The 42,205-nt window shown below is 46.1% G+C and carries 40 protein-coding genes and 1 tRNA gene; 25 read left to right on the top strand and 16 right to left on the bottom strand.

Going from position 1 to position 42,205, the window contains the following annotated elements; all coding sequences use genetic code 11:
• Positions 1 to 9: 9 nt before the first annotated feature.
• Together VJL_RS22240 and orn are read right to left on the bottom strand one after the other, a co-directional pair.
• Positions 10 to 85 (bottom strand) — tRNA-Gly (locus tag VJL_RS22240).
• 156 nt (positions 86 to 241) lie between these two features.
• Positions 242 to 787 (bottom strand): oligoribonuclease, encoded by a 546-nt coding sequence (gene orn / locus VJL_RS22235; RefSeq protein WP_038874099.1) that lies wholly within the window; start codon positions 785 to 787, stop codon positions 242 to 244.
• Between the two features lie 129 nt (positions 788 to 916).
• On the opposite strand from orn, the gene rsgA reads away from it, so the two are divergent.
• The 5 genes from rsgA (at position 917) to VJL_RS22210 (ending at position 7,715) form a co-directional block, all read left to right on the top strand.
• Positions 917 to 1,981, top strand: a complete 1,065-nt coding sequence (gene rsgA, locus VJL_RS22230; protein WP_038881497.1) for a small ribosomal subunit biogenesis GTPase RsgA — start codon at positions 917 to 919, stop codon at positions 1,979 to 1,981.
• A gap of 116 nt (positions 1,982 to 2,097) precedes the next feature.
• Positions 2,098 to 2,955 carry an archaetidylserine decarboxylase gene (asd, locus tag VJL_RS22225; protein WP_038881495.1) on the top strand — a complete coding sequence of 286 codons (858 nt, stop codon included), beginning with the start codon at positions 2,098 to 2,100 and terminating at the stop codon, positions 2,953 to 2,955.
• A 176-nt stretch (positions 2,956 to 3,131) separates the two neighbouring features.
• Positions 3,132 to 4,547 carry an SLC13 family permease gene (locus VJL_RS22220; RefSeq protein WP_038871033.1) on the top strand — a complete coding sequence of 472 codons (1,416 nt, stop codon included), beginning with the start codon at positions 3,132 to 3,134 and terminating at the stop codon, positions 4,545 to 4,547.
• A 279-nt stretch (positions 4,548 to 4,826) separates the two neighbouring features.
• The gene (locus VJL_RS22215) at positions 4,827 to 6,707 is read left to right on the top strand and encodes a methyl-accepting chemotaxis protein (RefSeq protein ID WP_038881494.1); all 1,881 of its coding nucleotides are present in this window, start codon (positions 4,827 to 4,829) and stop codon (positions 6,705 to 6,707) included.
• 120 nt (positions 6,708 to 6,827) lie between these two features.
• Positions 6,828 to 7,715, top strand: a complete 888-nt coding sequence (locus VJL_RS22210) for a DMT family transporter (RefSeq protein WP_038871028.1) — start codon at positions 6,828 to 6,830, stop codon at positions 7,713 to 7,715.
• A gap of 118 nt (positions 7,716 to 7,833) precedes the next feature.
• On the opposite strand, the gene gpmM is transcribed toward VJL_RS22210, so the two are convergent.
• Positions 7,834 to 9,366 carry a 2,3-bisphosphoglycerate-independent phosphoglycerate mutase gene (gpmM, locus tag VJL_RS22205; RefSeq protein ID WP_038871026.1) on the bottom strand — a complete coding sequence of 511 codons (1,533 nt, stop codon included), beginning with the start codon at positions 9,364 to 9,366 and terminating at the stop codon, positions 7,834 to 7,836.
• A gap of 486 nt (positions 9,367 to 9,852) precedes the next feature.
• Here gpmM and VJL_RS22200 point away from each other — a divergent pair, with 486 nt between their 5' ends.
• From VJL_RS22200 to VJL_RS22180, 5 genes are all read left to right on the top strand, one after another.
• Positions 9,853 to 10,287 carry a rhodanese-like domain-containing protein gene (locus tag VJL_RS22200; RefSeq protein WP_038871024.1) on the top strand — a complete coding sequence of 145 codons (435 nt, stop codon included), beginning with the start codon at positions 9,853 to 9,855 and terminating at the stop codon, positions 10,285 to 10,287.
• A gap of 206 nt (positions 10,288 to 10,493) precedes the next feature.
• Positions 10,494 to 10,958: a protein-export chaperone SecB gene (secB, locus tag VJL_RS22195; RefSeq protein WP_005530940.1), complete on the top strand. Its 465-nt coding sequence runs from the start codon at positions 10,494 to 10,496 to the stop codon at positions 10,956 to 10,958.
• A 200-nt stretch (positions 10,959 to 11,158) separates the two neighbouring features.
• Positions 11,159 to 12,196, top strand: coding sequence for an NAD(P)H-dependent glycerol-3-phosphate dehydrogenase (gene gpsA / locus VJL_RS22190; RefSeq protein ID WP_038881493.1), 1,038 nt, complete (start codon positions 11,159 to 11,161; stop codon positions 12,194 to 12,196).
• A gap of 78 nt (positions 12,197 to 12,274) precedes the next feature.
• Positions 12,275 to 13,096, top strand: a complete 822-nt coding sequence (gene cysE, locus VJL_RS22185; protein WP_038881492.1) for a serine O-acetyltransferase — start codon at positions 12,275 to 12,277, stop codon at positions 13,094 to 13,096.
• Positions 13,097 to 13,122: 26 nt separating this feature from the next.
• Entirely contained in the window at positions 13,123 to 14,268 is a 1,146-nt protein-coding gene (locus VJL_RS22180) for a murein hydrolase activator EnvC family protein (RefSeq protein ID WP_038881490.1), read from the top strand.
• Between the two features lie 73 nt (positions 14,269 to 14,341).
• On the opposite strand, the gene VJL_RS22175 is transcribed toward VJL_RS22180, so the two are convergent.
• The 4 genes from VJL_RS22175 to epmA form a co-directional block, all read right to left on the bottom strand.
• Positions 14,342 to 15,298, bottom strand: a complete 957-nt coding sequence (locus tag VJL_RS22175; protein ID WP_038881489.1) for an acetyltransferase — start codon at positions 15,296 to 15,298, stop codon at positions 14,342 to 14,344.
• Positions 15,299 to 15,483: 185 nt separating this feature from the next.
• The gene (locus tag VJL_RS22170; protein WP_038871017.1) at positions 15,484 to 16,119 is read right to left on the bottom strand and encodes a TetR/AcrR family transcriptional regulator; all 636 of its coding nucleotides are present in this window, start codon (positions 16,117 to 16,119) and stop codon (positions 15,484 to 15,486) included.
• 21 nt (positions 16,120 to 16,140) lie between these two features.
• Positions 16,141 to 16,515 (bottom strand): VanZ family protein, encoded by a 375-nt coding sequence (locus tag VJL_RS22165; RefSeq protein WP_038881488.1) that lies wholly within the window; start codon positions 16,513 to 16,515, stop codon positions 16,141 to 16,143.
• A gap of 9 nt (positions 16,516 to 16,524) precedes the next feature.
• Entirely contained in the window at positions 16,525 to 17,496 is a 972-nt protein-coding gene (gene epmA, locus VJL_RS22160) for an elongation factor P--(R)-beta-lysine ligase (RefSeq protein WP_038881487.1), read from the bottom strand.
• Positions 17,497 to 17,946: 450 nt separating this feature from the next.
• Here epmA and frdA point away from each other — a divergent pair, with 450 nt between their 5' ends.
• Genes frdA through frdD form a run of 4 tightly spaced genes read left to right on the top strand, consistent with a single transcriptional unit; the run spans position 17,947 to position 21,301 of the window.
• A complete protein-coding gene (gene frdA / locus VJL_RS22155) occupies positions 17,947 to 19,767 on the top strand; it encodes a fumarate reductase (quinol) flavoprotein subunit (RefSeq protein WP_038871011.1) in 1,821 nt (606 codons plus the stop codon).
• Positions 19,767 to 20,525 carry a succinate dehydrogenase/fumarate reductase iron-sulfur subunit gene (locus tag VJL_RS22150; RefSeq protein WP_038871009.1) on the top strand — a complete coding sequence of 253 codons (759 nt, stop codon included), beginning with the start codon at positions 19,767 to 19,769 and terminating at the stop codon, positions 20,523 to 20,525. The genes frdA and VJL_RS22150 overlap by 1 nt, the downstream gene beginning before the upstream one ends.
• Before the next feature lie 2 nt (positions 20,526 to 20,527).
• The gene (frdC, locus tag VJL_RS22145; RefSeq protein ID WP_038871007.1) at positions 20,528 to 20,911 is read left to right on the top strand and encodes a fumarate reductase subunit FrdC; all 384 of its coding nucleotides are present in this window, start codon (positions 20,528 to 20,530) and stop codon (positions 20,909 to 20,911) included.
• Positions 20,912 to 20,923: 12 nt separating this feature from the next.
• Positions 20,924 to 21,301 carry a fumarate reductase subunit FrdD gene (frdD, locus tag VJL_RS22140; RefSeq protein ID WP_038871005.1) on the top strand — a complete coding sequence of 126 codons (378 nt, stop codon included), beginning with the start codon at positions 20,924 to 20,926 and terminating at the stop codon, positions 21,299 to 21,301.
• Positions 21,302 to 21,393: 92 nt separating this feature from the next.
• Here frdD and VJL_RS22135 read toward each other — a convergent pair whose 3' ends face one another.
• Both VJL_RS22135 and efp read right to left on the bottom strand, forming a co-directional pair.
• Entirely contained in the window at positions 21,394 to 22,077 is a 684-nt protein-coding gene (locus VJL_RS22135; RefSeq protein ID WP_038881486.1) for a nitroreductase family protein, read from the bottom strand.
• A gap of 438 nt (positions 22,078 to 22,515) precedes the next feature.
• Positions 22,516 to 23,082 (bottom strand): elongation factor P, encoded by a 567-nt coding sequence (efp, locus tag VJL_RS22130; protein ID WP_005425036.1) that lies wholly within the window; start codon positions 23,080 to 23,082, stop codon positions 22,516 to 22,518.
• 32 nt (positions 23,083 to 23,114) lie between these two features.
• Between efp and epmB the strand changes: the two genes are divergently transcribed.
• Both epmB and VJL_RS22120 read left to right on the top strand, forming a co-directional pair.
• Positions 23,115 to 24,137 (top strand): EF-P beta-lysylation protein EpmB, encoded by a 1,023-nt coding sequence (gene epmB / locus VJL_RS22125; protein ID WP_038881485.1) that lies wholly within the window; start codon positions 23,115 to 23,117, stop codon positions 24,135 to 24,137.
• Positions 24,138 to 24,231: 94 nt separating this feature from the next.
• Positions 24,232 to 24,729 carry an MgtC/SapB family protein gene (locus tag VJL_RS22120; protein ID WP_038870997.1) on the top strand — a complete coding sequence of 166 codons (498 nt, stop codon included), beginning with the start codon at positions 24,232 to 24,234 and terminating at the stop codon, positions 24,727 to 24,729.
• Between the two features lie 113 nt (positions 24,730 to 24,842).
• Here VJL_RS22120 and VJL_RS22115 read toward each other — a convergent pair whose 3' ends face one another.
• The 3 genes from VJL_RS22115 to VJL_RS22105 all read right to left on the bottom strand — a co-directional run bounded on the left by VJL_RS22115 (position 24,843) and on the right by VJL_RS22105 (position 27,865).
• The gene (locus tag VJL_RS22115; RefSeq protein WP_038870994.1) at positions 24,843 to 25,406 is read right to left on the bottom strand and encodes a VC2662 family protein; all 564 of its coding nucleotides are present in this window, start codon (positions 25,404 to 25,406) and stop codon (positions 24,843 to 24,845) included.
• Positions 25,407 to 25,853: 447 nt separating this feature from the next.
• Entirely contained in the window at positions 25,854 to 27,500 is a 1,647-nt protein-coding gene (gene groL, locus VJL_RS22110; protein WP_038870992.1) for a chaperonin GroEL, read from the bottom strand.
• A 74-nt stretch (positions 27,501 to 27,574) separates the two neighbouring features.
• Positions 27,575 to 27,865 carry a co-chaperone GroES gene (locus VJL_RS22105; protein WP_005381516.1) on the bottom strand — a complete coding sequence of 97 codons (291 nt, stop codon included), beginning with the start codon at positions 27,863 to 27,865 and terminating at the stop codon, positions 27,575 to 27,577.
• 228 nt (positions 27,866 to 28,093) lie between these two features.
• Here VJL_RS22105 and VJL_RS22100 point away from each other — a divergent pair, with 228 nt between their 5' ends.
• Entirely contained in the window at positions 28,094 to 29,464 is a 1,371-nt protein-coding gene (locus VJL_RS22100) for an MATE family efflux transporter (RefSeq protein WP_038881484.1), read from the top strand.
• Positions 29,465 to 29,539: 75 nt separating this feature from the next.
• Here VJL_RS22100 and pfkA read toward each other — a convergent pair whose 3' ends face one another.
• From pfkA to VJL_RS22085, 3 genes are all read right to left on the bottom strand, one after another.
• A complete protein-coding gene (pfkA, locus tag VJL_RS22095) occupies positions 29,540 to 30,502 on the bottom strand; it encodes a 6-phosphofructokinase (protein ID WP_038870987.1) in 963 nt (320 codons plus the stop codon).
• A 285-nt stretch (positions 30,503 to 30,787) separates the two neighbouring features.
• A complete protein-coding gene (fieF, locus tag VJL_RS22090) occupies positions 30,788 to 31,696 on the bottom strand; it encodes a CDF family cation-efflux transporter FieF (RefSeq protein ID WP_038881483.1) in 909 nt (302 codons plus the stop codon).
• A gap of 123 nt (positions 31,697 to 31,819) precedes the next feature.
• Positions 31,820 to 32,329 carry a CpxP family protein gene (locus VJL_RS22085; RefSeq protein WP_038870983.1) on the bottom strand — a complete coding sequence of 170 codons (510 nt, stop codon included), beginning with the start codon at positions 32,327 to 32,329 and terminating at the stop codon, positions 31,820 to 31,822.
• A gap of 191 nt (positions 32,330 to 32,520) precedes the next feature.
• Between VJL_RS22085 and VJL_RS22080 the strand changes: the two genes are divergently transcribed.
• From VJL_RS22080 to trmL, 4 genes are all read left to right on the top strand, one after another.
• Positions 32,521 to 33,210, top strand: a complete 690-nt coding sequence (locus VJL_RS22080; RefSeq protein WP_038870981.1) for a response regulator — start codon at positions 32,521 to 32,523, stop codon at positions 33,208 to 33,210.
• Positions 33,210 to 34,616: an envelope stress sensor histidine kinase CpxA gene (gene cpxA / locus VJL_RS22075; protein WP_038881482.1), complete on the top strand. Its 1,407-nt coding sequence runs from the start codon at positions 33,210 to 33,212 to the stop codon at positions 34,614 to 34,616. Before VJL_RS22080 ends, cpxA begins: the two co-directional genes overlap by 1 nt.
• Before the next feature lie 72 nt (positions 34,617 to 34,688).
• Positions 34,689 to 35,297, top strand: coding sequence for a superoxide dismutase (locus VJL_RS22070; protein ID WP_038881481.1), 609 nt, complete (start codon positions 34,689 to 34,691; stop codon positions 35,295 to 35,297).
• A 132-nt stretch (positions 35,298 to 35,429) separates the two neighbouring features.
• Positions 35,430 to 35,909, top strand: a complete 480-nt coding sequence (gene trmL / locus VJL_RS22065) for a tRNA (uridine(34)/cytosine(34)/5-carboxymethylaminomethyluridine(34)-2'-O)-methyltransferase TrmL (RefSeq protein WP_012126507.1) — start codon at positions 35,430 to 35,432, stop codon at positions 35,907 to 35,909.
• A 70-nt stretch (positions 35,910 to 35,979) separates the two neighbouring features.
• On the opposite strand, the gene VJL_RS22060 is transcribed toward trmL, so the two are convergent.
• Positions 35,980 to 36,498 (bottom strand): FxsA family protein, encoded by a 519-nt coding sequence (locus VJL_RS22060; RefSeq protein ID WP_038870971.1) that lies wholly within the window; start codon positions 36,496 to 36,498, stop codon positions 35,980 to 35,982.
• A 424-nt stretch (positions 36,499 to 36,922) separates the two neighbouring features.
• On the opposite strand from VJL_RS22060, the gene aspA reads away from it, so the two are divergent.
• The 4 genes from aspA to VJL_RS22040 all read left to right on the top strand — a co-directional run.
• Positions 36,923 to 38,374, top strand: coding sequence for an aspartate ammonia-lyase (gene aspA, locus VJL_RS22055; RefSeq protein ID WP_038870968.1), 1,452 nt, complete (start codon positions 36,923 to 36,925; stop codon positions 38,372 to 38,374).
• Between the two features lie 176 nt (positions 38,375 to 38,550).
• A complete protein-coding gene (locus VJL_RS22050; RefSeq protein WP_038870965.1) occupies positions 38,551 to 39,858 on the top strand; it encodes an anaerobic C4-dicarboxylate transporter in 1,308 nt (435 codons plus the stop codon).
• Between the two features lie 162 nt (positions 39,859 to 40,020).
• The gene (locus VJL_RS22045; RefSeq protein ID WP_038881479.1) at positions 40,021 to 41,844 is read left to right on the top strand and encodes a protein-disulfide reductase DsbD; all 1,824 of its coding nucleotides are present in this window, start codon (positions 40,021 to 40,023) and stop codon (positions 41,842 to 41,844) included.
• Between the two features lie 195 nt (positions 41,845 to 42,039).
• The coding region (locus tag VJL_RS22040; protein WP_038881478.1) for a hypothetical protein at positions 42,040 to 42,205 on the top strand (166 nt) is incomplete at its 3' end.

Raw genomic sequence — 42,205 nt, 5'->3', positions numbered from 1 at the left:
CCTTCAAACTGGAGCGACACACGAGGTTCGAACTCGTGACCTCAACCTTGGCAAGGTTGCGCTCTACCAACTGAGCTAGTGTCGCATCAACAACGTTTCCGTCGTTCAGGGCTGCGAATTATAAGAGCATTTTTTTGTGATGCAAGTCCTTCGTTCAAAAAAACTTTATTTTTTTACTGACCGACGAAAAAGCAAGCAAAACGTTCACGAAATACAACAATTTGGATCGCAGCCTTAACAGTTAGATCTTAAAGATCGTTTCGCGGTAGTACTTTAGCTCAGCAATCGACTCACGGATGTCGTCTAACGCTAAGTGTGTACCTTGCTTAGAGAAGCCATTTAACACTTCAGGTTGCCAGCGACGAGTTAACTCTTTAAGCGTACTCACGTCTAGGTAACGATAATGGAAATATTCTTCGAGCTCTGGCATGTGTTTGTACAAGAAACGGCGATCTTGACCAATACTGTTACCACAAATTGGTGAGACACCCTTTGGAACCCATTTTTCTAGGAATTCGATGGTTTGTACAACAGCATCTTGCTCTGAAATATCACTATTACGGACGCGCTCAACCAAGCCGCTTGATGTGTGCGTATTGGTACACCAGTCATCCATCTTAGCCAGCTCTTCTTCTGGTTGATGAACAGCGAGTACCGGCCCTTCAGCCAAAATGTTCAGCTCGCTATCGGTAACGATAGAAGCAATTTCAATGATTTTATGCGTTTCAGGATCAAGGCCCGTCATCTCTAAATCAACCCAAATTAGGTTTTGATCGCTAAAGGACATGGTTACGCCGCCTATTTGTTTATCGATAAAAGAGGTACTATACCTGAAAATACTTGAAACACGATACTCACTCGCTTGAACCCTTTGTTGGTTCAATCACTTGAGCGAACTCACACTAAGTACAGAATTGTGGCAAAAAAGAAAAAGTTAACCAAAGGTCAGGTGCGACGCGTACGCAGCAACCAACAAAAGCGCCTAAAAAAGCAAGAAGACTCAATCCAATGGGATGAGCACATGCTTGGCGCAAGTAAGCAAGGCTTGGTCATTACTCGCTTCGGCCAACATGCTGACATCGAAGATCTTGAGACGGGTGAAGTTCAACGTTGCAACCTTCGTCGCGGCATTGAATCCCTAGTGTCGGGTGACCGCGTGTTGTGGCGTGAAGGTTTAGAATCCATGGCTGGTATCTCAGGTGTTGTAGAAGCAGTAGAACCTCGTACATCGGTACTTACTCGTCCAGATTACTACGATGGCTTAAAACCTGTGGCCGCAAATATTGATCAAATGATCATTGTGTCTTCGGTTCTACCGGAACTGTCATTGAACATTATTGACCGCTACTTGGTTGCTTCAGAGACACTTAACATTGCGCCATTGCTGGTTCTGAACAAAATCGATCTGTTGTCAGACGAAGAGCGTGCAACTTATGAAAGTTGGTTGGAAGAATACCAACGCATTGGTTACAAAGTTCTACTTGTGAGCAAGAAATCGGGCGAAGGCATTAATGAACTTGAAGCCTTGCTAGGCGACCGAATCAATATCTTCGTTGGCCAATCAGGTGTTGGTAAATCCAGCCTTGTGAATGCTCTAATGCCAGAGCTTGAGCAAGAAGTGGAAGAAGGCGAAGTCTCTGAGAACTCTGGGCTCGGTCAACATACAACGACCGCGGCACGTCTATACCATATTCCCACGGGCGGTGAACTCATTGACTCTCCTGGGGTTCGTGAATTTGGCCTTTGGCACTTAGAAGCGGAAGAGGTCACCAAAGCATTTGTTGAATTCCGCCCTTATCTTGGTGGCTGTAAGTTCCGTGACTGTAAGCACAACGACGATCCAGGCTGCATACTGCGTGAAGCTGTAGAGAAAGGTGATGTGAGCAAAGTTCGCTTTGAAAACTACCATCGCATCCTAGAAAGCATGGGCGAAAACAAAGCCAACCGTCAGTACTCACGCAGCAAGAAAGCGGATCTGTAACTGAGTTAGGACTGCAACTGTGTAAGAAAACATCACCTAATACTGACAAGCAGATGAAATTTCAGTAACATCACGCGCCCTAAAGCGAGAATCTAACAGAAGTATCGGAATTAAAGATGGACAAGATTAAAGTTGGACTGCAGTACTGGATCCCGCAACACGGCCTAACGCGTCTAGTGGGTAAACTGGCTTCAGCTAAAGCTGGCGGTCTAACAACAACAATCATTCGTTGGTTTATCAAACAATACAATGTGAACATGGATGAGGCGAAACACTCCGATCCAAAACACTTCAAAACGTTCAACGAGTTCTTTGTACGTGAGCTAAAAGAAGGCGCACGTCCAATCGCAGAAGGTGAAGCGGTGATCACTCACCCAGCGGATGCTTGTGTTAGCCAGTTTGGCCCAATTGAAGACGGCCAACTGATTCAAGCAAAAGGTCATAACTTCTCAGCTCAAGAACTGCTTGGCGGTGATGAGACACTAGCGGAAGAGTTCCAAGATGGTACTTTTGCAACGCTATACCTCTCACCTCGTGATTACCACCGTGTACACATGCCATGTGACGGCACGCTGCGTCAGATGATTTATGTACCTGGCGACCTGTTCTCGGTAAACCCACTAACGGCAGAAAACGTACCAAACCTATTCGCACGTAACGAGCGCGTAGTGTGTATCTTCGATACTACGTTTGGTCCAATGGCACAAGTACTGGTTGGTGCAACCATCGTAGGCAGCATTGAGCAAGTATGGGCTGGCACTGTTACGCCACCACGCGGTAATACTGTTTACAAATGGGATTACCCTGCAGAAGGTAACAAAGCCGTTATCTTGAAAAAAGGTGAAGAAATGGGCCGCTTCAAGCTTGGCTCAACGGTTATCAACCTATTCGCTAAAGATGCCATCACATTCGATGAGAGCATGGAAAACGGTAAACCAACAGTAATGGGTACACCTTACGCGCACCAGCAGTAAGGCTTCCGTACAAAATGATTTTAAAGGCCTCCGCTCGCGGGGGCTTTTTTATTGACGAAAAGCAAAACTCTGTTCGAAATTTAGTCTCACTTTTTCAAACTCATACTTGCCTCTAAGACCCTAAAAGCACAATCAATTATTCTGTGGTTAGGGATGATTATTTGAAGGGGCAACCAATGCCAAAGATGAGTGCGAATACACTGGTCAAGTTACTGGTGTGTTTTTTGATTCCGCTCGGTGTTTTAATGATGCCGATTGATGCTATACCAATAGACGACCTCACGTTAATTCAGCACCGTCTACTGGCGATTTTCCTTCTCGCTGCGCTGCTATGGGTTTTAGAGCCTGTCCCCGTTTTTGCCACTTCAATTCTTATCATCGCACTGGAATTGATCATGATATCAGATAAAGGCTTACACTTATTTCGTAACCCACCAGCGGGGCATGATTTGGGGGACTTGATCGCTTACACGGACATCTTCTCCGCTTTCTCTTCTCCTATCATCATCCTTTTCATGGGGGGCTTCGCACTCGCTATTGCTGCCTCTAAATACGAGCTTGATAACAACCTTGCTCGTGTACTGCTAAAGCCGTTTGGCACTCAGCCTAAGTTCATCATGTTGGGCTTAATGCTGATTACCGCCGTGTTCTCGATGTTCATGTCTAATACGGCGACCACTGTCATGATGCTCGCATTATTAGGCCCAATTGTAGCATCGGCACCGAAAGGCGATTTAGGCATTAAAGCCCTCGTATTGTGCATTCCAATTGCCGCGAATACTGGTGGTATTGCAACGCCAATCGGTACACCGCCCAACGCGATTGCCTTGCAATACTTAACCGGAGAAAACAGCATCGACTTCCTATCTTGGATGATGATGGGATTACCTTTCGTCTTGGTGCAACTAACGCTGGCCTGGTTCTTATTACAAAAGCTCTTCCCTTCTAGTGAACCAGAGATGAAGCTGCGTCTGGATGGCAAGTTCAAGAAGAGTTGGCGTGCAATCGTGGTTTACGTCACCTTCGCCATGACTATCCTGCTGTGGATGACGACTAAAGTGCATGGCATGAATACTTATGTGGTCGCCATTATTCCACTCGCGGTATTCACTTTAACGGGCATCATGGGCAAAGAAGAACTTAAGCTAATAAACTGGGATGTGCTGTGGTTGGTTGCCGGTGGTATCGCCATTGGTATTGCCCTAGACAAAACTGGCTTGGCAGAAGCGCTAGCTCACGCCATTGACTATGAGTCCCTTTCTCCATTCTCTGTCGTCATCGCACTATCGATTGTGTGTTGGTTAATGGCGAACTTTATGTCCAATACCGCGACAGCGAACTTACTGATGCCAATCGCAGCCGCCATTGGCGCCTCCATGCCAAGTCTTGTTGCTATCGGTGGTTTGCAAGGGCTATTAGTTGTGGTCGCGTTCTCTGCTTCACTCGGTATGATTTTGCCCGTCTCTACACCACCAAACTCTCTCGCCTACTCTACTGGTTTAATTGAGAGTAAAGACATGGCGAAAGTCGGTTTAATCATCGGGGTGATTGGGCTCTTTATCGTTTATGGTGCGGTACTTATTATCTTTTGATCATCACACTCTGCGGTAGTGCAATCTGCCGCAGAGTCCCCTGCTCTTTCCCCACAGGCCCAACAGCATTCAAGTTAACTCTTATTTCACCACAATAAATTCATACCTATAAACAATATGTTGAATAAAAATCACACTGTTTAGCTTAAGTTTATCGGCTATATGTCGATAAATTATCTGCAGCCTTTCATGTAACTTTCCGTGCTTGAATCGTCTCATACCCATTGGTGTCACCACTTGTGACGTTGATCTTTTTGTCTGTTTTATGAAGGTAAGGCAATGAGAAATACAATTAAGTTAAAAATCCAGATTGCGATTGCAGTCATTATCGCCATTGTTAGTGGCGTTCAAGCTTGGGTTTCCGTCAATCAATTGCGCGAAGAAACCACGTCTACTCTTAACCGAGAAATTCAAAATATTTCTCAATCAACCAACAGTTACATTAGTGACTGGCTCTCGATTCGTAGCGATATGATGCTGGCGAACGAAGCTATTATTGCAAGCTCTGACGATGCAGACCGAGAGATGCTACTTACCAAGCGTGCCGGTAAGTTCTTGTCGGTTTATGCTGGATTTTCTGATGGTTCTATCGCGTATGGCGATAAAAGTGAATCATGGCCAGCCGATTACGACCCTCGAACTCGCCCTTGGTATCAAGATGCGATGAGTAAGTCAGGCCTAATTATTACAGAGCCATACCAAGACTTTGATGGCAGCATTGTTGTCAGCTTCGCTAAAGCATTCAACCAAAGCAATCGTGGTGTTCTTGCCGCAGACTTAGCAGTAACCGATATCATCAAAGAAGTACTGAATATCCAATTGGATAATGATGGCTTTGCATTTTTGGTGGATGGCAATAACAACTTAGTGGCTTACAAAGATGAGAAATTAAGTCAAAAACCACTGACTGAACTTAACCCTACATTAACGCACAGCGTGATGATGAATCTCGCAGGCGATGCAAAGTTAGATACCATTCAATGGCCAAATCAGGGTGATAAGCTAATTTACGTAGCCAACGTACCCAATACCGACTGGTCTTTAGGAATCGTGCAAGACAAGCAAATGGCGTTTGCTTCTGTCTCTGAGCAGGTAACATTCACCGCGATTGCCTCTATCGTGTTGTACTTGATTATTGCAGCGATCAGCACTTACATCATCACGCGCTTACTCCAACCACTTCAAACGCTCTCAGATGCGCTTTCTGAGCTATCGCAAGGAGAGGGAGACTTAACCCAACGCATCAAGATTGAACGCATGGATGAGATTGGCGAACTTGCAACGCATGTAAACCAATTCCTCGCACAAATGCAAACTATGCTAAAAGGCATCGTTGAAAACAGTGAGCAACTATCGGCGCAAGCGAATCAAGCAAATGAACTGTCAGCAATGGCGGCAGGTCGCGTTGAGCATCAGCAGAACGATGTTAACCAAATTGCCACAGCGATTCATGAGATGTCAGCAACCGCAGCAGAAGTCGCAAGCCATGCAGAATTGACTGCCAGCGCTTCACAAAACTCTGCATCCGCTTGTATGGATGGACAAAATGTTATCCAGAAGAACCGTGAAGCGATTGTCGAGTTAGCAGAACAAGTCAGTGATGCCGCCAACGTGATTTCTGAGTTGGAAGCGAATACGCAAAGCATCAACCAAATCCTATCGACCATCCAAGGAATTGCAGAGCAAACCAACTTGTTGGCACTCAATGCCGCAATTGAAGCCGCGCGTGCTGGTGAACAAGGTCGTGGCTTTGCCGTGGTTGCTGATGAAGTACGCGTATTGAGCCAACGCACTCATGGGTCAACGGAAGAAATCCGTACCATGATCGAAACACTGCAAAACAACACCAAACTGGCAGTCAATAGCATGCAAACCAGCACCAGTTTGGCGGATACCAGCGTGGATTATGCTCAGCAGGCGCACGATAGCCTAACCAGCATCACCAACTCCATCACTGAGATCAACGACATGGCAATGCAAATCGCAAGCGCAGCAGAAGAGCAACGTGCGGTGAGCGAAGACATCAGTCGCAACACGCAAGGCATCAAAGACGATGCGGACATGATTGCCGAACAATCACTTAAGAGCAGTGACGGCGCACGTCAGATGTACGATACCGCCAATACAATGCGTGAGAACATCAGTCGCTTTAAAGTGTAACGCGCCCTCAAAAGCAGCTCAACGAGCTGCTTTTTTATTAGCGATAAGATGCTCTTTTACATATCTATAAATTGATGCATATTAGAGCCTTACCCTGCTCTACAAGGATGTCTCGCAATCATGGGTTATGAATGGCTGGCGCTATGCGCTGCTTTCCTATGGGCTGTTTCTAGCTTAATTTCTGTTGTTCCCGCTCAGCATCTTGGTGCGTTTGCCTATAGCCGATGGCGTATGGGCTGTACAGCCGTCATCCTATCCAGTATGGCTTGGTTCACCGGAGGTTGGTTAAGTGTGACCACAGAACACATTACGCCAATGATGGCATCCGGTTTGATTGGTATTTTTATTGGTGATACGGCGTTATTCGCTTGCTTGAACCGCATGGGACCACGCCAAGCAGGCTTGCTGTTTTCTTGTCATGCCGTCTTCTCTGCCATTTTAGGTTACTTCCTATTTAGCGAAAGCATGACTGGAATGGAGCTGATTGGTGCAGCCTTAGTTTTTAGCGGTGTCGTGATGGCGATTTTCTACGGCCGACGCGGGCAAGCTAGTAATACGCTAGAAGAAATCAAAGGTAATGTTTGGATAGGTGTCGGACTAGGTTTAACTGCCGCTATGTGTCAGGCGCTTGGTGGTATCATTGCTAAACCAGTCATGCAAACGAGTGTCGATCCAGTCGCCGCTTCTGCGATTCGTATGATCAGTGCCTTCGTCGCGCATTGCGCGCTTTGGTTGATTGGCGCGAAGGTAGCCCGTGCGACTCAAACTATCACCTGGAAAGTTTTTGGTATCACTGCATTAAACGGTTTCTTGGCCATGGCAGTAGGTATGACGTTGATTCTCTATGCCCTACGTGAGGGAAATGTCGGGATGGTGGCTCTGCTTTCTTCAACAACACCAATCATGTTGCTGCCGCTGTTGTGGGTTTACACCAAGAAACGTCCAAATCGCTTTGCCTGGTTTGGCGCGGCCTTAGCCGTGATTGGTACTGGTATCTTAGTACAATAGAGCAGGTTCAATTAGGGCCTGTTGAGCTTAGTAACTCACCGCCTTACCAAACACAGAATCGCAGACACAAAAAAGCCCGAGTCGAACTCGGGCTTTTATCATTCTGAATCTTAGTTAATTACTTAACTAGGATTTGACCAGACATTTCTGCAGGAATTTCTAGACCCGCTAGAGAAAGCATGGTTGGTGCAAGGTCAGACAGTTTACCGCCTTCTTTGAACTCAACCGCTTTGTCACCTACGTAGATTAGAGGTACAGGTAGGTTAGTGTGTGCAGTGTGAATTCCGCCCGTTGTTGGGTCAATCATCATTTCCGCGTTACCGTGGTCCGCAGTGATCAGTAGCTGACCGCCAACTTCTTTGATTGCTTCAACCACTTTACCTACGCTTTCATCTAGTGCTTCGATAGCTTGCTCAGCCGCTTCGTAAACGCCAGTATGACCAACCATATCTGCGTTCGGGTAGTTACAAATGATAGTGTCGAATTTGCCAGATTTGATCGCTGCAACCATCTTCTCTGTTAGTTCTGGAGAGCTCATTTCTGGCTGCATGTCGTAAGTTGCTACTTTTGGAGAAGCAACAAGTTGACGCTCTTCACCTTCAAATTCATTCTCAACACCACCGTTGAAGAAGAATGTAACGTGTGCGTATTTCTCTGTTTCAGAAATACGTAGCTGAGTTTGACCTTGCTTAGATAGCCACTCACCGTACGTGTTTTCTAGAGACGCAGGTGGGAAAGCAATAGCTAGCGGGATATCAGCTGCGTATTGAGTCAGCATCACGAAGTTGATCGCAGGGAACGCCGCACGCTCGAAGCCATCAAATGCAGGAACGAATGCACGAGTGATTTGACGTGCACGGTCAGCACGGTAGTTCATGAAGATAACAGCGTCGCCATCTTGCATGATTGCATCTTCTTGGCCTTCAGCTTTGATCGCTGTTGCTTTAACAAACTCGTCGTTTTCTTCACGAGCATAAGCCGCTTCTAGACCAGCAACTGCTGTTTCTGCTGTGAACTCAGCTTTTGCTTGAGTCAGAAGATCGTATGCAACTTGAACGCGATCCCAGTTGTTGTCACGGTCCATTGCGTAGTAACGACCTACGAGAGAAGCAACACGGCCTTTACCTAGTTTCGCAAATAGGTCTTGGAAACGCTGTAGTGAGTTTTCAGCACTGCGTGGTGGCGTGTCACGGCCGTCTAGGAAGCAGTGTAGGTAAATTTTCTCAGCGCCACGAGCGGCTGCCATTTCAACTGCTGCGTAGATGTGATCTTCGTGAGAGTGAACACCACCTGGAGACATAAGGCCCATTAGGTGTACCGCTTTACCAGCTTCAACTGCAGAATCGATAGCTTCAACTAACGCAGCTGTCTCAGCAAACTCACCATCAGCGATAGACTTAGTGATACGAGTTAGATCTTGGTATACAACGCGACCTGCACCGATGTTGGTATGACCAACTTCTGAGTTACCCATTTGACCATCAGGAAGACCAACGTCCATACCTGAAGCAGAGATTAGAGTGTTAGGGTTATTCGCAATCAGTGCATCCATTACTGGTGTTTTAGCATTTGCAATTGCGTTACTTGCTGTGTCTTCACGGTAACCGTAACCGTCAAGGATAACTAGAGCCAATGGCTTCTTAGCAGACATAGTGATGACCTCATCAAATTTAAGTAACTTTCGGCGTAGAGCTTCATTGCTCCATCTAACCTTGAAACAAAACTAGCGTAATTTTACTACACTTTTTAACCAAAACTGTAGGTTAAGATCAAATAATGTTTGCGATTTATTGTTGCTATCTTACAAGTTAGCAAGCAATCCGACCTAGTCAGCAAACGTGTTTCACAAGCATAGTCACTTTCAAGATGCTTTGTACAACCACCGAAATACTTTGGTGAAAAACTTTTTGTTGATAACTATTTTGCGCTTTTCAATGTAGAAGTGAAGTCAATTGCACCAATTAGATTGATAGGAAGAAGTGATACTAAGATTGCACGAATAGCACATCAGAAAAGGCTTGAGGCAAGCGCGTAGATCTCAATTATTCGTTAGAAAATTTTAACCCTCTCGCCTAAGGCGACTAACCCCGCTATACTCCTGCTTTATTTTTCCGCCAACATTGCAAGAGCTCAAGACATGCAAGAGTACATTGATTTTTTCCAACAGAACATGATTCTATCTTTGGTTTGGGTAGGTCTTCTTGTCGCATTCATCATGAACATCGTGAAGTCAGCGACAGCCGCATACAAAGAGATTAACGTAAACCAACTGACTCACCTAATGAACCGTGAAAACGGCGTTGTGGTCGATATCCGCTCTAAAGATGAGTTCAAACAAGGCCATATCACCGACGCACTTCACATTTTACCGTCAGATATCAAAGCTGGTAACTTTGGTAGCCTTGAAAACCGTAAATCAGACCCAATCATTGTGGTATGCAAAACAGGCCAAACTGCTCAAGAAAGTGCAAACCTACTAGCTAAAGCAGGCTTCGAAAACGTAAGCCTACTGAAAAATGGCTTGATTGCATGGAGCGAAGCGAACCTACCGCTAGTACGTGGTAAAAAATAAGGTTCGCGGTAAAAATCCAATTTTGCCAAGCCTCGTTTATATAAACTGAGCAAATAGAAAGCAGTTGAAGCACTAAGTTGTGACGCTTTGCACGTAATACGCGCTTCATCTAGTCAATGTAGATTTGCTCAGTTAGTCTCAGGACAAACCATATTTCTGGGTTTAGATCGTTCTAGGCTCAACAAATGTTTATTAAGGATTTAAAAATGGCTGAAGCAGCACCACAAGACGCACAACAAAACTTCGCAATTCAACGCATCTTCCTAAAAGACGTTTCTTTTGAAGCGCCTAACTCTCCAGTAATGTTCCAAAAAGAGTGGAACCCAGACGTTAAACTAGACCTAGACACTCAAAGCCGTGAGCTTGGTGAAGGCGTTTACGAAGTAGTTCTACGTCTAACAGTTACTGTAAAGAACGAAGAAGAAACAGCGTTCCTATGTGAAGTTCAACAAGGTGGTATCTTCACAGCTGAGCAAATGGAAGCAGGCCAACTAGCACATTGCCTAGGCGCATTCTGCCCGAACATCCTATTCCCTTACGCTCGTGAAACTATCTCAAGCCTAGTGGTTAAAGGTACGTTCCCTCAACTGAACCTAGCGCCAGTTAACTTCGACGCGCTGTTCATGAACTACCTACAACAGCAAGCTCAACAAGGCGAAGCTGAAGCGTAATTCACGTTTTGTAAGTGACGTGTCATAGTAGATTCTAATTCGACACGGCATATACCTTAAGAAAATGCACAACGCGTCTAACCAGTGATGCAATGTGCATTTTTTATTTCTGAAAGATCCTAGTTCCTAGCCGCTAGAGAGCGTAAAATCTGGCGATTATGAACTAGATTCTATTAGTAGAAAGACAATTAGGCGGTAGCATGACACAAGCAAATACCAACAATGCTTACGGTAAAGACATCGCAATGACGGTGATTGGCGCAGGTTCATACGGCACTTCTTTGGCGATTTCCCTTGCTCGCAACGGTGCGAACGTGGTTCTTTGGGGTCATGAGCCAGCACACATGGCTCGCCTTGAGGCAGATCGTGCCAACCATGAATTCTTACCTGGTATTGATTTCCCTGAAAGCTTGATTATTGAATCGGATTTAGAAAAAGCCGTTCAAGCAAGCCGTGACTTGTTAGTCGTCGTTCCTAGCCATGTCTTTGGCATCGTACTGAATAGCTGCAAGCCTTTCCTACGTGAAGATTCTCGTATTTGCTGGGCAACCAAGGGCCTAGAACCAGAAACAGGTCGTCTACTTAAAGAAGTGGCTTTCGACATTATTGGTGAGAGTTACTCTCTCGCGGTACTTTCAGGTCCTACTTTCGCAAAAGAACTTGCGATGGGCATGCCAACAGCCATCTCTGTTGCCTCTCCAGACTCAGATTTCGTTGCTGATCTGCAAGAAAAAATCCATTGCAGTAAAACTTTCCGTGTTTACGCAAACAACGACTTCATCGGCATGCAACTTGGCGGTGCCGTGAAAAACGTTATCGCCATTGGTGCAGGTATGTCTGACGGCATTGGTTTTGGTGCGAACGCACGTACGGCACTCATCACACGTGGCCTTGCGGAAATGAGCCGCCTTGGCGCTGCACTGGGCGCACAACCAGAGACCTTTATGGGCATGGCTGGTTTGGGTGATCTTGTATTGACTTGTACCGATAACCAATCACGTAACCGCCGTTTTGGTTTGGCACTAGGCAAAGGTAAAGATGTCGACACCGCTCAAGAAGAGATCGGCCAAGTGGTGGAAGGCTACCGTAACACGAAGGAAGTGTGGATGCTTTCTCAACGCATGGACGTTGAAATGCCAATTGTTGACCAAATTTATCAAGTATTGTATCAAGGGAAGGATGCACGCCTGGCAGCGCAAGATTTACTTGCTCGTGACAAAAAAGCCGAAGGAAAGTAGCACTCTACGCCCCTTTGCACCTCATCTGAGAAGAATAGAAGTTGTCGGGTCACGGAAGAACCACTCAGGACATTGAGAATGAAACACTGCGAAAAACAAAAAGTCTGGGACAAAATTGTCTCAGAAGCCCGTGAGATGTCAGAGCAAGAGCCTATGTTGGCGAGCTTTTACCATGCGACTATCATCAAGCATGAAAGCTTGTGTGCTGCGTTAAGCTACATTCTGGCAAACAAATTGAACACCGCTTCCATGCCTGCAATGGCAGTACGTGAAGTGGTTGAAGAAGCCTTCGCGGCCGATCCAACCATCACGGACGGCGCGGCCTGCGATATTTGTGCAACGGTGAATCGTGACCCAGCGGTTTCGATGTACTCAATGCCACTGCTTTATCTAAAGGGCTATCATGCTCTGCAAGGCTACCGCGTAGCAAACTGGCTCTGGAAGCAAGGGCGTCACGCACTTGCGACTTATCTACAAAACCAGATCTCTGTGGCATGTCAGGTGGATATTCACCCTGCGGCACGCATCGGTAGTGGTATCATGCTAGACCATGCGACAGGCATCGTGATCGGTGAAACGGCTGTCGTAGAAAACGATGTGTCTATTTTACAGGATGTCACCCTTGGTGGTACTGGCAAAGAATGCGGTGACCGTCACCCGAAAATTCGCGAAGGCGTCATGATCGGCGCCGGTGCAAAAATTCTTGGCAATATCGAAGTAGGTGAAGGCGCGAAAATCGGCTCTTGCTCTGTGGTATTGCAAGCAGTGCCACCGCACACAACTGTGGCGGGAGTGCCTGCGAAAATTGTTGGTCGTCCAAAAACGGACAAACCTTCTCTCGATATGGATCAAGGCTTTAATGGCAAATCGCAAAGCTTTATCCACGGGGATGGTATTTAATCGTCATTTAATCTTTTGGCAATAATGTGGTAGGTAACTCTCAAGTGCGAAAACAAAATCACCCAGTGCTACGCTCGGCTATTTTATTAACTTGTGCTTTATCTGCCACATATCCCATCACCTCTTCCGCTGCTAGCCAGCAAGAGCTGAAAGGCGTTTCCAGCGAAATTAACCGCCAGCGTAAGTCACTCACCTCTCAAGAAAAACAACTGAACGATCTACAAAAGTCGCTAAAAAACCAAGAGCTTGGTATTTCTAAATTAGAAAGAGAAATCAAGCAAACCAAAGCAGACTTAGCGCAGGCTGATCAAAACATTAATAAGTTAGAAGAGAAGATTGCTCTGCAAGAAGGTCAGCGTCAGGCGCAGGAAGAAGAGCTAAAGCAGCTGCTTCAGACCTACTACGTGACAGAAAGAGCCAAAGCCAATGGTCACCTTTTGAATCAAGGTGTAGAAGAAGATCGCATTAGTCAGTACTTCCAGCATTTGGCAAAAGCACGGACAAAAGTGATTGATGACATCACCAAGACCACGCAGGAGTTGGCACATAATAAGAACCAACTCGAGCTCGAAAAAGCACAAATTGAAACCCTGCTCAAACAGCAATCCGAAAAACGTTCTTCGTTGGCAAATACCCAGTCGAAACGTAAAGGGACACTGAGCAAGATTCAAAAAAGCATCAAAGACGACAAGCGTTACCTTTCTGAACTACAACGCAACGAAACCCGTCTAAAAGCCGAGATCGCGAAAGCCGCGAAACGTAACGCAGTGCCGATGGATGGTATTGCGAAACAGCGCGGTAAATTGCCATGGCCATTAAAAGGTCGCGTCCTACATAACTTTGGCACCAAACAAACCGGCCAAGTAAACTGGAAAGGCATGGTGCTCTCAGCTAATTATGGCCAGCAAGTGAAGGCGGTTTACCCAGGTACCGTTGTATTTGCGGAGTACTTACGTGGTTATGGTCTAGTCGTTTTGCTTGACCATGGTAAGGGCGATATGACGCTTTATGGCTACAACCAAGCGTTAACTAAGAAAGAAGGCGATAAGGTGACAGCAGGTGAAGTCATTGCACTCGCGGGGGATACTGGTGGTCAAGACCGTGCCTCGCTCTACTTCGAGATCCGCCGTAACAGTGAAGCGCAAAACCCGAAATCTTGGCTGAAACGTTAACTACTCAACTTATTGTTTCGCAATAAAAAAGGAGCCACTCGGCTCCTTTTTTATATGTATATTTGGGAAAGCGCTATGCGTAATAGGTCTCTACCGCATCAATAAAGGCACTTACATCATCTTTACTTAACGCATTAATACCCGCCGCCGCTTCTCTTCCACCACCAGTAGGGAACTGCCCACACACAGCCACGGCACCTTGCTTGTTATTCAACGGAGCACGAAGAGAAACCGTGTATGTGCCATCTGTATTTTCAGTTAATACCGCATGCGCAGAGTCTGGATTTTGGTTCGCAAGCCAGTTGCCATAAACACCACTTATTCGGCGTGATGCTGCATTATTCGGTAGTTCAAACAGCTTGAGCTTTGAGCTTTCGTGAGTTGCCGGGACAGCTAGTGCCGCATCCATATCTTGCTGATAAGCCGATTGTAATTGGTAGTAAGGTGACACTTTATCTTCAATAGCATCAAATGGAGAAGTGTACTGAAGAAGTGCACGATACAAATCCGCCGGATGGAAGTGAAGATCATCAACTTTCGAGCCGTAGCCATTGTAGTTAATCAGTGTACCTAGCTCTTTTAACTGCGCTTTTTGCTCTTCATTGAGTTCGATTTTGTCCGCCAACGCATCCGCTTTAGCAATCAAGTTATCACCATAAGCAGCGGTGATCGCCCATGTATGAAAACGGCCATCAAGCAGTTTATCGACAATCAAAGCGGTACACATATTAGCATCAAGGTCGATGTGCGCATCTAAGTTACCATGTTGAGGAATCTCACCCGCTTTGTGGTGATCAGCGTAAAACACATGCGCGCCTTGAGCCAATGCTTGCTCTAGACCTACCATGTTCTTTTCCATTGAAATGTCTAATACCGTCAGCTCATCGCCAGCTTGCAGATCGACCTTTTCCACCAGCTTAATATCACGTTTAACACCAGTCACCAACTTAGCTTCGATGGGATCCGCCAAACGCAATTGCAACAATGCGATGATGCCATCGGCATCGCCATTAAAAATGTCGTAGTTCATTGAACGATAGTTCCTTTATCGAGAGTCATATCCCAACAGATAATTGGGGGTGTATGAATCCTATTGTGCGAAATGAGCACAGCAAGTCAACTCAAGGGAGGGACTGAAAATGAGAGCTGCGCTCTAAACCTTAAGCATTGAGCCATACTCTCATTTTCTAATGTTAATAAGGAGGGAAAATAGTACTAACTGTGTAGTGTGCTTAAAGCCTCTTCGAGTAGCAGTAACTGCTCCATGCCTTGCTCTGTCGCAACAGGCTTCACCACATTTAGCATTTGTAGCATGCCTTGTTTTACCATTGTTTCGGTGATTTCTGTTTTTGGAGACATCGCTGATTGATACGCTAGCCAGCTACACGCAATCAAATGCAGAGTACAAACCAAAGGCTTCAATTGTGTTTGGTCAACGTTCAACAACTTCAACGACACGAACTCTTGCATGATGGCAATCAGGTTCGCTTGGAGCTTTTCCTGAACATCAATGTACTCATCATGCAGCTTTTCATCGCGCGATAAGATTTCCGGTAAGTTTGCGTAAAAGAAACGGTACTTCCACATTAGCGTAAAAATGGAATCTAGGTAGCTTTTCAGCATGGTCAGGCTCTCTTGAGAACCTTGAATTGGAGTGAATCTTTCTAGCAACTCCGCAGAGTAAAGTGCGAAGATCTCACGCACGATTTCTTGCTTATTACGAAAGTGGTAGTAAAGGTTGCCTGGGCTAATTTCAATATGGTCAGCAATGTGATTGGTTGTGATATTGCGCTCACCATGTTGGTTAAACAACTCCAGTGCGGCATAGACAATTTTGTCGCGCGTTTTCATGGTTATCGTATTCCCTCTTCATTAACGAATTGAGTATAACGACTTCACCAACCTAGGTCGATAGAGGCTCCAAATACGGTAACATAGCAGACCAGTTGCGATACCAATGGTGTTCGCAATCAGATCATGCCATGACGTTTGTCGACCCACATACCCTTGCAGAACTTCAATCACGGCACTAAATAACAAAATACTCACTGCTATCGTCCAACGCTGACGCCACTTTGAAACACAAAAGCAACCTAAGAAACCAAAACCACTGTACGCCATCGCATGCTGCATCTTATCCAAGTACGCAATGTCACCCCAATCTTGCAACTCACCCGAACTCAAAGAAAGATAAGCAATGAGGGCGGCATAGCTCAGTAGAACGAAACGGGCAGCGGTTAGGTTCATCATCAATCCTTAAGCAATTGGGAATGGGAAAGCGGTCACTTCATCAATATGGTCGCAACCTAATGCCAACATAATCAAACGATCAATGCCTAATGCCACACCAGCACAATCTGGCAAACCCGCCTCTAATGCACCAATCAGATGGAAATCGATAGGTTGTGGCTTCAAGCCCATTTCTAGACGCTTAGCGTTATCTTGTTCGAAACGTGCTAATTGCTCTTTCGGGTTATCGAGTTCATGGAAGCCGTTCGCCAATTCAATGCCTTTGAAGTACACCTCAAAGCGATCCGCGACACGGGTATCTTGTGGGTTGATCTTTGCCAGCGCGGCTTGTGAAGCTGGGAAGTCATAAACAAACACAGGGACTTGCTGACCAATCTTGGCTTCCACACCGATGCTGAACAACAGTTGCAGCAAGGTATCACGATCTTCTTCTGGCTCTGCAATGTCACTCAAACCCAGCTTTGCCGCGACTGCTTTTAGCTCTTGCATCGAGCCTTCTAACGGGCACGCACCAAGTACGTCAATAAAAGCTTGCTGGTAAGTCATTCGCTCAGCAGCGCCGCACTTCAATACCAGTTGTAGTAGGTCATCCATTTCGTCCATCAGCTTATGATGATCAAAACCGATACGGTACCACTCCAACATGGTGAATTCAGGATTGTGGTGACGACCATTCTCTTCATTACGAAAAGCTTTGTTGATTTGGTAAATACAACCACTGCCCGCAGCCAGTAGGCGCTTCATATGGAATTCAGGACTGGTCATAAAGAACAGTTTGCTGCCACCGGCATAGCCTGGTCCTACAAATTCAGTCTGGAAGGTATGCAAATGAATGTCTGTCACCGTCGCGTGACTCATCGCTGGCGTGTCGACTTCCATCACCTGTCGCTCGGCGAAGAATTGACGAATAGCGGTAATCAACATCGCACGTTGACGTAGTTGTTCCATAGAAGCGGTAGGTTGCCAGTTCGTTTGCATAACAAAACTCTTAAAAGGTTGATGAGCAGGAAAAATAGCAATTTTGGCATGATTTGCCTAGTTCAGCGAGGGGGGAATCGGCTCCAATTTTCGTCCCCCAAACGCGAATAAAAATCGATTAAAACTGAAGCAAGCATTTGACGTTCCACAGTACAAAAAACACTCACAACTTACCCTATTATCAATGAGGGTAATGTCGCGCAACAGTCATGTAACATTGACAGCGATTACGTTTGTGCACCAAACGTTTCGTGCCGTGATAGCAGTCACATAACCTAGAATTTCTATGCTCACATGTGCATTACCGGAGAAAAACCCCAAATACATCAATTTTTCTGCCATAAGCCTCCCCTACACTAACCCTACTACTTTTGAGGGATTGCCTTAAAACGGTGCCCTCACACTCACAATAACAAGCGGATTTCCGCAATCACACACTGGAGGATAACTGTGCAAATTATCACCACAGATATCGCAGTCATCGGCGCAGGCGGCGCTGGTCTTCGTACTGCTATTGCAGCGGCTGAAGCAAACCCGGACTTAGAAGTAGCACTTATTTCTAAAGTTTACCCAATGCGCTCCCACACGGTTGCTGCAGAAGGTGGCTCAGCAGCAGTTATCAAGGATGAAGATAGCTTAGACAATCACTTCAACGATACCGTTGGCGGTGGTGACTGGCTATGTGAACAGGACGTTGTTGAATACTTTGTAGAGAACGCGACTCGCGAAATGATCCAAATGGAGCAATGGGGTTGCCCATGGAGTCGTAAAGAGAACGGTGAAGTCAACGTACGCCGCTTTGGCGGTATGAAGGTTGAACGTACTTGGTTCGCTGCAGATAAAACTGGCTTCCACATGCTTCACACGCTATTCCAGACGTCAATGAAGTACGACAACATCAAACGCTTTGATGAGTACTTTGTTGTCGATTTGCTTGTTGATGAAGGTGAAGTACAAGGTCTGATTGCAATCCACATGTCTGAAGGTGAGTTGGTTACGATTAAAGCGAAATCGGTTGTGTTAGCAACAGGTGGTGCTGGTCGTGTTTATCACTGTAACACCAACGGCGGTATCGTAACGGGCGACGGCATGGCGATGGCTTACCGTCACGGCGTTCCTCTACGTGATATGGAATTCGTTCAATACCACCCAACAGGTCTTCCTGGCACAGGTATCCTGATGACCGAAGGTTGTCGTGGTGAAGGCGGTATCATCGTTAACAAAGATGGTTACCGTTACCTGCAAGATTACGGCATGGGCCCAGAAACCCCAGTGGGCGAGCCGAAAAACAAATACATGGAACTGGGTCCTCGTGACAAAGTTTCTCAAGCGTTCTGGCATGAACAGCAGAAAGGCAACACCATCAAACACCCTCTTGGTGACGTGGTGCACCTAGATCTTCGCCACCTTGGTGAAGAATACCTACAAGAGCGTTTACCGTTCATCTGTGAACTAGCGAAAGCTTACGTGAACGTAGACCCTGCAAAAGAGCCAATTCCAATTCGTCCTACGGTTCACTACACCATGGGTGGCATTGAAACCAACGGCGAATGTGAAACTCGCATTAAAGGTCTATTCGCGGTTGGCGAATGTGCATCAGTTGGTCTTCACGGCGCAAACCGTCTAGGTTCTAACTCGCTGGCTGAGTTCGTAGTATTCGGTCGCGTTGCGGGTGAACAAGCGGTGAAACGCGCAGCAGAATTCAAAGGCTGGAACGAAGAGTCTATCGCGACTCAAGTGAAAGCAGTTGAAGACCGCATTGCTGCTCTGATGAACCAAGAAGGCGAAGAAAACTGGGCAGATATCCGTACTGAAATGGGTCACACCATGGAAGCAGGTTGTGGTATCTACCGCCAAGAAGATTTGATGCAAGCAACGATTGATAAGATCACTGAACTTAAAGCTCGTTACAAACAGATCAGCATCAAAGATAAAGGCAAAGTGTTCAACACTGATCTTTTATACGCAATCGAAGTTGGTTACGGCCTAGAAGTCGCAGAAGCGATGGTTCACTCTGCCATCCTACGTAAAGAATCTCGTGGTGCGCACCAGCGTCTAGACGATGGTTGTACTGAACGTGACGATGTGAACTTCCTGAAACACTCACTTGCTTTCTTCAAAGAAGATGCAGCACCAAGTATTGACTACAGCGGCGTGAAGATCACTAAGTCTCAGCCTAAAGCACGTCTATACGGTGAAGCAGCAGAGAAAGCAGCAGCAGCAGAAAAAGCCGCTGAAGCAGAAGCGAAGAGCGCAGAGGAGCAAGCATAATGTCAGCAAACCGCATTCAAAAAGTAGACATTCTGCGTTACGACCCTGAGAAGGACGCGGAACCATACACGCAAACATTCGAAGTCCCATTTGATGAAACCATGTCCGTACTTGATGCACTTGGCTACATCAAAGATCACCTAGATAAAGATCTGTCTTACCGTTGGTCTTGTCGTATGGCGATCTGTGGTTCTTGCGGCATCATGGTAAACAACGTGCCTAAGCTCGCTTGTAAGAGCTTCCTACGTGATTACCCGAATGGCGTGACTATCGAACCACTAGCAAACTTCCCAATCGAGAAAGACTTGATCGTTGATATGACGCCGTTCATCGAGCGCCTAGAAGCAATCAAACCTTACATCATTGGTAACGATCGCAAGCCAGAAGACGGCACAAACCTGCAAACGCCAGAGCAAATGGCGAAGTACAAACAGTTTGCTGGTTGTATCAACTGTGGTCTTTGCTACGCGGCATGTCCTCAGTTCGGTTTGAACCCTGAGTTCATCGGTCCGGCGGCACTAACACTGGCACACCGTTACAACCTAGATAGCCGTGACAACGGTAAAGCTGAGCGCATGAAGCTGATCAATGGTGAAAACGGCGCTTGGGGTTGTACCTTTGTCGGTTACTGTTCTGAAGTTTGTCCGAAGAGCGTCGATCCAGCAGCAGCAGTAAACCAAGGCAAGGTGGAGTCTTCTATGGACTTCGTGATTGCGATGTTGAAACCTGATGGTTCACCAAAGAAAGTGGAGGCATAAGGATGAGCAACCGTAAACCTTACGTTCGTGAAATAAAACGCACATGGTGGAAGAACCATCCTTTCTACCGCTTCTACATGGTACGTGAAGCAACTGTGCTTCCTCTGATCCTATTCACTATCTTCCTGACTTTCGGTCTAGGTTCATTAGTAAAAGGCCCAGAAGCTTGGCAAGGTTGGTTAGAGTTCATGGCAAACCCTATCGTAGTAGCAATCAACATTGTTGCTCTACTAGGCAGTTTGTTCCATGCACAAACCTTCTTCAGCATGATGCCACAAGTAATGCCAATTCGTTTGAAAGGCAAACCAGTGGATAAGAAAATCATCGTTCTGACTCAGTGGGCCGCAGTTGCGTTCATCTCACTGATCGTTCTCATCGTGGTGTAAGGAGCTTTAGTAATGAAACCGAATTATAGTGTTAACACAGCCCCGAAGCGTTCTGATGAACCAATCTGGTGGGGTCTATTTGGTGCCGGTGGTACTTGGTTTGCGATGATCACACCGATTACCGTGCTGGTTATGGGCATCTTGGTACCGCTTGGCGTGATTGATGCAGAAGCAATGAGTTACGAACGCGTATCTGAATTCGCAACCAGCATCATCGGTGCGCTATTCATTATAGGTACGCTAGCATTGCCAATGTGGCATGCGATGCACCGTCTACACCACGGCATGCACGACCTTAAGTTCCACACAGGCTTGATTGGTAAAATCGCATGTTACGCGTTTGCAGGTTTAATCACTGCGCTGGCCGTTGTCTTTATCTTCATGATTTAAGACGCTGACGAAAATGAAAAAGCTGGCAACTCGCCAGCTTTTTTATTGCCTGTTATTTATGTTTTCTCAACGAGTGCAGATCAATACAACCGCTATTCAATAAAGGTCGCGATGTCATCCAAAGATTTTTTGTGCATCGCATGTTCCGGAATGGTCGCATCCTCTTCCGGATAACCGGTCACAATCAACATATATGGACGATCGACATCATTGTCTCGTCCGCAAATCTTACTCAAGAAACTCATTGGTTTTGGTGTATGAGTCAGCGTACCCAAACCTGAATTGTGCAATGCTTGAAGTAAAAAGCCTGTGGCAATCCCGACTGACTCGTGCACGTAATAGTTGGTTTGTTCCCCATCATTGCTCATGCCACCTTTCTTTTGTGAAAACACCGCAATCAACCACGGTGCTTTTTCTAGATAAGGCTTACTGGAATTGGTACCGAGTGGTTTCAGTGCATCTAACCATTCTTGCCCTGCTCGACCTTCATAGAAAGAACGTTCTAATTCTTCAGCGGCTTGACGGATCTGCCCTTTCACTTCTGCACTGTTAATCGCAACAAAATGCCAAGGCTGATGATTTGCACCACTCGGAGCTGTACCTGCTGCTCGAATGCAGTGCTCAATCACTTCTTTCGCCACAGGACGATCAGAGAAGCTACGAATGGAATGACGGCGCTGAAGTTGCTCCAGATTCTGTACAGCTCTTGCTGCCATTTCTTGCGGAGAGTATTCCACAAAATCATTGAGTGGGTAATGTTGTTCTTGAGTCGACATAGTGCTTCCTTGCGCTTGTTGGGTGTCGATTTACTATAGCCACAAATTTCACCATCGCCTTTTTATCTTCATAAAATCAATGTGATATTGAGATAAAGCGCAAATATTCAGCCGTGTTTCACCAACAAAAAAGAGAGGCTGATAACACGTATCAGCCTCTGCATTACTCTAATTTGTACAACTACCAGAGCTTTTGGTCACCTATGATCTTTTTGCTTTTTGAGCTTTTGACCACCCATGATCTTATTGCTGTTTTATCTTCTTACTTGGTTCATTAAGCCGCAGTACTAAAGCTAATCACCGCCCTTTCTCGGCTGATGAGCTATCACGTTTGTTGTTGGTATCTATCACGCTAGAGCTTGAAGCTGTTAGGATAAAACAACAGATAATAAAAAAGGCCGCCGAAGCGACCTTTTCAATCAGAAAGTCTGAGGTGAATTACTTCACACGACCTACATATTCAGCAGTACGAGTGTCAACTTTGATCACTTCGCCAATTGCGATGAATAGTGGTACACGTACTACAGCGCCAGTTGATAGTGTTGCTGGCTTACCACCTGTACCTTGAGTGTCACCTTTTAGACCTGGGTCTGTGTCAGTAACTTCTAGTTCAACGAAGTTTGGTGGAGTAACTGTGATTGGGTTACCGTTCCAAAGCGTGATCATACAAGTGTTGTTTTCTACCAACCACTTAGCGTTGTCACCAACCGCTTTCGCGTCTGCAGCGATCTGCTCGAAAGTTTCGTTGTTCATAAAGTGGTAGAATTCGCCGTCTGAATATAGATAATCTAGGTCGATATCCATTACGTCTGCCACTTCACAAGTGTCACCAGACTTGAATGTTTTCTCTAGCACTTTACCAGAAAGAAGTTTACGAATTTTAACGCGGTTGAACGCTTGGCCTTTACCTGGTTTAACGTATTCGTTTTCCAGAATTACACAAGGCTCGTTATCAAGCATTAACTTAAGGCCGCCTTTAAATTCATTGGTGCTAACTGTAGCCATTTTTTCCTCTTACATTCTTAGAGCTAAATTCAATGCCGCACATAATAACCCGAAAAGTCGAATCTGTTGAGCAAAACTGGCTCAAACAGTTAGCGAATGGGATCTCTGATCCTGCAAAGTTGCTGGAAAGTTTGGAAATTGATCCTTCGCCGTGGCAAGACGGGTTTGCTGCGCGCAAGCTGTTTGCACAGCGTGTACCGCAAAGTTTTGTCGATAGGATGGAAAAAGGCAATCCTTACGATCCACTTTTACGCCAAGTATTACCTTTGAACGAGGAGTTCGAGGTTCACGAAGGTTACTCCAATGATCCTCTGGAAGAGCAAGACAACGAAGTGCCTGGGCTGTTACACAAATACCGCAATCGCGCATTGATGATTGTAAAAGGTGGCTGTGCCGTGAACTGCCGTTATTGCTTCCGCCGTCATTTTCCTTATCAAGAGAACAAGAGCGGTAAACAAGCTTGGACTCAGTGCTTAGAATACATGGCGAAGCAGCCAGAACTGAATGAAGTTATCTTCTCAGGTGGTGATCCTCTGATGGCAAAAGACGATGAGATCCACTGGCTACTAGAACACATCGCACACATCCCTCACATCAAGCGCCTGCGTATTCACAGCCGTTTACCTGTGGTAATCCCTGCACGTATTACTGACGAGTTGTGTCAGTTACTGCGAGCATCTCGCTTGCAAATCATCTTGGTAACGCACATCAACCACGCCAACGAGATCAATGCTGAATTTACTGCTCAAATGGCAAAACTGAAGCAATCCGGCGTTACTTTGCTTAACCAAGGCGTGCTATTAAAAGGCGTCAATGACAGCATAGAAGCACAAGTTGCTCTCAATGAAGCCCTGTTTGACTCAGGAATATTACCTTATTACCTACACGTGTTAGATAAAGTCCAAGGCGCGGCACATTTCTTCGTCTCTGATGAAGAAGCAAAAGAAATCATGCGTGGCTTGATTACTCGCGTCTCGGGCTACCTAGTGCCTAAATTGACTCGTGAAATTGGCGGCCGACCAAGTAAAACGCCACTGGATCTGCATCTAGAGTAAGTTGCTTTCCGTATAAAGATTGTCGTTACGAGTAAAAGCTTTTGTTCGCTCAGGCGGTCTTATCTATGCATACTCCGCAAATTTGGAGGTTAAGATGCAAGCAACTTTTGAACACATTTTCGATCTTGGCCCATTCAGTTGGCCTGCATTAGCCTGTTGCGCCATCAACGGCTTAATGATCGGTATAGAGCGCCAAACGCGGGGTAAACCTGTTGGTATTCGTACCGCTATTTTAGTTATCTCTGGCACTTACTTATTTATGTCGATGGCCGTCTCGCTTTCACCTAATACGCTCGACCAAGCGCGTGTACTTGGCCAGATAATCACTGGTGTGGGCTTTTTAGGTGCAGGGGTGATGATGACACAAGACGGCAAGATCCATGGGGTGACATCCGCTGCAGTGATTTGGGTATTGGCAGGTCTCGGCTTGATGATAGGCCTTGGCTATCTGACGCAATCCGTCGTAATTACTGTTTTGGCATTGACGGTCTTGCTTGGCGTGGATAGAGCAGAAAATCGCGTTAAAGCTCTACGCCGCGGTGTGCATCAAAGGATGCAGCAGCGAAAAACCTCAACCAGGATCATGAAGTAGCCTTGTTCGTCCTAAATGCCTAAACACATTTCAGAATGAGATCCACAGACAAAAAAAGACCCCGATATTTCTCGGGGTCTTTTTTATCCGTGTGTTCGTGGCGACACCTTAACTTATTTAGCGAAGTTCACGATAGGGAAGCACTTGAAGAAGCCGTTATCCGCACAGTTTAGTAGACCAATTTGAACACCGTCGATTTGGTCAGTCATATTGAAGAAACCTAACTGGAAGTTAGATTTTTTAGAGATGCTCGCCAAACCGATGTCTGCCATTGTGTAACCTTCTGAGTAGTTCACTGCACTCCAGTTTAGACCTTTTACATTGTTCGTGATGTTCACTGCACCTAAGTTAACACCATTAGTTTGGCCTTCGTTCCAGTTAAGAAGACCGAGTGATGCACCCGTCATTTCTTGATTAACTTTAGAAGCACCAAAGAACAAACCGAAGTTCACACCTGTTGTGCGGTCTGTTTCAGACATACCTAGAACCGAAAAGTCGACACCTTTTACTTCGTTTACTTGGCCATGTAATACCGCAAGGCGAACACCACCAACAGAAGAGTTAGAAGGCGCGTTAGTGTTGTCGATGGTAGAGAACATAACTGGCGAGCTATCAGCAAGAGCAACAGGTGAAGCGATTACGGCTGCAACAGCCAATGACGTCATAAGCTTTTTCATTTTCATCTCCATGGAGGGAATAGTTGTTTTACAACATAGTGTAATGTACAAATTTTGCGCCATTTTGAATCAATAAATGTTAGCTGGAAGTCATATTTAACTGTCTGACAAATAAAGCAATTGATTCATCATAGTTATTTATCTGCATTTTCCCTGACGAATTACGCACAATACCCGCACAGTTGCGCATTTTTAAACCAGTTAATCTGATAAAAATTAAGCGTAATAAGTACTGGCTAAAAGTAAGAATAGACCTACAAACTCACGCAAGAAAGGCTCAATACCGAAGTTACCGGCACAAAAAAACCGAGGCATTCACCTCGGCTTATCGAACTTTATCGGTAATCTAGCTCACCGCTATAAGGTTTTAGAACAAGGAGAGCACGCTAGTAAATGAGCATGCTCGACGCTGTTATCAAGCCTTAGATCAAAGAGATAGGCTGGCTATTACATCATGCCGCCCATACCCCCCATACCGCCCATACCACCCATGTCAGGCATGCCTGCGCTTTCTTTTTGTGGTAGGTCAGTCACCATCGCTTCAGTCGTGATCATTAGACCCGCTACTGATGCTGCGAATTGTAGAGCAGAACGAGTTACTTTCGTTGGATCTAGGATACCCATTGCAATCATGTCGCCGTATTCGCCCGTTGCTGCGTTGTAACCATAGTTACCTTCGCCAGCACGAACATTGTTAGCAACCACAGATTCTTCATCACCCGCGTTCTTAGTGATTTGACGGATAGGTGCTTCCATTGCACGTAGTGCAACACGGATACCTACGTTTTGCTCTTCATTGTCGCCTTCAAGACCAGCAACTTTAGATGCAGCGCGGATAAGTGCAACACCACCACCAGCAACGACACCTTCTTCAACCGCTGCGCGAGTTGCGTGAAGTGCATCTTCTACGCGGTCTTTCTTCTCTTTCATTTCAACTTCAGTTGCTGCACCAACTTTGATTACTGCAACGCCGCCAGCTAGCTTAGCAACACGTTCTTGAAGCTTTTCTTTGTCGTAGTCTGATGTTGCGTCTTCGATTTGTTGACGAATTTGAGCAACGCGACCTTGGATCATCGCTTCTTCACCCGCACCATCGATGATGGTTGAGTTTTCTTTAGTGATAGTTACACGTTTAGCTTGACCTAGATCTTCTAGCGTTACTTTTTCAAGCTCTAGACCGATCTCTTCCGAAATCACGATACCGCCAGTTAGGATAGCGATATCTTGTAGCATTGCTTTACGACGATCGCCGAAACCAGGAGCTTTAACAGCAGCGACTTTCACAATACCACGCATGTTGTTTACTACTAGCGTTGCTAGTGCTTCGCCTTCTACATCTTCAGCGATGATAAGCAGTGGACGAGACGCTTTAGCAACGGCTTCTAGCGTTGGAAGAAGCTCACGAATGTTCGAGATTTTCTTATCAACTAGAAGGATGAATGGGCTTTCTAGATCAACAGAGCCTGCTTCTTGGTTGTTGATGAAGTAAGGAGATAGGTAACCGCGGTCGAACTGCATGCCTTCTACTACGTCTAGCTCATCTTGTAGAGCCTGACCTTCTTCTACGGTAATCACGCCATCACGGCCTACTTTTTCCATCGCTTCAGCAATGATGTTACCCACTGTTGCATCGGAGTTTGCAGAGATAGTACCTACCTGTGCGATAGCTTTGGTGTCGTTACATTCAACAGATAGTTCTTTTAGTTGCTCAACCGCTGCGATAACTGCTTTATCGATACCACGCTTAAGATCCATTGGGTTCATACCAGCAGCAACTGCTTTCAACCCTTCAGTAATGATAGCTTGAGCAAGAACCGTTGCTGTTGTTGTACCGTCACCCGCTGCGTCGTTTGCTTTAGACGCAACTTCTTTAACCATTTGTGCGCCCATGTTCTGGAATTTATCTTCCAGTTCAATTTCACGCGCTACTGATACACCATCTTTGGTGATCGTTGGTGCACCAAAAGATTTGTCTAGAACAACGTTACGACCTTTAGGACCCAGTGTTACTTTTACTGCGTCCGCTAGAACGTTTACGCCTTCTAGCATTTTAACTCGTGCGTCATTACCAAATTTAACGTCTTTAGCAGCCATCTTTGATTTCCTTTCTAAATTCTGTTTTCGATTTCGTTTTTGAATCAGAGCAAAAAATTACTCAATGATTGCTATTACTCAACGATTGCCATGATGTCGTTTTCAGACATTACTAGCACTTCTTTGCCGTCGATTTTTTCAGTCTTTGTGCCGTAACCTTCAGCGAAGATAACGGTATCACCAACTTTAACGTCCAACGGTAACACTGTGCCGTTTTCTAGAATGCGGCCTTTACCTACAGCTAGAACAACACCACGTGTCGATTTTTCCGCAGCAGAACCAGTTAGAACGATGCCACCCGCTGACTTTGATTCAACTTCTTTACGTTCTACGATAACTCGGTCATGTAATGGACGAATGTTCATCGGTCGTCTCTCCTGAAAGTTTTCATGTTTATTTGATAATTGCCCGTGTAGGGCACGTGATCACTATATAAGGGGCAAACCTAACGATCCCAAGGGGTAGACGTGAATTTTTTGTGACTTAGTTAAAATAACCAGCAGCTAGGCAACGGTTTGCGTGCGAAATGCTCACTCGCCCACTATCTCGCTTTCTTGTATCCTTGCGTTTCCCTCACCAGATAGACATCAAAAATGTTGGAAAAAAACAAGCCGGACAATCAGGCCGAAGATAAGCATGGTTTGTTGACCGCGCCCATTCCTGACACCTTACGCAAAATGACCATCCCGATGACGATGGGCATGATTGCCATTTTGATGTTTAACTTGGTCGATACTTTTTTTATCTCGTTGCTGGGTACAGAAGCCCTAGCAGCAATCAGTTACACTTTTCCCGTCACCTTTGCAGTGAACTGCATCACCATGGGCATCGGCATGGGGCTTTCTACCAATATTGGTAGACTGTTAGGTCAAGGCCATGCTCCTCAAGCTGCTCGCTTTACCAGCCACGGGTTATTGCTGGCAGTTGTGCTGGTGATGATCGCCTCAACACTAGGCTTTTTTACTATCGAGCCGCTGTTCAGCTTCTTGGGCGCGAAAGAAGATTCTATTCCGCTGATCGCACAGTATATGCAGGTTTGGTATCTCACTATTCCTCTGTTGGTAATTCCAATGGCGGGCAATAGTGCGATTCGCGCAACCGGCGATACCAAAACTCCAGCTAAAATCATGATGCTGGCAGGGCTTATCAACGGTATTCTCGATCCATTGCTTATCTTTGGTTACGGGCCCTTCCCTGAATTGGGCATCCAAGGCGCGGCGATTGCTAGTGCCTTCAGTTGGTTTGGCGCGTTATGCGGTTCGCTTTACCTACTGGTCAAACGTGAGAAGCTACTTGCCCCGCCGCAATGGCAATTCATCAAACAAGACTGGCAACAAACGTTAAAAATCGGCACTCCTGCAGCGCTCTCCAATGCAATGAACCCATTATCGGGCGCAATCCTGATGATGTTGCTTTCAAGTCATGGGACAGCTGCAGTAGCAGCTTATGGCGCAGCTCAGCGAATTGAATCGATTCTGTTGTTGGTTTTAATGTCTCTCACTTCCGCTCTCACCCCATTTATGGCACAGAACTTTGGGGCAAGTAATCCTGCTCGAGCCTTTTCCGGTTGGTTCCTCAGCATGCGGTTCGCAGTTCTCTTCCAAGGGTTTATCTTCTTGATGATGGTGCCACTCAGTATTCCTCTTGCAGCCTTGTTCTCTCAGGAAGCCGCCGTAAAAGATCTGCTTTGGCATTACCTATTGGTGGTGCCATTTAGTTATGGCTTCCAAGGGATTGTGATGATGCTAGTCAGTGGCTACAACGCAATGCACAAACCAATGCGCGCCTTCCAATGGAGCTTCATGCGTTTATTCGTATTTACCTTGCCTGCAGCTTGGATTGGTAGCCACGTTTATGGCATTGAAGGTTTGTTTATTGGTATTGCGCTGGGGAATACGATGGGCGGGCTATTAGGGTATTGGTTTGCACTGCGTGAGCGAAGAATAACATTGGCAGAACACTAACCATCAGCGTAAACGTTAGATAATAAAAAACCGCGGATAACCGCGGTTTTTTTGATTCTGAGTTTAACCAGTTGCTTAGAATAGCTCTTCAGCAACTTGGTATAGGTCGTTACGTACTGGACGCTTCATGTTCTCGATTGCATCGATGATGTCGTGGTGAACTAGCTGCTCCTTCACGATACCAACACAACGACCGCCATGGCCTTCCATTAGTAGATGAACCGCGTAGTTACCCATGCGAGATGCTAAAACACGGTCGAACGCTGTTGGGCGGCCACCACGTTGGATGTGACCAAGAACCGTCGCACGAGTCTCACGACCTGTCGCAGCTTCGATCTCTTTCGCTAGTTCGTTTGCATCCATCATCAGCTCAGTAAGTGCGATGATCGCATGCTTCTTACCTTTTGAGATGCCATCTTGGATGTTGCTGATTAGCTTGTCTTTATCTAGGCCAGTTTCTGGCGTGATGATGTATTCACAACCACCAGCAATTGCAGACATCAGAGTAAGGTCACCACAGTGACGACCCATGATTTCTACGATAGAAATACGTTGGTGAGAAGAAGACGTGTCACGTAGACGGTCAATTGCATCGATAACTGTGTTTAGTGCAGTTAGGTAACCGATTGTGTAATCCGTACCTGCGATATCGTTATCGATTGTGCCTGGTAGACCGATACATGGGTAGCCCATTTCAGTCAGTTTCTTAGCACCCATGTAAGAGCCGTCACCACCGATAACAACAAGTGCATCGATACCGTGCTTTTTCAGGTTCTCAATCGCTTGTTCACGAACTTCCACTTCTTTGAATTCAGGGAAACGTGCAGAGCCTAGGAATGTACCACCCTTGTTGATCACATCTGAAACGCTAGAACGATCTAGCTTCTCGATGCGGCCTTCGTAAAGACCTAGGTAGCCATCGTAAACACCGTAAACTTCCAATCCCTCAGATAGTGCTGTACGAACTACGCCGCGTACTGCTGCGTTCATACCAGGTGCGTCACCGCCACTTGTTAAAACACCGATCTTCTTAATCATGCTCACCCTCGATCTTTGGCAATCAATTTATTTAATTTTCTTCTAGGCCCCTTGTTACCAAGCAACCTGCATAATCCAGAACTGTGCGTTATGTTACATTTCCTCTACAGGAATACCAATGAAAACACACTTTTTTATGTAACTTTTCTACTTATGTAAGAGTATTACAGTTTCTCTTTGCAACTTCGTTGATTCACATCAGGATCACGATTCTTAGTAAGTAGTGATGGAAAGATAGCCAATAAGCGCCTATTTGTCGTTACGCTTGGTCTGATTTTTCGACCGCTACCAATCTTGCGCCTTTTGTTCTTTCTCTGGTCCAAAGACGACCGACAACGGATCCTGATGGATCAAGACGTCCGCTTCCGGGAAAAGCGCCAACAAATTATCTTCAACTTTATCGGCAATATGATGGGCTTTTATTAAAGGTAGATGATCATCCAACTCTAAATGCAACTGAATAAAGCGCGTCGGCCCAGACATGCGAGTTCTTAGCTGATGGACTCCTAACACACCTTCAACATTGATGCAGGCTTCACGGATCTGCTCCAGTTCTTCATCTGGTAGCTTTCTATCGAGCAATGTCTGAATCGCTTCGCTGACCATCTTGAAAGCGCTGTACAAAATGAAGATACCAATCCCCACCGCAAACACTGCATCGGCTTGCGTTACCCCAAAATAGCTCAATCCTAAAGCCACCATGATGGCGCCATTCATGTATAAATCGGTTTGATAATGCAGTGAGTCAGCAGCAATCGCTTGGCTACCCGTTTTACGTACCACATGCTTTTGGAACATCACGAGCCCAAAAGTAACGACCATAGCGAATAGAGAGACATAAACCCCTAGCTCAGGTGAATTCAGCTCATGTGGACGGAAAAATCGCTCAATACCATTAAGAATCAAGAAGACAGCAGAACCAGAAATAAACATTGCCTGCGCCAGTGCTGCTAGCGACTCCGCTTTACCATGGCCAAAAGTATGTTCTCTATCAGCGGGTTGTAGTGAATAGCGTACAACAATAAGGTTCACGACCGATGCGGCGATATCCAGCATCGAGTCAATCAAGGAAGCAAGCAGACTGACAGAGCCCGTCACCCACCAAGTAATGACTTTTACTATTAAAAGAATCGTCGCGACAATGGTCGCCGTCCAAGCAGCGGTCGTGACTAAACGTGCATATTCGTGTTTCATAATCAAAGAGTTAACTCAAACCGTACTTTGAGTATACCTTGAGAATTATTGAATGAGTATGAAATCGCCAAGATCAAAAAAAGGCAGCACTCAGGCTACCTCTTTTACTTTATCTTTCAGCGATTAGCTGTTGTGGTGCTTGTGCATGCGTTTTTGCATTTTTTCGCCACACTCTTGGTGACGCTCTTTTTGTAGCTCAACATATTTTGTTTTTTGCTCAGGAGTCAGCACGCTCAGCATTTGGTGTTTCTTCTCTAGCATCTTAACGCGACGCTCAGTTTGCTTCTCAACCATCTCTTTTGCTAGGTCGTTTGCTGCGGCTTCATCGAAGTTATCAGCCAATAGAAGTGCTTGAACTTTATCGTGATGCGCTTGACGCTCTGCCATGTGTGCTTCGTGACCATCTGCGAATTTTGCTTTCATCGCCGCTTTGTTAGCTTCACGCATTTCTTTTAGCTGGTCTTTCTGTGCATCAGTCAGGTCTAGTTGACGCATGATGCCACGGTCCATACCTTTGCCGCATTCACCGCGATGGCCTTTATGATCTTTACCACCAAATGCGAATGCGCTCGCTGTACCTAGAGTTAGTGGTAGAACAACAGCAGCCAGTACTAGTTTCTTTGCAGTTTTCATAATTTGATTCCTTACACAGGTTAGTGATTCTTCTGAGCTGTTCTCACAGCGCTTGAGTGTAGAATACGACCTACTAGGTAAAGCGACGTATAGAGACCGTAAAGAATCGTAAAGAGTGATTTTTACACTCTTCGTTACCTATCATTCCCATGTAATATTAAAGCAACCACGAATCATAAATAGGTACTCAAATGGCGAACATTCTTTTGATTGATGATGATACCGAGCTAACCAGTCTGCTTAAAGAGGTACTGAGCTTTGAAGGTTTTAACGTCAGTGAAGCCAACGATGGAGAAGCAGGCCTCGCGGCTGTCACTGATGAAATTGACCTTATTTTGCTCGATGTCATGATGCCAAAACTCAATGGAATGGAAACCCTAAAACGCCTGCGCGAAAACTGGGAGACGCCAGTGCTTATGCTAACGGCGAAAGGCGAAGAGATAGACCGCGTTATCGGCCTAGAACTGGGTGCCGATGATTACCTACCAAAACCGTTTAGCGACCGCGAATTACTCGCTCGGATCCGGGCGATTTTGCGCCGTACCAGCAGCACCCAGAAGAGCGCGAAAAACAGTGACTGCATTGAGTACCAAGAAATCAAACTCTTCCCTGGCAAACAAGAAGCATACTGCGAACAGACGTTGTTAGATTTAACGACGACAGAGTTTGCTCTTCTGACACACTTTGTGCAAAACCCTGGGCAAGTGCTAACTAAAGAAGCCTTGAGCTTAGATGTACTTGGCAAGCGCTTAGCCGCGTTTGATCGTGCGATCGATATGCACGTATCCAACCTACGTAAAAAATTGCCAGACCAAAGTAACGGTAAGCCTCGTATTAAAACGCTACGCGGGCGCGGCTACATGCTGATTGAGGAGGATTAATGCGAGCACCACGCTTCAAACTGCCGAAGATAAACAGCTTGTATGGACGCATCTTTGCCATCTTTTGGTTCACCATGTTTTTGGTTCTGATGGCAGTGCTGTCATTACCACACCTTGACCCACGGAAAGCACGCGACATCCCGCAAGACCACTATCAGCGTATGATTGAAATACGTGACGGTATCGAGAAGAAGTATCGCAAACAAGATAACCTCGGCAAGATTTTGTTCAGCATCGAAGGTCAGCGACGCAGTAAACATGATCCGCGTCCACGTATCTTCTTTTCCGATCACGAAGGCAACGTACTGACAACTTCATCAGGTCACAGAGATTTCAAGCTACGTGCGCTACAAAACTTTGTCACTAGCATTGAAGATCAGTCCCAACCGAAGCAAAAGCTTTACGGTCGCTACATGATCGCAGGCCCCGTGCCAATCAAAATCGCCAATTCGGATCTGTTGATGTACGTCGGCTTTAAATGGAATGAGCCGCCACCAATCATGTTGCGCCTGTTCGATCACCCATTGCAATTGCTGCTTGCAGTTATGCTCGTGAGTACTCCGTTATTGCTTTGGTTAGCGTGGGCTTTGAGCCAACCCGCTCGACGCTTGGAAAGTGCAGCGCAACGCGTCGCGAAAGGTGAGTTTGTCATCGATCCGAACCTAGAGAAAGGCACCACCGAGTTTCGTCAAGCCGGAACCAGCTTCAACCAAATGGTCGAGGCTGTGAATCAGATGATTTCTGGCCAGCAGCGTTTACTCTCAGACATTTCACATGAGTTACGTTCGCCTTTGACTCGCTTGCGTATGGCAAGTGCGCTGGCGACTCGTAAGCAAGGGGAAAGTCCAGAGTTGACCCGAATCGACACCGAAGCGCAACGTTTAGAGCAGATGATCGCCGAACTACTCGAATTGTCACGCATGCAAGTGAACAGTCACATGACGCGCGAGACTCAGCCAATAGTAAGTTTGTGGGAAGAGATTATTAAGGATGCGCAGTTTGAAGCCGAACAAATGGGCAAAGTATTGAACTACTCTAACCTTCCTGAACGCAGCATTTCTGGCAATCCAAAACTACTGATGAGTGCGGTAGAAAACATCATTCGTAATGCGATTTACTATGGCAAAGATGAAGTGAGGATCGACATTCAAGACAGCGCAGACACCTTGAACATCATTGTAGATGACAACGGTGAAGGTGTGCCTGAAGAAGAATTAGAAGCCATCTTCCGCCCATTTTACCGAGTCTCGACAGCCCGTGATCGTCATTCTGGCGGTACCGGTCTTGGTTTAACCATTACCGAAAGTGCCATCCGCCAACACAGCGGTTCGATTATCGCAAGTCGCAGCCCATTGGGTGGTTTACGAGTCACGATTACTCTGCCATTACTCAAAATAGGCAAATAACCTTACAAAGATCAAAGTTGATAATGATTTTCATTAGCATTAAAGTAAATCCTTCATAAAGGAGGATTTACAATGTCGCATATTTTTCCAGAGCTTCCGTACCGCTACGATGCACTAGAACCATACATCGATGCGAAAACCATGGAAGTTCACTACAGCAAACACCACAAAACCTATTACGATAAATTCATGGCTGCCGCAAAAGGCAGCGCTCTCGAGACCCAAAGCCTCGATGATATCTTCGCTTGCATTTCTCAACACAGTCCAGCTATCCGCAACAACGGTGGCGGCTATTACAATCACATCATTTACTGGAACTGCATGTCACCAAACGGTGGCGGTGAGCCTCAAGGTGCACTCGCTCAAGCCATCAACGACAAGTTTGGTGACTTCGAAAAATTCAAAGACGAGTTTGCCCAAGCGGCAATCAATACCTTCGGCTCAGGCTTTGCTTGGCTAGTCGTAAAGGATGGAGAGATTCAGATTACCTCCACGAGCAACCAAGACAATCCTCTGATGGATGTTGCCGCGGTGCAAGGTGAGCCAGTTCTAGCGCTGGATGTTTGGGAACACGCTTACTACATCAGTTACCAAAACCGTCGTCCTGAGTACATTGAAGCATGGTGGAACGTAGTGAACTGGCGCGCAGTAGAAGAAAACTACGCTCGCGCACTCAGTTAAACCTTTCAACATCTGGGCGACAAGGTTTACCTACACGCCCTTATGCCCCCAAGTCATTGTGTTGAATCTCGCTTCTCAAGGTGACTTGGGTATATACTGCCCGTCTGTTTTTGACCAACCTAATTCAATACCATGTTTGATATCGCTCTATACGAACCAGAAATCGCGCCGAACACCGGCAACATCATTCGCCTGTGTGCTAACTGTGGTGCGAATCTCCACCTGATTGAGCCACTAGGTTTCGATCTAGAAGAGAAGAAAGTCCGCCGCGCAGGTTTGGATTACCACGATTTGGCTCGCGTGACGCGTCATAAAGATTATCAAGCCTTCTTGGAATACTTAGAGAAAGAGAAACAAGGCAACTACCGCTTGTTTGCATGCACGACAAAGACCACAGGTCATCACGTCGATGCAAAATACCAAGAAGGCGATGTATTGATGTTTGGTCCAGAAACTCGCGGACTACCAGCAGATGTGATTGATAGCTTGCCAATGGAGCAGCGCATCCGCATCCCGATGATGCCAGATGCCCGTAGCCTGAACCTTTCTAATGCCGTTGCGATCATCGCGTTTGAAGCATGGCGTCAAATGGGTTTTGAAGGCGCAATGTAAGCGCACCAAATCACGGATACTAAAAAGGGCGCTAAATGCGCTCTTTTGCTTTTCTTACTTACCGATTAAATCAGTTGAGCTTGTTACGATCATTGTCGTCTTTACGCTCGTACTCACCTTCGAAGGTATTGCCGTTGTCCGATTGAGAATCGAATGGGTCACGACGAAACGGGTCTTGTTCATAGGGACCTTGATTTGAGAAGCCACCTTGGAAGCCGCCACCATTCATGGTCTTCACCACCATCTTGCTCATTAAGTATTTCGCAATCGCAGCGCGTGGCGCGGGAAGCAACACCAACATACCCAATGCGTCGGTCATGAAACCTGGTGTTAACAGCAATACGCCTGCAACTGCCAGCATCACACCTTCAAAAATCTGTTGAGCCGGAAGCTCACCTTGCTCTAAGCGACCTTGCACTGACATCAACGTCTGGATGCCTTGGCTGCGTACCAAAGACGCGCCAACAAATGCGGTGATCAGAACTAAAGCAATCGTAGGCCAAAGACCTAAAAAGCCTCCCACCTGAATAAATAGGCCGATTTCGATGATCGGGACGAAAATAAACGCCAATAATAAGATAGGAAACACATGCCCTCCTTTGTTGATTTCAGTGTAATGGCAAAAGCCTACTAAGCTCAAACGAATCGTTGTAAAAAAGCGTGTTCATCATAGGGAGAATGCGTTGTACAAAAAACGCCCTTTGAATAAAGGTGCATATATAAAATTTGATCGTTGAAAAGTGCTATTTTCGCACTCTTAAAATCCATGTTTGTCGAGGAAAAACACCTACCCATAAAGGGTTATTAATATCCCGTTCATACTTTGCAAATTATTGACGCATTAAAAGCGAAAAAGGTGATCCACTTACTATTTTTATGCGCTAGGTGCAGTATGATGTGCCACATAAGTCAGGACGGTTTTTCCAGCCAAAAACTCTGATGAACGGATTCTAGATTGCAGAAATGGCTAATAAATAACTTAAATATCAGAATTATTATCTAAGGATCCTGTTATGGCTACACTATCTGATGCTCCAAAGACAGCAAACCAAGCCACTCGTATTGAAGAAGATCTATTAGGTCAACGTCATGTTCCTGCTGATGCTTACTACGGCATCCACACCCTTCGCGCTATCGAAAACTTTAATATTTCAAGCACTACCATTTCTGACGTACCTGAGTTTGTACGCGGTATGGTAATGACGAAAAAAGCCGCTGCACTAGCAAACAAAGAGCTAGGCGCAATTCCAAAAGACGTTGCTAACTACATTCTAGAAGCGTGTGATTTGATCCTTGAAACAGGTAAGTGCATGGATCAGTTCCCTTCAGACGTGTTCCAAGGCGGTGCAGGCACGTCAGTGAACATGAACACTAACGAAGTTATTGCGAACGTTGCGCTTGAACTGATGGGCAAAGAAAAAGGCCAATATGAGTTCATCAACCCGAACGATCACGTAAACAAGAGCCAATCAACAAACTGTGCGTACCCTACCGGTTTCCGAATCGCGGTTTACAACAGTGTTCATCAGTTGATGGAAGCGATCGAATACCTAAAAGGTGCATTCGAACTTAAAGCACAAGAATTCAAAGACATCTTGAAGATGGGTCGTACTCAGCTTCAAGACGCGGTTCCTATGACTGTGGGTCAAGAGTTCCACGCATGGGCAGTGACACTAAACGAAGAGATTCGCGCCCTAGACTACACGTCTAAGCTACTACTAGAAATCAACCTAGGTGCAACAGCTATCGGTACTGGTCTAAACGCACCAACAGGCTACCAAGCACTAGCCGTAAAACACCTAGCAGAAGTTACGGGTGTAGAAGTGGTTGCAGCAGAAGATCTAATCGAAGCAACATCTGACTGTGGTGCTTACGTAATGACGCACGGCGCGCTCAAACGTCTAGCAGTGAAACTGTCGAAGATCTGTAACGACCTTCGCCTACTTTCTTCTGGCCCTCGCTCTGGTCTAAACGAGTTGAACCTACCAGAAATGCAAGCGGGCTCTTCTATCATGCCAGCTAAAGTAAACCCAGTTATCCCAGAAGTCGTAAACCAAGTTTGCTTCAAGGTTCTAGGTAACGACAACACGGTATCTTTCGCAGCAGAAGGCGGTCAGTTACAGCTAAACGTAATGGAGCCAGTAATCGCACAAAGCGTGTTTGAGTCTATTTCTCTACTACACAACGCATGTGTGAACCTACGTGACAAATGTATCGATGGCATCACGGTGAACAAAGAAGTTTGTGAAAACTACGTTTACAACTCTATCGGTATCGTGACTTATCTAAACCCATACATCGGTCACCACGAGGGCGACATTGTTGGTAAGATCTGTGCTGAAACAGGTAAGAGCGTACGTGATGTGGTTCTAGAACGTGGTTTATTAACCGCAGAAGAGCTAGATGACATCTTATCGGTTGAAAACTTCATGCATCCGACTTATAAAGCGAAACGCTACGAGTAATCGCTGGTGAAAGGGGTCCCAAACGGGGCCCTTTTTTAGGCTCTGATACGGTTAACCACAATTTTTATGCGCTTTTTATTGCCGTAAGCCGCTCGGGTTCTGATTTTCTGAGCATTTACACCTGTTCCTGAGTGTTCAAAAAATCAGAATCATTAAAAACTAAAAGAGGTATCAATATGGTAATGGTCGAACTCTTCGTGGTTCTGCTCTTCATTTATTTGGGGGCAAGAATCGGTGGTATCGGCATTGGCTTTGCCGGTGGTGCTGGGGTAATTGCATTGTCTTTAATCCTAGGCGTCCCGACAAGCCAGTCTTTCATCCCTGTCGATGTAATCCTGATCATCATGTCTGTTATTACTGCTATCGCTGCAATGCAGGTAGCGGGTGGTTTAGATTGGATGGTTCAGGTTGCGGAAGACTTTTTGCGTAAACATCCCGAACGCATCACCTTTTACGCACCTATCGTGACATTTTTGATGACACTACTAGCAGGTACAGGTCACACAGCATTCTCTACTTTGCCAGTTATTGCAGAAGTAGCGAAAGGCCAAGGTGTTCGTCCTTCTCGTCCACTGTCTATCGCGGTAGTTGCCTCGCAAATCGCTATCACAGCATCGCCTATCTCAGCGGCAGTTGTAGCGTTCGCAGCAATGCTTCACCCATTTGGCGTTGATTACCTAACGCTACTAGCGGTTTGTATCCCAACCACCTTCATCGCTTGTATGATCGGTGCATTTGTTGCGAACTTCATGGGCAGCGAGCTTAAAGATGATCCTGAATACCAAGACCGTCTAGCAAAAGGCCTTATCAAGCTAAACACAGAATCGAAACGCGAAATCTTGCCAACAGCGAAGAAAGCAACATTCATCTTCCTAGGCGCTATCGCATTCGTAGTCTGCTACGCAGCAGCGATCTCTGGTTCAATTGGTCTTATCGAAAACCCAGCACTTGGTCGTAACGAAGCGATCATGGCAGTAATGCTAGCGGCAGCCGCAGCAATCGTATTGAGCTGTAAAATCGATGCAGGCAAAATCCCAGCTGCTGCAACATTCCGCTCTGGTATGACAGCGTGTGTGTGTGTACTTGGTGTGGCATGGCTAGGTTCTACGTTCGTTAACGCGCACGTTGATGGCATCAAAGAAGTTGCGGGTGCACTACTAGCAGACTACCCATGGATGCTAGCACTTGTTCTATTCTTCGCTTCAATGCTGCTTTACTCGCAGGGTGCAACTACCGTTGCGCTGATGCCAGCAGCACTAGCAATCGGTGTGGCACCACTTACCGCAGTTGCGTCTTTCGCAGCAGTAAGTGCGCTATTCGTACTACCAACTTACCCAACTCTACTGGCTGCGGTTGAGATGGACGACACGGGTTCAACTCGTATCGGTAAGTACGTATTCAACCACCCATTCTTCGTACCAGGCGTAGCAACTATCGCTTCAGCAGTTGCACTTGGATTCGCGTTCGGTGGGCTACTGATCTAGCAGAAACAGAGTCTTACTCGGGGGAGCTTCGGCTCCCTTTTTTATTGCCTGTTGTATTGGACAACGGTTAACAAATCTTCACTTCCATGAAACTTATTGGCTAGCCAGCAGGTCTGATTGAGTTACACTAACTGCAATTATCTAAGATGAATTGAACCTTTTATGCGTGCATTACTCTCCGTCTTACTCTTAGGGCTTATTACCTTTTCTGCGCCTTCTTTTGCTCTGTTTGGCAATGATCAGTTAGGGAACAGCCAAAGCAACACTTTTGGCAACAGCAACGATACGTTTGTGCCTGTCGATCAGGCTTTCCAATTCAACTATTACCAGCAGGACGGTAAGCTCATGCTGGACTGGCAGGTACGTGATGGTTACTACCTGTATCAAGAGCGCTTGTCCGTTGCGGGCGAAAATGTGTCGCTAGGCGAACTGCAAATGGAAGACGGCACGCCGCATAAAGATGAATTCTTTGGTGACGTGCATATCTACACCCAGCCACTGTTTGTTAACGTGCCAATGCATGACTGGCAAGACGGTGCACGCGTGGTGGTGCAATACCAAGGCTGTGCCAAAGCTGGCTTCTGTTACCCACCAGAAACTCGCGTAATTCCTATCAGCGCGTTTACTTCGTCGAACTCAGATTCAACAGCGGCGACGACTGCACCAAAAGCAGAACAAGTACCACCAGCGGTGCAATCATCTACTTCTACCGACACACCATCGGCTCCAGTAACACAGCAAGATAGCCTTGCCGCTAACCTTGCTGATAACTGGTGGACACCACTTCTGTTCTTGGCGCTTGGTGTGGGTTTGGCGTTTACACCATGTGTACTGCCGATGTACCCAATTTTGACCAGCATCGTGCTTGGCAGTGGCAAACTAAGCCAACGCCGTGCGCTAGGCTTGTCGTTTGTCTACGTGCAAGGCATGGCGCTGACTTACACCCTACTTGGCCTTGTGGTGGCATCTGCGGGCATGCAGTTCCAAGCTGCGATGCAACACCCTTATGTGTTGATTGGTTTGAGTGTACTGTTCGTGACACTCGCACTGTCGATGTTTGGCGTTTATAACCTGCAACTGCCAAGTGGCGTGCAAACGTGGTTAAACAACCTAAGCAACAAACAACAAGGCGGAAGCAGCGCAGGCGTATTCGCCATGGGCGCGATTTCAGGTCTAGTGTGCTCACCATGTACCACGGCGCCACTGTCTGGTGCGCTACTTTACGTTGCACAAAGCGGTGACTTGCTGACTGGTGGTATCGCACTTTACGCACTGGCGATGGGTATGGGAATTCCACTCATTCTTGTTGCTGTATTCGGCAACAAACTTCTGCCAAAAGCAGGGGGTTGGATGGATCGCGTTAAGACCCTATTCGGCTTCATTCTGCTGGCAGCGCCTATCTTCCTACTTGAGCGCATCATGCCAGAAATATGGGCAACGGCATTGTGGTCAGCACTAGGTATCGCTGCATTTGGTTGGCTATACCACATCAAGAACAGCCTTGAGTTTGGTGGTTGGAAACAAAGTGCAGTAGGCATTATCGCTGTGCTTGGTTTGTTTGCGTCAGCTCAACCAGCACTTAATTACTGGTTTGGTGGCCACACAACAACGCAAACTCAACAAGTGACAGTAAGCTTTACGCGCGTCTCCAATGTAACAGAGCTCGAACAACAATTGGCATTGGCTAAGCAAGCCGGTAAACCCGTGATGCTCGACTTCTATGCTGATTGGTGTGTCGCATGTAAAGAGTTTGAAAAGTACACCTTCCATGACCCAAGTGTCGAAGTAAAACTGCAAGATTTTGTGCTGCTACAGGCCGATGTAACCAAGAACCAAGTACAAGACATCGAACTTCTTAAGCATATGAATGTATTAGGTTTACCGACGATTGAATTTTGGGATGCGAATGGCAAACATGTTTCAAACGCTCGTTTGACCGGTTTTATGCAGGCCGAGCCTTTCTTAGCACACATCAACCAATTCTGATTGTGAATCATTCAAACGCCAGTGATACCTCACTGGCGTTTTTTATTGTCTCAATAAAATCTCGAAACTTGCGTTTATATGCAATTTTTCTAATAAAAGTCGATTTGGTTCAGACTTTTAGCGCATAAACATTGTCCCCCCTCTTAAAGGTGGACAATAATTCCATTAACGAAATAGTCAAAAGTGTTTAACGTCATGGATTCGACCTACACCATTATCATCGCTGATGATCACCCATTGTTCCGCAACGCCTTGTTCCAATCGGTACATATGGCGGTGAGTGGTGCTAACCTCCTCGAAGCTGACTCTTTAGATGCACTCCTGACACTCCTTAAAAAAGAAGAAGAGCCCGACCTAGTGC

Source organism: Vibrio jasicida CAIM 1864 = LMG 25398, assembly GCF_000400365.1.
Lineage (GTDB): Bacteria > Pseudomonadota > Gammaproteobacteria > Enterobacterales > Vibrionaceae > Vibrio > Vibrio jasicida.
This window is presented reverse-complemented; position numbering and strand designations above follow the sequence as displayed.

Coding starts and splice junctions, on each gene's coding strand:
- trmL (WP_012126507.1), top strand. CDS start 35,430: ATGTTTGATATCGCTCTATACGAACCAGAAATCGCGCCGAACACCGGC.
- VJL_RS22135 (WP_038881486.1), bottom strand. CDS start 22,077: ATGTCGACTCAAGAACAACATTACCCACTCAATGATTTTGTGGAATAC.
- cysE (WP_038881492.1), top strand. CDS start 12,275: ATGAAACACTGCGAAAAACAAAAAGTCTGGGACAAAATTGTCTCAGAA.
- VJL_RS22165 (WP_038881488.1), bottom strand. CDS start 16,515: ATGAACCTAACCGCTGCCCGTTTCGTTCTACTGAGCTATGCCGCCCTC.
- gpsA (WP_038881493.1), top strand. CDS start 11,159: ATGACACAAGCAAATACCAACAATGCTTACGGTAAAGACATCGCAATG.
- VJL_RS22220 (WP_038871033.1), top strand. CDS start 3,132: ATGCCAAAGATGAGTGCGAATACACTGGTCAAGTTACTGGTGTGTTTT.
- VJL_RS22045 (WP_038881479.1), top strand. CDS start 40,021: ATGCGTGCATTACTCTCCGTCTTACTCTTAGGGCTTATTACCTTTTCT.
- VJL_RS22170 (WP_038871017.1), bottom strand. CDS start 16,119: ATGAAAACGCGCGACAAAATTGTCTATGCCGCACTGGAGTTGTTTAAC.
- cpxA (WP_038881482.1), top strand. CDS start 33,210: ATGCGAGCACCACGCTTCAAACTGCCGAAGATAAACAGCTTGTATGGA.
- epmA (WP_038881487.1), bottom strand. CDS start 17,496: ATGCAAACGAACTGGCAACCTACCGCTTCTATGGAACAACTACGTCAA.
- orn (WP_038874099.1), bottom strand. CDS start 787: ATGTCCTTTAGCGATCAAAACCTAATTTGGGTTGATTTAGAGATGACG.
- epmB (WP_038881485.1), top strand. CDS start 23,115: ATGCCGCACATAATAACCCGAAAAGTCGAATCTGTTGAGCAAAACTGG.
- VJL_RS22175 (WP_038881489.1), bottom strand. CDS start 15,298: ATGAACTACGACATTTTTAATGGCGATGCCGATGGCATCATCGCATTG.
- secB (WP_005530940.1), top strand. CDS start 10,494: ATGGCTGAAGCAGCACCACAAGACGCACAACAAAACTTCGCAATTCAA.
- VJL_RS22200 (WP_038871024.1), top strand. CDS start 9,853: ATGCAAGAGTACATTGATTTTTTCCAACAGAACATGATTCTATCTTTG.
- asd (WP_038881495.1), top strand. CDS start 2,098: ATGGACAAGATTAAAGTTGGACTGCAGTACTGGATCCCGCAACACGGC.
- VJL_RS22115 (WP_038870994.1), bottom strand. CDS start 25,406: ATGAAAAAGCTTATGACGTCATTGGCTGTTGCAGCCGTAATCGCTTCA.
- VJL_RS22100 (WP_038881484.1), top strand. CDS start 28,094: ATGTTGGAAAAAAACAAGCCGGACAATCAGGCCGAAGATAAGCATGGT.
- groL (WP_038870992.1), bottom strand. CDS start 27,500: ATGGCTGCTAAAGACGTTAAATTTGGTAATGACGCACGAGTTAAAATG.
- VJL_RS22105 (WP_005381516.1), bottom strand. CDS start 27,865: ATGAACATTCGTCCATTACATGACCGAGTTATCGTAGAACGTAAAGAA.
- VJL_RS22215 (WP_038881494.1), top strand. CDS start 4,827: ATGAGAAATACAATTAAGTTAAAAATCCAGATTGCGATTGCAGTCATT.
- VJL_RS22070 (WP_038881481.1), top strand. CDS start 34,689: ATGTCGCATATTTTTCCAGAGCTTCCGTACCGCTACGATGCACTAGAA.
- VJL_RS22150 (WP_038871009.1), top strand. CDS start 19,767: ATGTCAGCAAACCGCATTCAAAAAGTAGACATTCTGCGTTACGACCCT.
- efp (WP_005425036.1), bottom strand. CDS start 23,082: ATGGCTACAGTTAGCACCAATGAATTTAAAGGCGGCCTTAAGTTAATG.
- frdC (WP_038871007.1), top strand. CDS start 20,528: ATGAGCAACCGTAAACCTTACGTTCGTGAAATAAAACGCACATGGTGG.
- VJL_RS22050 (WP_038870965.1), top strand. CDS start 38,551: ATGGTAATGGTCGAACTCTTCGTGGTTCTGCTCTTCATTTATTTGGGG.
- VJL_RS22080 (WP_038870981.1), top strand. CDS start 32,521: ATGGCGAACATTCTTTTGATTGATGATGATACCGAGCTAACCAGTCTG.
- gpmM (WP_038871026.1), bottom strand. CDS start 9,366: ATGTCTGCTAAGAAGCCATTGGCTCTAGTTATCCTTGACGGTTACGGT.
- VJL_RS22210 (WP_038871028.1), top strand. CDS start 6,828: ATGGGTTATGAATGGCTGGCGCTATGCGCTGCTTTCCTATGGGCTGTT.
- VJL_RS22120 (WP_038870997.1), top strand. CDS start 24,232: ATGCAAGCAACTTTTGAACACATTTTCGATCTTGGCCCATTCAGTTGG.
- pfkA (WP_038870987.1), bottom strand. CDS start 30,502: ATGATTAAGAAGATCGGTGTTTTAACAAGTGGCGGTGACGCACCTGGT.
- VJL_RS22085 (WP_038870983.1), bottom strand. CDS start 32,329: ATGAAAACTGCAAAGAAACTAGTACTGGCTGCTGTTGTTCTACCACTA.
- frdD (WP_038871005.1), top strand. CDS start 20,924: ATGAAACCGAATTATAGTGTTAACACAGCCCCGAAGCGTTCTGATGAA.
- fieF (WP_038881483.1), bottom strand. CDS start 31,696: ATGAAACACGAATATGCACGTTTAGTCACGACCGCTGCTTGGACGGCG.
- aspA (WP_038870968.1), top strand. CDS start 36,923: ATGGCTACACTATCTGATGCTCCAAAGACAGCAAACCAAGCCACTCGT.